Raw genomic sequence first — 56,303 nt, forward strand, 5'->3', positions numbered from 1 at the left:
GTTTTGCCGCAGCGGCCGAAGCGCCGCACCCGGACGGCCCGCCGGGACCGAAGGCATCCTTGGCGATTGCCATGCCTCGGGCACGGCGATCATCGCCGAACTGGGTGCCGAGCATATGCGAACCGGCTGGCCGATCTGCTACACCTCAGCCGACAGTGTGTTTCAGATCGCAGCCCATGAAGAGAGTTTCGGACTGGACCGTTTGCTGGGTATGTGCCGCGCACTTGCACCGCGCTTGCACAAGATGAAAGTGGGCCGTGTCATTGCGCGCCCCTTTGTCGGCTCGCCAGAGGCGGGATTCGAACGGACTGCCAACCGCAAGGATTTCGCCATTCTGCCGCCCGCACCGGTTCTGACCAATTGGGTGCAGGATGCCGGGCGGAAGGTGCACGCGGTGGGCAAGATCGGCGACATCTTTTCCATGCAGGGTATCGACACGCTGCGCAAAGGGTCGGACGCTGAACTCATGCGGCACCTTTCAGAGCTGGTGGATGACGCCGAACAGGGCAGCCTGACTTTTGCCAACTTTGTTGAATTCGATAGTCTTTACGGCCACCGCCGCGATATCAGCGGTTATGCCCGAGCATTGGAATGGTTCGATCACGAGATCGGCAAGATTCTGGCCAGGCTGCGCCCCGACGACCTGTTGTTGTTGACCGCCGATCATGGCAATGATCCCAGCTGGACCGGGACAGATCACACACGTGAACAAGTGCCGGTTCTGATTTCCGGGTCGGGCACGGGGCAGATCGGCCAGGTAGACTTTGCCGATATTGCCGCCAGCATCGCCCACCACCTGAACATTCCGGCGCAAGGGCCGGGAAGGAACTTTCTATGAGCGTCGCCGATCTGCCGAAAATAGAACTGCACCTGCATCACGAAGGCGCCGCGCCACCGGCATTCATACGTCAGCTTGCGCATGAAAAACGAGTGGATCTGAGCGGTATCTTCAAGCCGGACGGATCCTATGATTTCCGCGATTTCGCGCATTTCCTGAATGTGTATGAAGCTGCTTGCGAAGTCCTGAAGACGCCCGAAGACTTCCGGCGGCTGACATTGGCCATTCTTGAAGAAAGCGCCAAAAACGGTGTCGTCTATTCTGAGACTTTTCTGAGCCCCGATTTTTGTGGCGGCGGCGACCTGCACGCCTGGCGGGACTATCTGAACGCCATTCAGGACGCGGCGGACGAGGCCGAGCGCAAGTTTGACATCACCCTGCGCGGCGTCATTACCTGTGTGCGCCATTTCGGCCCCGATCAAGCCAAGCGCAGCGCCTATTGCGCGGCAGAGACTGCGGGCGACTGGATCACCGGTTTTGGCATGGGTGGCAATGAATCCGTTGGCACTCAGGGCGATTTCAAATGGGCGTTTGACTGCGCGCGCGAGGCCGGCCTGCGGCTGACGACACATGCCGGTGAGTTTGGAGGCCCTCAAAGCGTGCGCGATGCCGTCCGCGATCTGGGGGTCGAGCGCATCGGGCACGGTGTTCGCGCCATCGAGGATCCGGACCTTGTTCGCGAATTGGTCGACCGGGACATCACTCTTGAGGTCTGTCCGGGATCGAATGTGGTTCTGGGGCTTTTCCCGGATTTTGCGACACATCCAATCGCGGCCCTGCGTGATGCGGGCGTGAAGGTCACCGTCTCAACGGATGACCCGCCGTTTTTTCACACGACCATGCGGCGGGAATATGAAATGCTGAACGCAGCTTTCGGCTGGGAGGCCGAAGATTTTGCGTCCCTGAACGAAACCGCCCTGGAAGCGGCCTTTTGCGATGACGCCACCCGTGCGCGGGTCAAGAAAAGACTGGAGAAAACATGAGCGAACATCTGACCATCGTCGATCACCCTCTGGTGCAACACAAACTGACGCTCATGCGGGACAAGGGCACCTCGACCGCCGTGTTCCGGCAGTTGCTGCGCGAAATAACGCTGCTGCTGGCCTATGAGGTCACGCGCGACATTCCCCTGACCACGCGTAATATCGAAACGCCGATGGAAGAGATGGATGCTCCCATACTGGCGGGCAAGAAAATGGCGCTGGTGTCGATCCTGCGTGCCGGAAACGGGATGCTGGATGGGGTGCTGGAGCTTGTTCCCTCTGCGCGTGTCGGCTTTGTCGGTCTGTATCGCGACGAAGAAACGCTGAAGCCCGTGCAGTATTACTTCAAGGCACCCGAGAGCCTGAAAGACCGTTTGGTTATCGCGGTGGATCCGATGCTGGCCACCGGCAACAGCTCGGCCGCGGCGATTGACCTGCTGAAAGAGGCGGGGGCGACGGATATCCGGTTTCTGTGCCTGTTGGCCGCGCCGGAAGGTGTGGCGCGTATGAAAGAGGCGCACCCGGATGTGCACATCGTCACTGCCGCATTGGACCGCGAGCTGAACTCGAAAGGCTATATCATGCCGGGTCTGGGTGACGCGGGCGACCGGATGTTCGGAACCAAGTAACCCGGCTTATTCACCGCATATGTTTTGTAGCCGGACCCAATCACGGTCCGGTAACACCTGTTCCAGTGTCCGGCCGGCCATGGGATCGGCCTCGATCAGACCCAGTACTGATTCACCGGTAATGTCCTGAGCATAGGCGTAAGGGGTAGAGGGCAGGGCGCTTTGCGAGAACATCGCCAGCAAGTCATCGTCCGGAAGGGAAGGTCGGGGCTGCGAAAGGACCTGTTCGGTATAGGTGTCGATGATCTCAGGTGTCAGTTCCCCGGTCGTCAACAGCCGAAAGGCCGAGGCCGCTCCGGTTCTGTCCAGCAGATCATCCAGCGGGTCGTTGAGCGCCGCCCGCGCGCGTTCTGCAATAACATAACCTGCTGCGACAGCAGGGTCTTCGTGGTCTTCAACCAGCGCCCGGTTCAACAGAACGGTGCCACCCGGCAAGCTGAGACTGTCCTGAACGCCGGCGGGCAGAATAATGATCTGCCGTACGCCCGTACGACTGGCCAACCGATCCAGTGACGCCTGCGCATCCACAGACGAGCAGGCCTGTCCCGAGACGCGCTCGATCCGACGCAGTATCGTGTCTCCGATTTCCTGTCGTTTGATTTCGGGCACGACCGAGACAACATGGTTTTGCAACGCACCGGGCAGCCAAAACAACAATACGGCCAGAACCGCGGCCACAACGCCTCCGACGCTCATCCAGCGCAAACGGCCGGGATGGGGGCGCGAACGTTCGATGGCATGTTGCAGCCGATCGATCGCTTCAAGCATCGTGGATTCGGATTCTCCCAGTTCCAGTGTCTCATCCGGATCACCGTCGGGGCAAAAAACAGCCGGAAAGACACCGGGGTTCTGTCTTTCAAGCGCCGCCAAAGACCAATGCGTCAAAGCCCTGTCATTGAAATCGGAGATGGTCAGGGTCGCCTTGCCAATCGATACCACAACTTCGCGCCGCTGTTCATCGGGCGAAGGGCGCCACAGACCGGTGGCTTCGATCCGCTGGTACTGTTTCAGGGCCGTCATCTGGTTGGGGTCTGCTCGAAATTGTTTTGCCGCAGCTTAGCATGGTGAAAACGCCGTGCGCAAACCTGTTGCGCAGGTATTCCGATTTGTGCTGGATACCCGTCAGGAAAAAGATCGCCGATCTTTGATCGCAACAAGGGCGCGAACATGCAGGCAGATACGACCACCTCTCCGGTGCTGGCTTCAGCCCTTATGGTAGCAGCAATGGCAATTATCGGCGTGATCGACAATGTTGTGATCCTGCTGGCCGAGACGGTCGGGCTGTGGCAGTTCCATTTTATGCGGGCATTGCTGATGCTGCCGCTGATTGTCGGGCTGTCCCTATTGGGGCTGGGCGGGCTGAGGCCGCAACGGTGGAGGGCGGTCATCTTACGCAGTCTTCTGATTACGACGGCCATGTTTTTCTATTTTGCATCGCTGTCGATGATGCCGATTGCGCAAGCTCTGGCAGGGTTGTTCACCTCGCCGATTTTCGTGCTGTTGATTTCGTCCATTGCGCTTGGGCAAAAGATCGGGCCGTGGCGCATTCTGGCTGTGTTGGTCGGTTTTTCGGGCACTCTTCTGGTTTTGCAGCCAAACCCTGTCGAATTTGACATGCGTTCGGTTTTTCCAGTTGCGGCAGGTTTTTTCTATGCCTTGAGTTCGATCATGACGCGGACATATTGCGCGCGTGAAAGCACGGTTGCGATGCTGGCTGCGATGGTCATTACCCTTGGGCTGTCGGGGGCCGTGGGCGCTGCCTTGTTCACGCTTGCACCCGTTGCCACGCTGGACGGGCCGGACGGCTTTGTTACACGGGGTTGGGTCTGGGAAGTGGGGCCCGCGCTGCAATGGATTGTTATTCAGGCGGTCGGGTCGACGATTGCGGTCTTCATGCTCATCAAAGCCTATCAGATAGGCGAGACCTCTTACGTGGCCGTGTTCGAGTACTCGGTGATGATTTTCGGGCCGCTCTTTGCATTCGTCGCACTGGGTCAGACCCTCGATTTGATGCAAGTGTCCGGGATTGTCCTGATCGCGACGGCAGGGGTTTTGCTGGGCTGGCGGGCCAGGCGGTCATCCACCCAGCAAGATTTTGCCTGACACGTACAATAGCGCTCTGCCAACGTTTTTTGCACGCTGCAACCTCAACAAGCAGGTTCATTTCAACGGAACAGGTGCAAATGGATTCGTATGATCCATTCATGCTGACCGTTTCGGAAATTGCACAAAAGCCTGTTTATTTCTTGCAAGTGTTTACCAAATCGCCCCGGAAATGCGCTGTGACGGCCCAAAATGGGCAAAAATATGTCTGAAATAAGACAGCCCCGATTTTTGATGTTAGCTGTTTGGCATAGTGAGTTTGTGCCAAAGGGGGTTAGGCACGTGTCTGAAGTTACGAGTATTTCTGTTTATCTTGATCAGTCGTCCGACACTGATCCAACCAGTTTGAACCATGCCGTGAACGCGCGCCGTGGTGGTTTTTTGAGCGGCACGAAGGTTGCGACAACCAGCGGGTGGAAACCTGTTGAGCGCATTGCAGTCGGCGATCTCGTCCGAACTCTGGATCACGGGTTCAAAGAGGTGCGCCGCATCTCGACCAGCGTCGTGGTCATTCCTGCCGAAGAGCGCCGTTCCGAGTATTTGCCGGTTTTCGTTCCGGCACGCGCCGCGTATAACGGGCGCCCCGTTTGGCTGATGCCCGAGCAGGGCATCGCTCTGAACCTGTCGCAGTTTGATGCCAATGTCAGCGGATGTTCCGTCGTATCCGCAAGACTGCTGAATGGCGTGGGTCGGCTTATGTCGCAGGCACCGGGATCGTCGTTCGAGGTCCGTTCCTTGTTTTTCGACGAAGATCAGGTGATCTTTATCGAGGGCGGCCTGCAAGCTTACTGCCCTTCCGGCCTGTTTAACATGCGCGGCAGGGTCAGCGGGGCTGGTTACGATGTCGCCGATGAAGAGACCGGCCCAAAGCTGGTCAACCTGATTGCAAGCAGGGGAGATATGTCAGCCCTTGCCAACCCATTGGGTGCCCTGCCTGCACCCATTCCGCAGGAACCGATATTTCCGATCCGTCCGCCCTCTGGGGTCAGGCGGCCGGGTCGACCGGGGCGTCCAAACGCGCCGGTGCTGTTTCTGCGGCCCGAATGGCAGATCTAACCAAACACTGACAAAAACGATGCAGGCGCGTGATCTCACGCGCCTGCGTCACTGATTCAGGCAGCCTTTGCTTCGGGGTTGAAACGCCCGTAGAAGGTTTGACCCTTTTCTGCCATCTCACGCAGCAGCGGAGGGCAGGCAAAGCGTTCGCCATATTTCTCGGCCAGCTGATCACATCTTTCGGCTGCGTAGGGCGTACCGATTATGTCGAGCCAGCTGAGCGGACCACCGGACCACGGCGCAAAGCCCCAGCCCAGAATGGCGCCCACGTCGCCTTCACGGATGTCTTCCAGAACACCCTCTTCCAGCGCGCGGACAGCTTCCAGAACCTGAGCAAACATCAGACGTTCCTGCACTTCGATCAGGTCAGGCTGGTCATCGGCAAGCGGATACTTGTCTTGCAGGCCCTTCCAGTATTCGACGCGCTTGCCCTTCTCGTCATAGTCGAAGAAACCGGCATTCGCCTTGCGGCCCAGGCGGCCCTGTTCTTCCATCCAGAAGATCAGATCGTCCGAGGGGCTTTCCGGATAGGCATTGCCCATGGCTGCCTTGGTCGCCCGAGCGATCTTGGCCCCCAGATCAATCGAGGTTTCATCGGTCAGTTGGATCGGACCAACCGGAAAGCCCAACTGACGCGCAGCGTTGTCGATCAGCACGGGGCTCACGCCTTCGGTGATCATCCGTGCGCCTTCGTTGATGTACGGAATGATGCAGCGATTGGCGTAGAAGAAGCGCGCATCGTTGACCACGATCGGCGTCTTGCGGATCTGGCGCACGTAGTCTAGCGCCTTGGCAACGGCGCGATCACCGGTTTCCTTGCCCTTTATGATCTCGACCAGCAACATCTTCTCGACCGGTGAGAAGAAGTGGATGCCGATGAATTGGTCGGGACGCACGCTTGCCTTGGCCAGATCGGTGATCGGCAGGGTCGAGGTGTTCGAGGCAAAGATGCAGTCCTCGGGGATGATTGCCTCGACCTTTTTGGTCATCTCGGCCTTTACGCCCATGTCTTCAAACACGGCTTCGATGATCAGGTCACACCCATTCAGATGGTCCAGATCCGGTGTCGACGTGATGCGGGCCAGCATGGCCTCTTTCTTTGCGGCCGTGACCTTGCCGCGCTTGATACCCTTGTCCAGATAGGTTTCGGTGTAAGCTTTGCCTTTGTCGGCCGCCTCTTGATCGCGGTCGACCAGAACGACTTCCATGCCAGCTTGGGCCGAAACCAGCGCGATACCGGCCCCCATCATCCCAGCGCCCAGAACGCCGATCTTCTTAACACGCTGATCGGGCACACCTTTCGGACGGACCGCGCCTTTTTCAAGCGCTTCCTTGTTGAGGAACAGTGACCGGATCATCGCCGACGAGGACGGGTTCATCAGAACGTTGGTGAACCAGCGGGCTTCAATTTTCAAAGCGGTGTCAAAGTCGACCAGCGCGCCTTCATAGATTGCGCTCAGAAGGGCTTTGGCCGCGGGGAAGGCGCCTTGCGTTTTCCCATGAACCATGGCGCTCGCGCCCACGAAGGTCATGAAACCGGCAGGGTGGTAGGGCGCACCACCGGGCATCTTGTAGCCCTTCGCGTCCCAGGGTTTCACCAGGTCGGCGTCCTTGGCATTCAGAACCCATTCCTTGGCCGCAGCGACCGGATCGTCGGCAACTGCGTCGATCAACTGCGCGCCCTTGGCCTTGGCCGGGTCCATCATCTTGCCTTCAAGCAGTACCGGGGCCGCCGCCATGGCGCCCACCATGCGGCTGTAACGGATGGTGCCGCCGCCGCCGGGGAAGATGCCCAGCAGGATTTCGGGCAGCCCGATCTTGGATTTTGGGTTGCTTGTCATGACGCGGTGATGGCAGGCCAGTGCGATCTCGGTCCCGATCCCGGCGCAGGTTCCGTTGATCGCGCAGGCGATGGGCTTGCCACCTTTCTTGGTCTTGGGGTCCATGCCCGCCAATTCCAGTTTGCGCAGGATGTGATGCCCGCCCATGACGAAATCAAACAACGCCTGCGCAGGTTCGTCCCCCGCTTCCTGACGGATAGTGGCCAATGTGTTCAGGTCCATTCCGCCGGCAAACGAGCCTTCCTTGCCCGAGGTAATGACAACACCTTTGATCTCGTCGTCGCTCAGGGCCTGATCAATCAGTTGGCTGACTTCTTGAAAAGCCTCGCGGGTCAGCACGTTCATGGATTTTCCCTGGGCGTCCCAGGTCACAAAGGCGACGCCGTCCGCGTCTTTGGTCAGAGTGAAATCAGTCATTGTCATCTCCAATCTGGTCAGCCGTCAGCGGGCTGCCGTCTTTCCGGGTGAAAGAGAATCCGTTTTCATCATCCTTCACCATCATGTCTATGTCGCTGTAATAGCCAGTCTCGGTCGGGGTCCGTGTGCCCACCACCAGAAAGGTCGCGGGCGCATCGGTCTTGTTCACAAGGTGGTGGCCATTGGCCTCACCAGCGGGCCAAGCGGCGCAGTCACCGGGCAGCATCTCATGCTCACCATCGTCATCGATCAGCACGCATTTGCCGCTGAGCATGATGGCAAACTCGTCCTGCTCCATATGGTAGTGGCGCAGCGACGAGAGGCCCTGAGGCTCCAGCCGCACGATGTTGACCCCGTATTGGGTCAACCCGCCCGCATCCCCGACGCGCTGCACGAAACGACCAGCGGTCGCCTCGGCCAGCTTGCCCGGATAGGACGAGCCCCCCTTGAACGGGATCTGAGAGAGATCCAGCTTGGGCATCAGACCCGCTCGATAATCGTTGCCGCACCCATGCCGGACGCAATGCAAAGCGTGGCCAGACCGGTTTCCTTGTCCTGACGCTCCAGTTCATCCAGCAAGGTGCCGATGATGATCGCACCGGTTGCGCCCAGCGGGTGACCCATCGCGATTGACCCGCCGTTGACGTTCACCATCGCCGGGTCGACATCAAACGCCTGTTGGAACCGCAGTACGACCGAGGCGAAGGCTTCGTTCACTTCGAACAGGTCCAGATCGCTGATCTTCATGCCGTTGTCGGCCAGAATTTTCTCGGTCACTGGAACTGGGCCGGTCAGCATGATGGTCGGGTCGGTACCGATTTTGGCGGTGGCCTTGATGCGGGCGCGCGGTTTCAGGCCGTATTTCTCGCCGAATTCCTTGTTGCCGATCAGCACGGCCGCAGCCCCATCCACGATGCCCGAGCTGTTGCCCGCATGGTGGATGTGATTGATCCGCTCAAGATGTGGGTATTTCAGCATCGCCACCTTGTCGAAGCCAGGCATCTGCTCGCCCATCATCTGGAAGGACGGGTTCAGCGCGCCAAGGCTTTGCATGTCGGTGCCTGGGCGCATGTACTCGTCGCGGTCCAGAATGGGCAGGCCGTTCTGGTCTTTCACTGTGATGATCGACTTTTCGAACCGGTTGTCGGCCCAAGCTTCGGCCGCGCGCTTTTGCGATTCAACCGCCAGAGCGTCTGCGTCATCGCGGCTGAACCCGTATTCTGTGGCAATGATGTCGGCCGAGATGCCCTGCGGCACAAAGTAGGTCTCCATCGCCAGAGAGGGGTCAACGGCAATCGCCGCCCCGTCGCTGCCCATGGGAACACGGCCCATCATCTCGACGCCACCGGCGATATAAGCGTCGCCCGCGCCGCCCTTGACCTGGTTTGCGGCCAGGTTCACGGCTTCCATCCCGCTCGCGCAGAAGCGGTTGATCGCCAGGCCGGGGATCGACTGGTCCAGATCCGAGGCCAGAACCGCCGAACGTGCCAGACAGCCGCCTTGCTCCATCACCTGCGTGACGTTGCCCCAGATCACGTCCTCGACGGCGTGGCCTTCCAGGTTGTTGCGTTCCTTCATCGCGTTCAGGGTCAGGGCGGACAGGCGTACCGAGGTTACCTCGTGCAGGCTGCCATCCTTGCGGCCCTTGCCGCGCGGGGTGCGCAGGGCGTCATAAATATAAGCTTCGGTCATGGGTCTTCTCCTCAAGCTCGATCCGACGGGTTGCCGGGCATCAGGTCATAGGGGTGTTTCCAGCCGGGCTGTTCGGACAGGCGAGTCAGCCAGGCGTCGATGTTGGGCCAGTCGGCACGGTCAAAGCCGAATGGTTCGGGGTAATACAGATAGCCGCAGCAGCTGAGATCGGCGTTGGTCACGCCGTCGCCGACGATCCAGTCACGGCCTTCCAGATGCGCGTTCAGCACCTGATAAGCGGCCTTCAGGCGGCCCTGGTTGAAGGCGATCACATCCGGGTTGCGATGCTGTTCGGGCAGAAAGTTGATCAGGAACCGGGTCAGGCCCGCCATCGAGCTAAGCTTGTGATTGTCCCACAGCACCCAGCGCAGGATGTCATAGTTCTCTTCCCGGTTTTTGCCTCCAAACTTGCCTGATTTTTCAGTCACATAGGCCTGAATGGCACCGGATTGGGAGGTTTGGAAATCGTCATCGACCATGAAGGGCGCTTCGCCCATCACGTTGATTTCCGAACGGAACTCGGGGCTTCGGGTGACGCCGTTGAAGAAATCGACAAAGACCGGTTCCCAATCGAGGCCAGACATTTCCAGCGCCAGAGCGGCCTTGTAGGAATTGCCGCTTTCTCCGAAGCAGTGCAGTTTTATGGTCATGCAATCGCCCCTCCCGTGGCGTTTAGTGCATCTTTCATCCTAGCTTGGCGGTTCTGGTGCCTAGCGCTTGCGCGCCTCCAACTCGGAATTGAAAAGACGCAATCGATGGGTAAGGTTGTCTTCATCAATGACGCTGTTGAAATTTTCGAACAGAAAAGACAGCGCTTCGCCTTCATCTAATCCTGCCTCACGGGCAAAAGCCCTGAGCTTTCGATAGCCGTCCTCGGTCATGGCGACCGGGAATCGGCGGGTCAGGCGAAATCGTTTTGGCATTGTATCTCCTCCGAAAACCGGCTCCGGGGCGGGGCCCCGGAACCGGAGAAAGATCAGAAGTTTGCAGCCTCCAGCGCCATGACCGTATCTGCGCCAGTTTGAATGCGCGACAGATGCAACGCCGTGGCGGGCAGACGGCGGGCCATGTAGAAGCGGCCGGTGTCGATCTTGGTCTCGTAGAACTCTTTGTCCGACGTGCCACTGTCCAGCGCTTCTTGTGCGGCCTTGGCCATACGGGCCCACATCAGGCCCAGGCAGACATGACCGAACATGTGCATGAAGTCATAGGAACCGGACAGCGCGTTGTTCGGATTTTTCATGCCTTCCTGCATGAAATACATACCAGCCGCCTGCAGATCCTTGGACGCAGCCTTCAGCGGTTCGATGAAGGCTTTGTCATAAGCCTCGTTCTGGCCTGAGTTTTCCTTGCAGAAGGTTTTGACCATGTCGAAGAAGGCCATGACGTGCTTACCGCCATCCTGCGCCAGTTTGCGGCCAACAAGGTCCAACGCCTGTACACCGTTGGCGCCTTCATAGATCATGGCGATCCGGGCATCGCGGGTGTATTGCGACATGCCCCATTCTTCGATGTAACCATGGCCCCCATAGACCTGCTGCGCCTGAACGGTCATGTCGTAGCCTTCGTCGGTTAGGAAGCCTTTGATGACCGGGGTCAGTAGCGAGATGAGCCCGTCCGCATCCTTGTCTCCTGCGCGGTGCGCCTTGTCGATCATGGTCGCGCCCCAAAGGATGAACGCGCGCGCGCCTTCGGTAAAGCTTTTCTGATCCATCAGGTTGCGACGGATATCAGGATGCACGATCAGAGGATCGGCCGGACCATCCGGATTTTTGACACCGGTCACATCGCGGCCCTGCAGGCGGTCTTTGGCGTATTCCAGAGCGTTCTGATACGCCGCTTCGGCCTGCGACAGGCCCTGCATACCCACACCCAGACGCGCTTCGTTCATCATGGTGAACATGGCGCGCATGCCCTTATGCTCTTCGCCCAGCAGCCAGCCGGTGGCTTCGTCATAGTTCATTACGCAGGTCGAGTTGCCGTGGATGCCCATTTTCTCTTCGATCTTGCCGACCGAGACGCCGTTGCGTTCGCCCAAAGAGCCGTCTTCGTTGACGATGAACTTGGGGACGATGAACAGCGATACGCCTTTGATACCCTCGGGGCCGCCCGGAATCTTCGCCAACACCAGATGGATGATGTTGTCGGCCATGTCGTGATCGCCAGCCGAGATAAAGATCTTCTGGCCCGAGATTTTGTAGCTGCCGTCGCCCTGCGGTTCCGCTTTGGTGCGCATCAGGCCCAGATCGGTGCCGCAATGCGGTTCGGTCAGGTTCATGGTACCGGTCCATTCACAGCTGACCATTTTGGGCAGGTACTTGTTCTTCTGCTCGTCCGTTCCGTGCGCCAGAATCGCCGAGGCCGCGCCGTGCGTCAGGCCCTGGTACATGGTGAAGGCCTGGTTAGAGCCCGAGAACATCTCACCCACAGCAGTGCCCAGCACATAGGGCATGTTTTGGCCGCCATACTCTTCCGGCATGTCGAGGCCAGTCCAGCCGCCTTCCTTCATCTGCTCGAAGGCTTCCTTGAACCCGGTCGGGGTGTACACAATACCGTTTTCCAACCGGCACCCTTCGGTGTCGCCAACCACGTTCAGCGGATGCAGAACATTGGTGGCAACTTTGCCAGCTTCTTCCAGAACCGCGCCGGTAAACTCGGCTTCCAGTTCGTTATAGCCGGGTATGTCCGACTGCGAGACATTCAGTACGTCGTGCAGGATGAACTGCATGTCTTTGGTTGGCGCGTTGTAAACGGGCATGTGAAGCTCCCTTAATTCATATGTCCGGATGACAGGTCGAGGTTACTCGGCTGCCTTCTTTTCCTGTTTCATCGAGGCGATGACTTTCTCGCCCCAGCGCAACTGCTCTTTCAGATCGTCGATGGCCTGCGTCAGCTCTTCGCGGCGCGCTTCCATGTCCTCCAGACGCTCGCACGCGATTTCATAGGTGCGGGTCATCTGTGTGACCTGCTGGTCGCCGACATGGTACAAATCCAGCAATTGCCGAATTTCTTCCAGGCTGAACCCAAATCGTTTGCCGCGCAGGATCAGTTTGAGCCGCGCCCGATCACGCTTGGTGAACAGACGTTTCTGGCCTTCACGGATCGGGAACAGAAGTTCCTTGGCCTCATAGAACCGCAAGGTGCGTGGCGTGACATTATAGGTCTCGCACATCTCACGGATGGTCATCACATCTTCGGTCATTCGTCATACTCTCGTCACTGGCGTCATGAGATATGAGTTGCGCAGTTGGTACGCGCTTTACAACACGAGAGTGACGTTTACGTAATCCAGACGCTGCGTCATTTCAAAGTTGACGTAACATCCGGTCACGTAAGCACGGTCTGACGCAATTTTCTTTCCGTAGCGTCATGCGGAATTTCCCGCCAAAGCTGTCGCAATTGCGGAAACACCGCGCATCTGCTTGCGCAGATTCAGGGTGATCAATTCGAATTTTCGGATTGGGGGCGGCTATCCCAAGGACTTGGCCGTCTGGTCGCGCAGACGCTTGAGCTCGTCCATGGCTTCGTCCAGTTGCTGGCGCTGCTGCTGAAGCTCGCTCATCTGGCGATCCGCCATCTCGACGAAGGTGGCCATTTGCGCCTCATTACCCTGATCTTCGTAGATCAATAGCCATTGGCGGATCTCTTCCAGGGGGAATCCGAACTTGCGGCCGCGCATGATCAGCTTCATCCGCGCGCATTCGCGCGGGCCGTAAAACCGAGACCGACCTTCACGGTCCGGTTGCAAAAGCTCGATGTATTCGTAATAGCGCAGAGTGCGCGGGGTCACGTCGAACTCGGCGCACATCTCTTTGAATGACAAACGGTTGTTGGACATTCCCGATCTCCTTGTCAGCAACCTAGGCGGTCCCGATCCCAAGCGCAACAGGTGGGCTTGCCCTTTGCGGAAACAGCGGCTCATAAAGGAGGGGCAGAGAACAGGACGCAAACCTATGGTCGACAAGACAGTTTTAGCCCGCCAGTTTATCGAGGCGATCCCCCATGCGCGGGCATTGAACCTCAAGCTCACGCAGATCGGCGAGGGCGAGGCAGAGATCACGTTGCCCTACAATGAGGCTCTGATCGGTGATCCGCGCACTGGGGTAATTCACGGTGGGGCGATTTCCACAATTCTGGACACGTGCTGCGGTGCTGCCGTGATGAGCCACCCGTCGGCCCCCGGCGGGACAGCCACGATTGATCTGCGCATTGACTACATGCGCGCGGCGACACCGGGTCAGACGGTGACTGCGCACGCCGTCTGCTATCACATCACGCGGAACGTGGCGTTTGTACGAGCGACGGCTATGGACCATGACAAAGACCTGCCGGTGGCCACGGCCTCGGGGTCCTTTACGGTTGAGGGGAAATAACATGGCAAGACCTCGTCCCGAACCAATGCAGGTGGTCAAGCAGCGACGCGATGCAGCGTTGCGAGCGCTGGTTGACGGCGTCCCGTATATCCGCTTTCTCAATATCAGCTTCGACCGGCGCGGGGACGAACTGACCGGTGTTCTGAACTTCGACGACAAGTTGATCGGCAACCCGTTTCTGCCTGCGATTCACGGCGGTGTAACCGCGGCATTCCTCGAAGTGACCGCCGTCATTACCCTCAGTTGGGAACATATGTTCCCACGTATCGAAAGTGGCGAGATCGACGGAGAGGCGATTGTGACCGACCCGAATATCCGCTTTCCCAAGACCATCGACTTTACTGTCGACTATCTGCGCTCGGGCCTTCCACGGGACGCATATGCACGGGCCTTCATCAGCAGATCCGGGCGGCGGTATGCCTCGGTCCGGGTCGAAGCCTGGCAGGATAACCATGCGAAACTGTTTGCGCAGGCTTCCGGACATTTCCTGATGCCGCAACCTCCCAGAGATAAGAGCTGACCGTGCAGGACACCTCGGCGCCCATCACGCACAGGCGGGTGCTGAAGATCGCGGTGCCCATTGTTCTGTCGAATGCCACCGTGCCGATACTGGGTGCGGTGGATACGGGCGTTGTCGGTCAGATGGGCGAGGCGGCCCCGATCGGGGCGGTCGGCATCGGGGCTGTGATCCTGTCTACAGTCTATTGGATCTTCGGTTTCCTGCGGATGGGCACGACCGGGATGGCGGCGCAGGCACGCGGGGCAGGCGATACCGTCGAAACCCGGGCGCTGCTGATGCGCGGCCTGATCCTGGGAGGCGCGGCAGGGCTGTTCTTTATCCTTGCGCAGGTGGCCGTGTTTGCGGGTGCGTTCGCGCTTTCCCCGGCAAGCCCCGAAGTCGAAGCCCTGACCCGATCCTATCTGGAAATCCGCATCTGGGGGGCGCCCGCCACCATCGCGTTATATGCCGTTACCGGCTGGCTGATCGCCGTCGAACGTACGCGCGGCGTGTTCATCCTTCAGGTCTGGATGAACGGGTTGAATATCGGTTTAGACCTGTGGTTCGTTTTGGGCCTTGGCTGGGGGGTCGAAGGGGTTGCCATTGCCACCCTTATTGCAGAATGGACCGGATTGGCTTTGGGGTTGTGGCTTTGCCGGGATGGGTTCGCAGATGGAATCTGGCGCGATTGGGCTCGGGTTTTCGATGCCGCCCGGCTGCGGCGTATGTTGCAGGTCAACGGTGATATCATGCTGCGCTCGGTTCTGTTGACCGGATCGTTCACGACATTCCTTTTTGTTGGCTCGGATCTGGGTGACGTGAATCTGGCGGCCAATCAAGTTTTGCTGCAATTTCTTGAAATCACCGCCTTTGCGCTTGATGGGTTTGCCTTTTCCGCCGAAGCGCTGGTCGGAGGCGCAGTCGGTGCCAGAGACAGGTATCAGGTGCGTCGCGCCTCTGTCATGGCCTCGCAATGGGGTGTCGGGGGGGCGCTGTTACTGGCGGCGGTTTTCTTCGCTGCCGGACCGGCACTGATCGACCTGATGTCAACTTCACCGCAGGTGCGTGAAGCCGGGCGCGAATACCTGTTCTGGGCCGCGATCGCCCCGGTGATCGGGGTGGCAAGCTGGATGTTCGACGGTATCTACATCGGCGCAACCTGGACCCGCGCCATGCGAAACGCGATGATTCAGTCGGTGGCGATCTATGTGGTCGCTTTGTTCATGCTGGTGCCTGTCTTCGGCAACCACGGCCTGTGGGCTGCGCTGATGGTTCTCAATATCGCGCGTGGTGTGACGATGGGCTGGCGCTATCCCAAGCTTGAGGCCCAGGTGGCCTAGAGCAACGTCAACAGGTTTTCCGGCGGACGCCCGATGGCGGCTTTGTCTCCGGCAATTGCAAGAGGGCGCTCGATCAGGATCGGGTTTTCGGCCATGGCACGGATCAGATCTTCGTCGGGCGAGGTTTTGGCCAGACCCAGTTCCTTGAACCGTTTTTCTCCTGTGCGCATCATTTCGATCGGCGACAGCCCAAGGGCGGATTGCGCAGCGCGCAACTCGTCGATTGACGGCGCGTCTTCCAGGTACTTTCGAACGCAGACCTGTGCACCGTTTTCTTCCAAAAGCGCCAGACCGGCGCGGGATTTGGAACAGCGGGGGTTGTGCCAGTATTCGATCACAGCCAATCCTCTCGTTTGCTGCCGACGGCTTGCGATACGGTGTCAAAACCGTCACGCGCCAGCAAGTCATCCAGCCCTTTGGCGATGTCGGCCGCCAGGGAAATGCCGCCATACACCATTGCGGTATAGAACTGCACGGCCGATGCCCCGGCACAGATCTTGGCATAGGCTTGCTCGGCAGTGCCGGTGCCGCCCACGCCGATCAGGGGGATATCCCCGTCCGTCAGTTTGCTCAGCCGAGCCAGTACGCGGGTCGACTTTTCAAACAGCGGGGCGCCCGACAAACCACCACTTTCGTCTTTCTGCGCGCTGCGCAACCCGTCGCGGGACAAGGTGGTGTTGGTGGCGATCACAGCGTCCACCCCGGTTTCGCGTGCGACCTCGGCGATGTCCTGCAATTCCGCCTCGGTGAGATCCGGAGCGATTTTCAGGAAGATCGGCAGCGGGCGCGGCAGCGCGTCACGTGTCTCGATCACACCGCTCAACAACGCGGTGAGAGCGGCTTTGCCCTGCAAATCCCGCAGCTTCTCCGTATTCGGGGATGACACGTTGACGGTTGCAAAATCCAGGTGTTCGGCACAATGGGCCAGCACTTTGACAAAATCGCCGGCACGGTCTTCGCTGTCCTTGTTGGCCCCCAGATTCAGGCCGATGACCGCGTCTTTGGGGCGGTCTGCCAGCCGTTTGGCCATCACCTCCATGCCTTCATTGTTGAAGCCAAAGCGGTTGATGGCTGCCTTGTCCTCGGTCAGGCGAAACAGGCGGGGTTTGGGGTTTCCCGGTTGCGGGCGCGGCGTGACCGCCCCGACCTCGACAAAACCGAACCCGGCGCGGGACAGCGGGGCCAAAACCTCACCATTCTTGTCGAACCCGGCGGCCAGCCCAACCGGGTTCGGCAAGGTCAGCCCGGCAACGACCGTTTTCAGGCGCGGCGTCGTTACCGGCCCGGGTGCAGGAGCAAGCCCTGACTTCAACGCCCTGATCGACATCCCGTGGGCGGTCTCGGGGTCCATGCGGTGCAGGGCGGCAAGGCCCAGTTTTTCTATCAGTTTCATCCGAATGTCGCCTTGGCTTCACCAGAACCGCATCGGATCAGGCGCGACGTTTCCACCGCCGCCTGACGGTGGATCACCGCCGCCTGATAGGCCGGGTCGGTGACCATTTCCAAAAATGCATGTGCCGTCGGATAGCGGGCAATGAAAACGGCATCCCACACCTCGTCCGCCGGGCCAATCAGGGTTGATTCAAACACCCCACGCCAGAGGATGCGCGCCCCGATACGTTCAATGATCGCAGCGGTTTCAGCCCCGTAGTTCTGATAGGCTTGCGCTCCGGTCAGGTCTGCATCCGCCAGTTCATGCGCGGGTGGGTACTGCGCCTTGGCCCGAAAGTTCACCAGGTTGAGCATTTCGATCGGCTTGTCCCGATCCAATGCCTTGAAGGCCTCGAACTGGTCGCGGTCCGGGTCAATATAGGATGTCATGACATATCCTTTGGGAACTGGTGCGCGGTGCCGTCAAACGGCAGAGGGCGTGACCAGACAACATCGCTCATCCGGATCTGGCGATAGAGATGCGGGAACAGGGCACCGCCGCGCGAGACCTCCCATTTCAGGTCGTCGCCCATCGCATCTGCGTCACAGGCCAGCAAAACCAGACCATCGACACCGGCAAAATGTTTGGCTGCGGTTTCAGCTGCTTGTTCAGCAGTTGAAAAGTGGACGAACCCGTCAGCGACGTCGATCGGAGCACCGTTCGAGGCACCTTGGTCCTGCAAGGTGGCCCACTCTTCGGCTCGGAAAATCTTGTAAATCAGCATACGGACCTGATGCCCCGCGCGGAAGATGGAATCAAGTCGGATTTCTTCTTTGACTCTCTGCCATCATGCGCGCACGATCACCACAAATAATAACTGGGAGTACGATAATGCAGACCCGAATTTTGACTTCAGTCGCGGTTCTGAGCCTGACCGCCGGAGTTGCGGCAGCCGACTACAAGTTGACAATTTTGCACACCAACGATTTTCATGCTCGTTTCGAGCCGATCAACAAATACGACAGCGGATGCGATGCGGAAGACAATGCCGAAGGGAAGTGCTTTGGTGGATCGGCGCGCCTGGTCACAGCCGTGAAAGACGCACGTGAACGTGCCGACAATTCGATTTTGGTGGATGGCGGCGATCAGTTTCAGGGGTCTCTTTTCTACACGTACTACAAGGGCAAGGTCGCTGCCGAGTTCATGAACAAGCTGGGCTATGATGCCATGACCGTGGGCAATCACGAGTTTGACGACGGCCCGGAAGTGTTGCGTGGCTTTATCGACGCGGTTGATTTCCCGGTCCTGATGTCCAATGCCGATATTCGCGACGAAGAACTTCTGACTGACCACATCAAGAAATCCACCGTGATCGAGGTGGGGGGCGAAAAGATTGGCCTGATCGGGCTGACGCCGATCGATACGCATGAACTTGCGTCGCCCGGTCCCAACGTGACCTTTTCAGACCCGGTGCCCGCGGTTCAGGCCGAGGTCGACAAGCTGACGGGCGAAGGCGTCAACAAGATCATCGTACTCAGCCATTCGGGCTATGGCGTCGATCAGCGTGTCGCGGCTGAGACAAGCGGCGTCGACGTGATCGTTGGCGGCCATTCGAACACCTATCTTTCGAATGCATCGGACAAGGCCGTGGGCCCTTATCCGACGGTGGTCAACGGTGTGCAGATCGTTCAAGCCTATGCCTACGGCAAGTTTCTGGGCGAACTGAACGTCACGTTTGATGATGACGGCAATGTGGTCGAAGCGGTTGGTGAACCCTTGATCATGGACAACACCGTGACCGAGGATCAGGCCGCATTGGATCGGATCGCGGAACTTGCTCAGCCTCTGGATGAAATCCGAAACAAGGTTGTCGCCAGCGCGGCCGAGGCCATCGAGGGGGATCGCTCTGTATGTCGCGTACAGGAATGCCAGATGGGCAATCTTGTTGCCGATGCGATGCTGGCGCGGGTTGCCGATCAGGGCGTTCAGATTGCCATCGCGAACTCGGGTGGTTTGCGAGCGTCTATCGACCCCGGAGACGTGACCATGGGCGAAGTGCTGACCGTGCTGCCGTTCCAGAACACGCTGTCCACTTTTGAGATCACCGGGCAGACCGTTATTGACGCGCTGGAAAACGGCGTAAGCCAGGTGGAAGAGGTCAAGGGCCGGTTCCCGCAAGTGGCAGGCCTGCGCTTTACCTGGGATCCCAGCGTAGCGCCGAACGAAGGGCGTATCATTGATGTGATGGTCGCTGAGGGTGATGGGTTCGTTCCGATCGACCCGAACAAAACCTACCTGGCCGTAACCAACAACTACGTCCGCAATGGCGGCGATGGGTATTCAATGTTCGAGGGCGACGACAAGAACGCCTATGACTTCGGTCCGGATCTTGCGGATGTAACCGCGGAATATCTGGCCGAAAACGCGCCGTACCAGCCTTATGTCGACGGACGCATCCAGCAGAAGTGACTCTGTTTTTGAAAAGAACAAAAGCCGCGTCACCATGATGCGGCTTTTCTTTTTTTGCTGATCAACTGAAATCGTATTCCGGCCAAAGTTCCGGGTCAAAGCCATCCAGCATCGGTTTGATCTGATCCGCGACCTCGCGCCAGCGTCCGATTGACTTGGTCGAGATCTTGTTGCGCACCTGATCCACGCTGGCCGTTCGCACCTGTCTGGTGTTCTTTTCGGGATGTACCATGGATTGGCACCACTCAATACCGCAAAACTCGGCAACGCGCTGGCTGTGGGTCAGGGGATCCGCCACCAGATCTTCATAGGGCATTGTCAGAATGCGGTTTCCGAACAGCTTATCCCAATGAGACATGTAACGGCGATACAGATTTGCGGTATGCGCGATCGCTTCAAGGTTGGATGTGTCGTTCATGCCATCTGCTAGGAACCGCTGGATCCATTTTGACAAACCGACATCGCGTGGATCCCGCAACATGTTGATGATCCGGGCATTCGGGAAGGCTGCAAGAATGAAGCCGACATTTTGATAGTTGTGCGGCATCTTGTCGACAAAGGCGATTGAATCCGCCGGAATCCCAGGCATCTGGTCCAGGTAGCTTTGGGCAATCGCCTTCGCGGCTTCTGAATCGAGCGACGTGCCAGACGAATAAAACTTGGCGGAAAGGTCGGTCATCAGCATTAGCTCGCCGCAACCGGCGATACCGGGCGCAGAGCTCAGCATCATCTCCATCAAAGTGGTTCCGGATCGCGGCTGACCGATAACAAAAATTGGTACCGGCATACTGTTTTGCTCTGCACTGACCCCAGGCGACCCTTCAGGGAACAGGTTCAGAATATCGGATATTTTGTTCTCTTCGATTTCGGGGTCGTAGGGCAGAATACTCTGTTGGATTGCGTTTGCCTTTGCAAATTGCGGCAACGCCTTGGCCAAGCCTTCGCTTTTTTCGATCAGATGTGCTTTGGCAAACTCGAGCTCTTGCAATGGTTGATCTGTCTGAGCGATGGCCTCGTTCAACGCAGGGATCATCTGCGGCACGTTTTCCGGTGCGGTCAATATTGCGGATTGCAACAGGGCATTCGGGTTGTGGGGATCGGTTTCCAGTATGTTTTGCAGAACTTTGATCGCTTGGGCTCTGTCACCGGCCTGATGCAGATTGATGGCCGTTTGCAATGCAATCGTTGTGTTCTTTGGTGCCAACTCGTACGCGCGTTGGATATCCCGCGTGCTTTCTTCGACAAAACCGATGCTTTGGAAGGCGCGGGCACGCTTTGAAAGCAATTCCGCGTTGTCCGGATCTGACGCCAGTTTGTGTGTTGTGAACTGGATGATGGATCGCCAGTTTTCCCCTTGGCGCTGAATTTCGTCGATGACTCTGGTGAGTTCCCGATTGTTTGGAAATCGTTCAATCTTTTTCTCTGCGTAGGTCAATGCCTGCACAATTTGCCCTGTTTGCATCAAGGCGTTAGCCAGATTCTCGGCAAATTGTGGATCATCGGGCTTCATCCGCGAGGCTTCAATGAAATGCGGAATGGATTTCCTGTACTGCTTCATTTCGGTCAAAACGAAACCGGCGATGGCTTGGTAGTCAGCGTCCTTTGGGAATTTCTTGATACCCAGCTGGGCCTTTTTCAGCGCCTGTGGCAGCTTGCCCGCATCCAAAAGGGCCATTGCTTTGCTCTTGAGGGATTGCGTTATTTGGTTTTCCGTATGACCCCGTAAGATCCTGTGCCAGTATCAATGTAGCATCGGTGGTTCATTACCCATGTGCGGACGGTTTGCAATAACTCTTCCCAATGACGCGATGGCGCAGCTGTTTTCCGCGCGCCCGGCGAACGCATTGCCAACCGTGCCGAACTTCAATGTTTGTCCGACAAATCAGGTGCATGTGGTTCGGGGTGGTGACTCAGGTCGGCGTCTGGATGCGCTGCGCTGGGGGTTCTTGCCACATTGGTACAAGACGGAAACCGCCGGGCCTTTGCTGATCAACGCCCGTGCCGAGACTTTGGCGGAAAAGCCTGCCTTTCGCGATGCCTGCCGGTCGCGTCGCTGTCTGATTGTCGCAACAGGGTTCTACGAATGGACCAAGACGGACGAGGGAAAGCGCTTGCCCTGGTACATCCATCGCAGGGACGGCGCCCCCACTGCCTTTGCGGGGATCTGGCAGGACTGGGGGGTGGATGAAAACCGTCAGAGCACCTGTGCCATCGTGACGACGGCGGCCAACGAAAACCTTGGCACCATCCATCACCGGATGCCCCTGATCCTCGAACCCGAGCATTGGTCATTGTGGTTGGGAGAAGCGGGAAAGGGCGCTGCTCGTCTGATGCAGCCGGGGGCAGAGGATGTGCTGACGTTTCATCGCGTTGATCCGGTTGTGAACTCGAACCGGGCCAGCGGGCTTGATCTGATCAAGCCTTTGCACGAGTGAGGGCGTGCGGTCTTTTCTTTGCAAACGCGGCAAGCTAGACCTTCGGCATGGCCCTGACCTTTTCTGATCTGACACAGCTTTATGCGCATGGTTTTGACACGGTCATCGATGTGCGCAGCCCGGCAGAGTTCGCTGAAGATCATCTGCCAGGCGCGATCAACCTGCCGGTTCTGAACAACGAGGAACGCGCCCGTGTCGGGAGCATGTATGTACAGGAGAGCCCGTTTCTGGCGCGTAAACTCGGGGCCGCTCTGGTGTTCCGCAATGCGGCCAACCACATCGAGCAACATCTAAGCCACCACGAAGGAAGCTGGCGCTCTCTGGTCTATTGCTGGCGCGGCGGACAGCGTTCCGGGTCGTTCACATGGATGCTGCAACAAATCGGCTGGCGCGCGGATGTAATCGAGGGCGGCTATCGCACCTACCGCAGGCTGGTGAATGCGTATTTGTACGATGATCCGTTGCCGCATCGGTTGGTGGCGCTGGATGGCTATACCGGTACGGCCAAGACAGAATTGCTGGCACGTTTGCAGTCACGCGGGGTGCAGGTTCTTGACCTCGAAGCACTGGCCAATCACCGGGGTTCCCTGCTGGGGGAAAGACCGGGTGGCCAGCCCAGCCAGAAAGCTTTTGAATCGGCCCTGGCAGGGGCGCTTTGTGCGATGGATACGGCGCGCCCGGTCGTCATCGAAGCGGAATCGTCCAAGATCGGCAGCCTGATATTGCCGCCCAGCCTGTGGAACGCTTTGTGTTCAGCCCCACGGGTGAACATCACGGCTCCGCTCGAGGCGCGCGCCGCCTATCTCGTTCAGGCCTACGACGACATCCTGTCTGACGGCGACCGTTTGCGGGACCGGTTGTCGCCGCTGCGCTTTCATCGCGGGCACGAGGTCGTGGATGGTTGGATGCAGCTGATCGAAGCAGGTCAAAAACAGGTGCTGACCCAGGCCCTGATGGAGCAGCATTACGACCCGGCATACGCAAAGTCGCGGCGGTCCCGTTCCGTCGAGGTTCTGGCCGATATTGAGATCGCCCTTCTAAACGATGCCGGCCTGAGCGAGGCGGCCACCCGGATCGAAACCCTGCTGGATCAGTCCTGAAGGCGCAGTCCCGGTGCATCGGTGAGCTCGCCGATTGCCATGGCCGGATATCCGGCGTTCCTGAGGTCTTCCAAGACGGTATCGGCATCCTTTGCCGCCACTGCGGCCAGCAGGCCGCCCGCTGTCTGCGGGTCGAATATCAGGGCGGCTTTGCCCTCGGCGGGCAGGGCAGGTGCTATTGCCCGGTTGTCTGCAAAAAGGGTTGATCGAACACCCCGGTCCGTCAGTTCCTGCGCGCCATCCATCAACTCCACGGCATCCAGATCCATCGTGGCCCCGCATCCGGAAGCGTCGCAGATACCTTGCAGATGTCCGGCCAGACCAAACCCGGTCACGTCGGTCATCGCATGGGCCCCGGCCAATATGCGGGCCGCCTTTCCCTGCGGCTGCGCCATGTGCCGGTAGGCTGCGGCGACCCAGGCACCATTAGCCTGGCCTGCCATCTCGGCCGCCATAAGAACGCCGCTTCCTATGGGTTTGGTCAGGATTAGACAGTCGCCCGGTTGCCCGCCGGCCAGCGTTATCGGGTCGGCGTCGCACAGGCCGGTCAGTGTGAATCCGATTGTCATCTCGTCACCCATGGAACTGTGCCCGCCCACGATATCGGCACCGGCGTCCCGCATGACGTCTCCTGCGATCGACATGATTTCCGACATGGTACGGCGTTGCAGGGCAGCAGACATGCGCGGAAGGATGATCGTTGCCGTGGCAGCCTGAGGTGCGGCCCCCATGGCCCACACATCCCCCAGGGCATGTGCAGCGGCGATGCGCGCCATAAGTGCGGGATCATTGGTAAAAGCCCGCAGGTGATCTGATGTCATGACCTGCCGAACCCCGCCCGTCTGAAGCAGAGCCGCGTCGTCGCCGGGCAGGGGGATGATATCCGGGCGAACGGGATCGGGCTGCGATTTCAGCGCCACCTGCAATGCTCCGCGCCCGACCTTGGCACCGCATCCGCCACACATCGGTTTTTCGCCTAGCGCCTCGACAAGCCCGGCGGCATGTGCGCGCGGCAGCGCGGGGGGCTTCATCTGCAGCAGGTCCCGGAACTTGTTCATGAAAGTCTGGTCGATGTGGTTCTTCCATTTCCACATCATCGCTCCGCTGTGGGACAACCCCAACCGCTCGCCCAGCGCTGATTTGCCGCCCAGCGAAATCAGCTTCAGGTAATCTCTCTGCGGGACGTACTTGCGCATCCGTCCAGCCCCCAACGCCGCGCGCAGATTGTCGAACAGAACCGGTGCTTCGCGCACTGCATAAACACCGGCTTTGGGTCTGGGATTGTCCGTAAGATAGGCGCAATCACCGGCGGCAAAAACCACGGGATCGCTGGATTGCAGGTAGCTGTTTACCCGGATGAAGCCATCCTCAAGGTCCAGCCCGGTCTTTTCGATCCAGCCATAGGGGCGGGCTCCGGCCGCACCTGTCACGAAACCGGCCGGGATTTTGCGCCCGTCCTGCAAAGCGACGTGATCCGAAGCGATCCGGCTGATCGCGGCGTTTTCGATCACCTCTACACCAAGATCCTGCATCGCACGGCGGATCGTCTCTGCCGCTTTGGGTTTGGTGGCCGTCAAGGCAATGGCATTGTCGATCAGCGTAACCTGCGCTGACCGACCCTTGGCCCTGAGCGCATGAGCCATCGCCATGACCAGTTCAACCCCGGCGATTCCACCGCCGATCACGACGACCGAGGCAGGGCCGTTGCCCGCCAGATAAGCAGCCCATTCTGCCGCGAATGGTCCAAGTGGTTTGGCCGGTACAGCATGTTCCGCAAAGCCGGGCATTGCGGGCATGTCCGAAGTGATCCCAACATTGATCGATGCCACATCGAAACCCACCGGAGGACGCCCGGGAACATGGATTTCCTGACGTTCGGTATCGATTCCATCGACCGCGCCCAGAATGACGCGTGCGCCTGCGAAGCGGGCCAGTATGACCAGATCGATGTCCAGCCGCCACCGGTCATAGTGCCCGGCGACATAGCCTGGCAGCATTCCGGAATACGGGGCCGTCGGGCCGGGGTTTATCACGGTCACACGCGCCCCGGGCAACGGGTCCATCCCCCATTTGCGCAGCAGCAGCGCGTGGGTGTGGCCTCCGCCAACAAGAACCAGATCGCGGGTCAGGGGCAGCGGAGGAATATGCATCGGTTTCAATTCGCGCTATGATCCGGAACGTCTTCGACCTGCTCGACGGCGTGGGTGGCCCAAAGTTCATCCTCGCCGGCATCCGGCAGGTCTTCGGGTTTTTCATGCCGGTGTATGTGCCATTTTGCAATGAACAGGGCCGTGATCGGAGCGGTCAGGAACAGGAACAGAGTGATCAGCAGCTCGTGCAGGGACAGCTTTCCTTCCAGAAGAACAGAATGCACGATCGAAGCCAGAAGCACGCCGCCCACCCCCAAGGTCGTTGCCTTGGTCGGGGCGTGCAGGCGGGACATTGGGTCATTCAGCTTGATCATGCCAAAAGACCCGACAAAGCCGAAGATACCCGAGACGATCAGGAAAAAGGCGATCAGCAGTTCCACGATGAATGCCATCCCGCCCTCATTCGATAATGTTGCCGCGCAACATGAAGCGCGCATAGGCCACGGTGGAAACAAAACCGAGCATGGCAATGATCATGGCGGCCTCGAAAAAGATCTCGGTCCCCTGATCCAACCCATATAGGATCATCAGGGCGATTGTGTTGATTACCATAGTGTCCAAGGCCAGAACCCGGGTGCCGACCCCGTCAGCGGTGATGATACGCCACAGACACATCATGATCGCCGCACCGAAACAGGCAAATGCAAAATAAATCGCGTAGTCGATCATTCGAAAATCTCCTTCAGGCGACGTTCATAGCGCTGTTTGATCTGGTCCCGCACGGCCTCGGGGTCGGGGGCATCAAGACAGTGCACCAGCAGATTATGCCCCTGAGCTGACAAATCACAACTGACGGTGCCCGGAGTCATCGTGATGGTGCCCGCAAGAACCGTGATCGCTTCGGGTGTGCGCAGCTCAAGCGGGACACAGACCCAGTTGGGCTGGCGGTTGTCATTGCGTTTGAACAGGATGATCCGGGCCACCGTCACGTTCGCAACCACGATATCCCAAAGCACCACCAGCATGTATTCCACAACCATTGGCCAATTGCGAAGTTTGGGACGATCCGGCCAGTAGGGTTGTGTGACGAATGGAATGATGATCCCGAGGATCAGGCCAAAGATCAAAGAATTCAGCGAAGGCTTGTTCGCCAGCAGAATCCAGACAAGCGTCAGCAAAATCGTCAGGTGAGGGTGCGGGAAAATTCGGCGCAGCAGTTTCATCACTCTTCCCTTCCCAAGACGGCAGAGATGTAGTTTTCAGGGGTAAACAACTGCTCTGCGGTTTTGCTCGTGTACTCCAGGGCCGGACCCGCGAACAGGGTCAGCAGGATCAGACCTGCCACGGCCCCGAACACAGCCGTAAAAGCAACGCCGGGTTGCGGTTCGGGGGCGGCGGCGGCAGACGCGTTTTCGCCTTCGGCGGTTTCATCGGTTGTGACAACCTCAGCGTCGTAGCTTTTCCAGAAGATCAGCGTCCCGGCACGGGCCAGCCCGACGATGGTGACGAATGATCCAATCAGGATAACGGCCCAGACCGAGGTGGCATCGGATGCATCGCGCGAAGCGTCCAGAACCAAAAGCTTGCCAACAAAGCCGGACAACGGCGGCATTCCAGCCATCGCGATGGCGCCGACAAAGAACAGGGCGGCAATCAACCCGCTTTGCGGCATCGGCGGCTTGGGGGCTATGGCCCCTCCCTGCCGTTCCATGATCAGGTCAGCAATGAGGAACAGCAACGCGGTCGCAAGTGTCGAATGGAACACGTAATAAAGGGCGGCTGCCGTCGCGCCGGGCGTGAACTGTGAAATCGCGATCAGCAAAGTACCCATGGACGCGATGGCGCAAAAGGCAACCATGCGGGCAATATGCTGCGATCCCAAAATGCCGACGGCGCCGACAGCAAGCGTCAGCAGCGCCGCGGGTTGCAACCAATCGCCAACCAGACCCTGCGTGACTTCGACGTCGGGACCGAAGGCCAGAGTGTACATTCGCAGGATCGAATAGGCTCCTACCTTGGTCATGATTGCAAACAGGGCCGCAACCGGCAGCGGGGCGTTGGCATAGCTGGCGGGCAGCCAGAAGTGCAGCGGCAGAACGGCAGCCTTGATGCAGAAGACCAGCAGCAACAACACCGCACCAACCCGCAACAATGCGGTATCTTCGACTGGGATCTCCGCAACGCGCACGGCGATGTCCGCCATGTTCAGCGTTCCGGTCACGCCATAGATCGTGCCAAGGGCAAACAGAAACAGGGTCGACCCCAACAGGTTATACGCCACATACTGCACACCCGCTTTCAACCGTACCGCGCCACCGCCATGGGTCATAAGGCCGTAAGACGCGATCAGCAGCACCTCGAAGAACACGAAAAGGTTGAAGGCGTCGCCGGTCAGGAAGGCGCCACAGACGCCCATGAGCTGGAAATGAAACAGCGCGTGGAAATGCTTGCCCCGGTCATCCCAGCCCGAGGCGATGGCATAAAGCACGATCGGCAGGGCCAGCAGGGCGGTCAGCAGAACCATCATTGCGGACATGCGATCCAGCACCATAACGATGCCAAAGGGGGCGGGCCAGTCGCCAAGCTCGTACACCTGAATGTCCCCGCCCGAGGCCTGAGCCGTGATTGTCAGCGCAATCCCAAGCAAAGCCACGACACCCGCGACCGAGAAGATACGTTGCAAGTCCAGATGGTATCGCAGGACCATGATGATGAAAGGGGCCAGAATCGCGGGCAGGACGATCGGCGCAACGATCCAGTGGTTCATGCGTCATCTCCCGGCGCGTCAACACTGTCCTGGGCGGTCATGTCGATATGGTCATTCTTGGCGGACAGGTATGCGCTGAGCGAGATCATCACGATCACGGCGGTCATCCCGAACGAGATCACGATGGCCGTCAGGACCAACGCCTGTGGAAGTGGGTCGGTATAGGGCACGTCCTTGTACTTGTTCAGAACCGCAGGCGCGTTCAGCGCCAGTCGTCCGGTCGCGAACAGGAAGACATTCACCGCGTATGTGATCAGAGACAGGCCCAGAATGACCGGAAACGTCCGGCGGCGCAGGATCAGGAAGATCCCGGCAGCGGTCATGATACCGACGGCAGAGGCTACGAGCGCTTCCATCAAGCCTGCTCCTTCTCTTGTTGCTCTTCCGGTGGGTTGTCTCGCAGGGGATTGATATCCATCGGGAATTCCTGTGCCATCCCCGGTTGCCACGCAAAGCGGGACAGGCTGTCCAATGCCAGCATGACCGCACCCAGAACCGCCAGGAATACGCCTGTATCAAACAGCATGGCGGTGGCCCATTCGAATTCCTCAAGCGGAGGCCAGTTGATGTAGCCGAAATCGCTGGTCAGGAAGGGGCGTTCGTTGAACCACGCGCCCAACCCGGTTGCCGCGGCGATCAGAACACCCCAGCCGATGGTGCCGTGGTAATAGAACCTCTGCCGCTCGATGGCCCAGGTATAGCCGCTGGCCATGTATTGCATCAGATAAGCGATGGCGACGATCAGGCCGGCAATAAAGCCTCCGCCGGGCTGGTTGTGCCCGCGGAAGAAGATGTACGCCCCGACCATCAGTGCGATCGGCATCATGACGCGGGTGACCACAACCATCATTAGCGGATGCGAATCCCCGGATTGCGGCCAATGCGGTTTGCGGTTCAGCAGATAGCTGCGGACATTTGTCCCGAGAACGGATTCCGTCAGTGCAAAGATGATCAGCGCGGCGATGCCCAGAACGATGATTTCGCCAAAGGTATCAAAACCCCGGAAGTCGACGAGGATCACATTGACCACATTGGTGCCGCCGCCGCCTTTGTAGGAATTGGCCAGATGGAAATCTGAAATCGTCGGGAACGCGAAATCGCGCATCATCATCGCGTAGATCAACGCACCGGTGCCAAGGCCCGCGACCACAGAAATCGCCGCGTCCCGCCAGCGCCGCGCCGCTGAACTGTCCCAGGGCGTTTCGGTCGGCAGGAAGTTCAGCGACAGCAACAAAAGGATCATTGTCACCACCTCGACCGAGATTTGCGTCAAGGCAAGGTCCGGGGCCGAGAGATAGTTGAAGGCAATCGAAACGATCAGGCCGACGACACCGATCAATACCAGTGACAAAAGACGATTCCGGTGGAACCACATAATGCCCAGCGTCGCACCCACAAGGCAGATCCAGCCAATGATCGGAATGATCTGAGCCGGCAGCGGAACGCGGGTTTCAATGCCGATGGTTCCGGTCGAATACGCATAATAGCCCAGGCCAACGGTAAAGGCGACAAAGATGATCGCATAGCGGCTGAGGACCCCGTTGTGCATCTCATCGGTGATCCAGCGGCTCAGCCGGGTCAGCGCTTCTATGATTGCTTCAAAGATCTGCTTGGCTTCGGGGCGGGGCAGGGCGTTCCAGATCCGCTCACCTCGTCTGTGCAACGCCAGTAGGAATAGACCGCCCAGCGTGGCCACGACCGACATGTAAAGCGCCGGTGTGAAGCCATGCCAGAGTTTCAGCGAGTAATACGGAAGCTTCTCGCCGCCGATCACCGCGCTGGACACTACTGCGACCAATGGGCCGACAATGGTCGCGGAATAAAGGCCGATCAGAATGACAAGTACGACCAGGAAAGCGGGCGCAATCCACAACCCAACGGGCGGATCATGCGGATGTGCCGGATAATCTTCCCGCTGTGGTCCAAGAAAGACGTGGCTGACGAAGCGGAAGGAATACGCGGCCGAGAACAACGCAGCCAACAGCGCCAGCCCCGGCACCAGGTAATGAGAGTGCATCCATGTGGTGTGCACGGTTTCCTCAAGCATCATTTCTTTGGACAGGAAACCGTTCAGAGGCGGCAGCCCGGCCATCGAGAGGGCGGCAATCGTGCCGATTGTGAAGGTGATCGGCATCAGGTGGCGCAAGCCACCCAGTCTTTTGATATCGCGCGTGCCGGTTTCGTGATCCACGATCCCGGCGGTCATGAACAAGGCGGCTTTAAACGTTGCATGGTTGATGATGTGAAACACGGCAGCGACGGCTGCAATCTTTGTGCCAAAGCCCAGCAGCATGGTGATGAGGCCCAGATGCGAAACGGTCGAAAACGCCAGCAGCGCCTTAAGGTCGTCCTTGAACAACGCGATAGACGCGCCAATCAGCATGGTGACCAGCCCCGTCGTGGCGACGATATAGAACCACGCATCCGTGCCTGCCAGAACCGGCCACATCCGTGCCATCAGGAACAGGCCCGCTTTCACCATGGTGGCAGAGTGCAGATAGGCTGAAACCGGTGTCGGCGCGGCCATGGCGTGCGGCAACCAGAAATGAAACGGGAACTGCGCCGACTTGGTAAAACAGCCCAGCAGGATCAGGATCAGCGCAGGCATGTAGTAGGGTGAGGCCTGGATCAGTTCTTTGTTCTGCAAAATGACGCTGAGATCGTAAGACCCCACGATATTGCCGAGGATCAGCATCCCGGCGATCATCGCCAAGCCGCCAGAGCCGGTGACGGCCAAGGCCATGCGCGCGCCCTGCCGACCTTCGGGAAGGTGCTTCCAATAGCCGATCAGCAGGAATGAGCTGAGCGATGTAAGCTCCCAGAAAACAATCAAAAGCAGGATATTGTCGGACAGGACAATACCAACCATCGCCCCCTGAAACAGCAGCAGGTAGGTATAGAACTGCCCCATCGGATCTTCGCGCGACAGGTAGAACCGTGCGTAGAGAATGATGAGCAATCCAATGACGAGGATCAGCAACGCGAACAAAAACCCCAGGCCGTCCAGCATGAAGTTCGCGTTCAGCCCCAGCCCCGGTATCCAGTCGAACCGGGCGGTCACGACGTCTCCGCGCATCACCGCAGGGGCATGGATCAACAGGCCCATCAGGGCCAGGAATGTGGTTAACCCGGCGGCGGAGGCGGCTGCGTTCCGACCTGCCCGGATCAGCAGGGCAGGAAAAACAGCGCCGAGGAAGGGAAGGGCCGCGATAAGGAATAGGGACAAGTGCGATACTCCGGTCTGGGCGGTCAGTGTGAAGCCAATTTTGTAAGGATATTTTCCCGACTGTCCAGATATTGTAACTTTTTTACAGAGTCCTATTGGCCCCATCAGAAACTCTGCAAGGATTCGAAAAAATGACGTGATCTTGATGCGGGCCGGGTTTTTCAACGCCCCCGTTTCAGACCATCTGTGATAGAACACATGTCAGCGAACAGGAGGCTGAAGCTTGGCCGAGAAAGTGAACCGAGCCCGAAGATGGATGTTGATCGGCGCATGCGCGGCGATTGCAGGCGGGTTTGCGATCAGGGAATACCGTTTGATCCCCGAAGACCACGACGGCGGCCGGATAACGGTTGCCGAGGCCCATGAGCAGGCCTCGAAGGGAAACGTTCTGTTGATCGATATCCGCACGCCGCGTGAATGGCGCGCATCGGGCATAGGCGAAGGTGCCGTGCCGCTGGACATGCGGCGCGAGGATTTTGTCAAAGCACTGACGGAATTGGCTGGCGGCGATCCGGCGACCCCGGTGGCCTTGATTTGCGCGCGCGGCGTGCGCTCGGCACGCCTGAGCAACCGCCTGATCGAAGCTGGATTCACCAATGTGATCGACGTGCCCGAGGGTATGTTGGGTTCGGCCGCAGGGCCGGGATGGGTTCGGGCCGGATTGCCGGTGCGCAAATATGATGAGGATGCAGGATGATCCGGGAATTCAGTCTGGCGTTGGCCTTGGCAGTGACCGGGCAGACCGCTTTCGCGGGGTGTGCCGGTCAAGAGGATACCTGTGAGACACCCATGGGTGCCTATCACATCGAACTGCCCGACGCGGACAATGCGCCAATGGTGGTGTTCCTGCATGGGTATGGCGGCAGCGGGTCGGGCACGATGCGCAATCGCGGGATGGTCGAACCGCTGTTGGAGCGCGGCTATGCGGTGATGGCCCCTGAGGGGTTGGAAAGGCCCGACCGGGGCGGCACCAAAAGCTGGAATTTCTATCCCGGTTTTGGTGAGCGGGACGAAGCCGCCTTTCTGACTGAAGCGGTGCAAGACGCGGCACGGCGGTTTGGCATCGACACTGACCGTGTCCTGCTGGGCGGGTTTTCCGCCGGAGCTTTCATGGTCAACTATCTGGCCTGCGAGAGCCCCGATACGTTTTCGGCCTATGTCCCGGTGTCCGGTGGTTTCTGGCGCCCGCACCCTGAAACCTGCAATGGTCCGATCCGTATGTTCCATACGCATGGCTGGACCGACAATGTGGTGCCGCTGGAAGGGCGCTTGCTGGGCGGAGGACGCTTTCAGCAGGGTGATATCTATGCGGGTCTCGAAATCTGGCGCGATGCGAACGGTTGTGTCGATCACAAACCGACCGGGTTCAGCGCGACGGGTGATTTCATGCGCCGCCGCTGGACCACCTGTGCCGAAGGCAGTGCGCTGGAATTTGCTCTGTTCCCCGGAGGGCACACCGTTCCCGCAGGCTGGGCCGACATGATAATCGATTGGTACGAAGGGCTTCCCGGCAGTTGATCACTCGGCCGGGGTCATGTTGCCTTTGCCTTCGACCAGTCGCTTCAGTTCATCGCGATAGCGGCGCGCTGACCGGGTAATGGCGGGTTCGCTGAAGTCTTCCCGCATTCCGACCATCTTGCGCGCGGCACCTGCCGAGACACCGCTGAGCGCGGACAATGGGATAGCCAGCGCAAGGCTGATGGCGATCGGGGCCAGCCAGACCGACACCAGACCGGACAGGATACCGACGCTCAGCGCCACTCCGCTTACGGTTTCCAGCGCATGGCACAGGATCAGCGTTCGCAGACCATAGGTGCCACCGTCGCGGGCCTGAGGCGACCAGCCGCGCTGAATGCCAAAAGCCGTACGGAACACAGCGATCATCTGTTGCACCATCAGGATCGGAGCGTAAAGGATCGACAACAGAACCTCGGCCAGGAAAGAGGCAAGGAATTTGCGCCCGCCACCGAAATCCGCGTAGCGTACACCGCTCAACGGCAGGGCCAGAACGCCCAGAACCTTGGGGGCCAACAGCATCGCGTACATGACCAGAATGATCAGCACGTGACGGGTTTCCGACATCTCGGGCCATTGTGGGAACAGAGGATTGTCGGGGCTGAAATAATGCAGGACAGAGGCATCCTGACCCTGACCGATCAGCGCCCACATCAACAATAGTGCAAACCACAACGGGGACATCAGATAGCCGACCGCGCCGTGGAACATGTGGAATCGCGATACGGCACGGAATCCGGAAGAACCCAGCAATTTCAGGTGTTGCAAGTTACCCTGACACCAGCGGCGGTCCCGCATTGCGTGATCGATGAGGGTCGGCGGTGTTTCTTCATATGACCCGCGAATACGCGGCAGAAATCGCACGGCCCATCCGGCACGGCGCAGCAGGCCGGCCTCGACGAAATCGTGGCTCATGATCAGCTTGTCCTGACCGCTGAACGAACGCAGCTTGGGCAGGCCGGCGCTGGTGGCAAAGGCCTTGGTGCGGATAATCGCGTTATGGCCCCAATAGTTGCCTTCTTGCCCGCACCAACGGGCCAGACCTTCGGCAAAGGCGATGCCATAGACACCATTTGCAAATTGCTGCATCCGGGCAAAGACTGACTGTGCGCCTATCAACTGCGGATAGCTTTGAATCAAGCCCGCACCCGGATCGCATGCCAGTGCATCAGTCAGGCGATGGATTGCGCGCCCGGTCATCAGGCTGTCAGCATCCAGCACCAGCATGGCATCCCAATCCGCGCCCCAACGGCTGACCCAGTCGGCGATGTTGCCAACTTTGCGGTCGGTATTCTGTTCGCGGCGGCGATAATACAGCTCAAGCCCGGGTGCCAGGGTGGTGCGCAGTGCTTCGACGCTGGCCTGTTCCTGCGCCGCAATCTCGGGATCGCGCGTGTCCGACAGAATGAACATGGCATAGTGGTGTTTACCGCCGCGCGCCTGAAGATCCTCCAGCATGGTGCGGGCATTGCCCAACACGTTCCAGGGGACTTCATTGTAGACCGGGGTCAGCAGGGCCACCCGCAGGGGTTGCGCCGCGGTCCGACGCTCGGGCCGTTCCTGTTTCGCCAGCGACACCATGCCCAGCAAAACAGTGCAGACGGTGAAGGAAATCCAGAAGAAGTTGAACGAAATCAAGGTCAAAAGGATGGCTTCGACCACGTTGATTCCTTCCGCGTCAAACCAGTCACTCATGACCCACAGCAAGGCCAGAGTGGCGGCCATCGCGGGCGAAAAAGCCAGCGCGCGCCAGAAACCGGCAGAGGATTTGTGCTGACCGGAAGGCGCATCGGCATCCCGGAACCGTGCGCTGAAGTTCTGCGCAGGCATCGCCAGAGGGGCCTCGGGCGGCATGATATGCAGATCGCGGCTCATGTGGTCCAACGGTACAGCCAGACTTCCGAGGCAGGCTGTTTGTCTTTCAACAATTGTGCGCGCAACTCGACATGGTTGCGTTCGCCGGGCTGGAATGAAAACGCCAGCCGTGGACCGCCGGTATCCGGGTTGCGCTGCAAGACGCCTTCCGAAGTTTCCGCATGTGGCGAATCCACAAAGACCGTGATTGCGCCCAGGTCCTCGAACAGTTCGCTGTCTTCAAAATCGATGATGGCCAGCCGGCCTTCGCCAAAGGTGTTCTCGCCCATCGCGGTGTTGATCACGCGCGGCATCGGTGTGCGCTGGGGTTCTTCCCCCCAGATCAGGCGATAGGACAGATCAACCTGACTGCCTGCCACATAGGGTTCAGCGGGCCTCCAATAGGCGACGATGTTGTCATAGATTTCCTGATCTGCCGGGATCTCGACCAGCGTGACCGAGCCTTTGCCCCAGTCTTCTTGGGGCTCGACCCACAGGCCCGGGCGCTTGTGGTAATTGGCCTCGAGATCGGCGTAGTCCGAAAACTCTCGTTTGCGCTGCATCAGACCAAACCCGCGTGGGTTTGTATCGACGAAGGATGAGACCTGCAATCGGGTCGGATTGGCCAACGGACGCCACAGGACCTCGCCCGCGCCATTGCGGATCATCAACCCGTCGCTGTCGTGCACAGCAGGGCGGAAATCGTCGAACCGGCTGTGGTTGGTCTGGTCGAACAGGAACATCGAAGTTCCCGGAGCGATCCCTACGTGGGGCAGGTCTTCGCGCGGGAACAGCGTTGCCTCGACATCCATGATGCAATCCGCGCCCGCCGTGACGTTGAAACGATAGGCGCCGGTCACGCTGGGGCTGTCCAACAATGCATGCACGACCATGTTGCGTTGGCCCGGTTCGGGACGTTCCAGCCAGAAACGGATGAATTCGGGAAATTCCTCGCCGTCCGGGTCGCCGGTTTTCAACGCCAGACCCCGCGCGGACAGTCCGTAAACCTCGTGCAGGCCAATGGCGCGGAAATAGCTGGCCCCCTGCCAGACGCAGAATTCATCTGTCTTGCCGGGGCGGTGCATTTCAGTTCGCAGGCGCAGGCCCGAGAAGCCCAGCGTGTCATCGATCGGCAGTTGCGGCACGTCTTCTGACTTGTCGAACATTTCCAGATCGAAGGCGACCGGCTTGGTCATGCCGTTCTCGACCGTTTCCACCTTGACGGTGCGCGGGAAATAAAGGCCGGGGGTGAAGAAATCCACGTTGAAGGGCGTCTCGGTTTCATACCACAGCGCCCGGTCAAGCCGGAACCGGATGGAACGGTACTGCTGATAGGTCAGATCCTGCCATTCCTGCGGTACCATTTCGCGTTCCACATAGGGGCGGCTGGCCAGATCGCGGGCCACCTCGATTACATAGTCGCGGTCAAAAGGCGTCTCACCGCTCGTCGCATAAGCGGATGGAGCGAAGGCCAAAGCAGTCGTCGAGACGAGGAATGCGCGACGGGTAAAATTCATTTCTTCGACTTCCAGGGTTGTGACTTGAACCAAGCTGCCAGATAGGCAACGCCGATGATCATCGCAAACCCAATAATGTTGGCGACGAAGACAGTGGCGACATCCCGCCCAGCCTGATCCAGCGCGACACCGATCAGCCGTGCCGCAGCCATGGAAAACACAAATACGGCAAGGGATTGCTGGCCGACCTTGGTGACGACGGCCAGCAGGAATTGCCAGATACGTGCGCCCAGACCATGACCCGTCGCGATCAGGCGGTGGCCGTGTTCGCCCGCTGCAACCCATCCCAGATAGGCCAGCGACAGAAAGTGGACATATCGAAGAAGGCCGAACTCGGTTTTGCCACGCAGCTCTTCGGTCAGGGGCCAGCCCTTGCGGATCACTGCGCCAAGCTCGGGTGCAGCCGTGTTGATCCAGGTGAAGACTTTCCATGACCCGAACGGGGCTGACAACACGACAAAGGCAATCGCCACCCAGATCAAGGATTTCGACACGGGCGGGGCCGGAATCCAACCGCGCATGAAGGCGAAGCCGGTGAAAAACAGCAATTGCCATCCGAAGGGGTTGAAGAACCACTGGCGCTGGGACCAGGGTTCAGCGGGAAGGGCAAGCGCGCCGGTTTGCGCGACGAACCAGATGGCCACGCAAACTGCCGCCATCAGCCAGAAACTGACTCGATAGAGCGCCATGTAAAGCGGCATAAGCGCCAGTACGACCAGATACATCGGCAGGATATCGAAGTAGTTCGGCACATAGGTCAGTGTGAAAATCCCGACCATTTGCGGGGCCGGGTCATTGAAGAAATGCTGAAGGTTCAACGACGAGACATAGGTTTTCTCGAACGTGCCGGTCTGATCCAACGCGGCCATTGTCATTGCAACAAAGAAGAACAGGGCAATATGCGCCCAATAGACCTGCCAGATGCGGTAGGCCACTCGGGCGGTGCCCATCCACCATCCCTTGCGCAGAAATGCCCCGCCAAACGCAATGGCCGAGGCCATGCCCGAGCAGAACACAAAAATCTCGGTAGCGTCCGAGTACCCAAAGCGGGCAGGAATCCACTTTGCCCAGGGGTCGTTGGGAATATGGGCGATCAGGATGATGAACATCGCGATGCCGCGATAGAAATCCAGACGCGGATCACGCGCACTGGCAGGGGCTGCGGCCGGGGCCGCAGCGGGTACAAAATCAGAAGCGGGCGATATGGTCGCCATACGTTTTCTGTCCTTCTTGGTCTTCTTGTTATTCGGCGGGGACGCTTTGGACGTCACCGCTGTCGCGGGCCGCGTCGATCAGGGCGCGACGCGCGATGGCATAATTGTCTTCGCCCCCGGCGCGCTTGGCGCGACGGTCATCCAGAATGCGTTCCACCGCGTCCAGGCGACCTGCGCGCAGGCCGGAATCAATGGTAATGCGTTCAAATACATCACGTTGCGCGTGGCTGCCACCGGCCAGTTGCATGGAATCGCGCGCCGCGAGCAGATGATCAAAGGCGGTTCCATAGTGGCCGTCACCAAAGGCCTCCAGGCCCATGGCCGCAGCGATACCGGGGTCTGCCATGCGGCGGGTGGTGTCGTCGTCGGCGCGGGCCGCATCCTTGTTCATGCGGTTTAGCATCTTGGCCGTGGCATCAGCGCGATTGTCACCGGTAAGCGCCAGCAGATAATGCAGATCCGCAAAGATCAGGCAGCCGTCTTCCGTTCGTGCGGCACTCAGATCAGCCAGCTCTTCCCAGCGATTTCCGACATTTACCCCCTCAAGTTCAAGCCGCATCAACAGCGAAGTGCCGTTTGAAATGTCACGATAATCGTCGGTTTTGTCCTTGCGGATATGGTTGTCATACAGTTCGATCACCTGATCGACCTGACCCAGATCCAGATGCATCAGTGCCTTGTGCCACCACACGTGGTAACGGAAGTTGTTGCAGTGGGCCCAGGCCGCCTCGCGACCGGCCAGCCAGTCAAGGCCCAGCTGCGCATTGCCCGTCATTTCGTGGACATGGGCCACCGCGTGCAGGCCCCAGGCATCATCGGACACCATCCACAGCGCCTGACGGCCCGCGATTTCGGCCTTTTCATAAGCGCCTGTTTCTTCCAGCGCGAAAGAATGACAGCCCAGCAGATAGCCGCGCCCGGGGTGGTCCGGCTCATAAGCGGGCATCACACGCTCGATCGAGCGGCGCATCCCGTTTGCATCACCCAGAACGAAGCGGGTCGCATGGCTTAGTTTCATCGCCAGGGTGTCCTGCGGATGGTCACGCAGAATCGCTTCAAATTTCTGAACCGCCTGTGCCTGTTGTCCGGCCAGATACAAGGCCAGCGCATCCACGTAGAGACGTTCGCGTTCAGTTACAGGTTGACGTTCCATCGCTGCGTTGGCAGCAGCCAGCGCTTCGACAGCAACCGCCATCATCTCGCGCCGCCCAAGCAGCGCCATGAACAGACCTTTGACCGCTTGACCCAGCGCGAAGTCGGGCTCGAGTTCCAGCACTTTGCCCAAGTGCTGGGGCGTGACAGCGGCATGAGCCATGAACCCAAGCAGAACACCATTCCACGCTTCGACTGCCGCCGGCTGGGTCAGGGTGTTCATCTGTCCGAAAACGTCTTGTTTCATACTTGGGTCCAATCTGATTGCGATATTTGACACTGTTCGATGTACCAGAGTGTGCGAGAGGGACGTAACAGTATCGACGCTGCTCTCGAATTGGTGAAATGACGTGTGCGAAAAAGATGAAAAAAACCGCCGATTCAAGGACATGTTTCAGCGACTTGTCGCCTAGATGTGCAAGTATTTCAATCCTCGAACGGGTTTTCGGCGCTCAGAACAGCCTCAGTATCGGCCCCGCAGACCGGTGGGGCGTTTCGATATGTTACAGGTGTACGAGACAGGTTCAGAGGATTCCCGATCAGGTTGACCTGACCCGGCTGGGCCTGCATGGCAATCTGCATCTTTCTTGCGGCCACTTGTTCCGTGTTGAACACCTGATCCAGCGTCTGCACCGGGCCGACGGGCACTTTGACAGCCTCCAGACCGGAAATGACGGTGTGGGTGTCCAGCGCCTTCACTGCGGGGCGAAGAATCGAATTCAGCGCATCACGATGTTCCAGACGGGCCGGGTTGGTCGCGAATCTCGGATCGTCTGCCAGTTCAGGAGCATTGATGAAGTTGCAGAGTTTTTTGAATTGGCCGTCGTTTCCGACCGCGAGAATCACGTGCCCATCGGCGGTTTCGTAGACGTCATAAGGAACGATGTTGGGGTGCCCGTTTCCGCGTCGTTGCGGAACATTGCCTGACGTCAGATAGTTGACGCCTTCATTGATCAGCCAGGCGATCTGAGAATCCACCAGCGCCAGATCGATCTGCTGGCCCTCGCCGGTCAAGTCGCGGTGGCGCAGCGCGGCCAGGATACCCACGGTTGCATACATCCCGCACATCACGTCAGCAATGCCAACACCCACTTTCATGGGCGCGCCCTCGGGGTCGCCGGTCAGCGACATGATCCCGCCATAGCCCTGCGCCATCAGGTCATAGCCGGGCTTGCTGGCATTCGGGCCGGTTTGACCATAGCCCGAGATTGAACAGTACACGAGGCTTGGAAACTCTTGCGACAGGGTGGCATAGTCCAGCCCGTATTTGGTCAGCCCGCCCGGTTTGAAGTTCTCGATCAGGATGTCCGCATGTGACGCCAAGCGTCTGATTTCCGCCTGACCCTCGGCCGAGGAGATATCCAGCGCCACGGATTTCTTGTTGCGGTTGGCAGACATGAAATAGGCGCTCAGATCCGAGCGGTTGCCCTGGGCATCGCTTACGTAGGGCGGGCCCCATTGCCGCGTGTCATCGCCACCGGTTGCCGGGTTTTCGATCTTGATGACGCTTGCGCCCAGATCGCCCAGAAGCTGCGTGCATGTTGGGCCTGCCAGGATCCGGCTAAGGTCCAGAACCTTGACACCCTTCAACGGGCCTTCAGATGCGGCCATCATAGCCTCCACGCTCAACTTCAGCAGCAATCACCGTAAATGTCTCAGCCTTTACAGCAGCTTCCAGTGCGGCGCGCAACTCTGTCCTGTTACGAACCGTATGGCCATTGCCGCCTAAGGCCCGGCCCATGGCAGCAAAATCATGATGGCCGAAATCCACGCCCGTGTTGCGCATCTGTCGCTGACGTTGTTTCAGCTCGATCAGGGCAAGGCTGGCATCCACGAAGACCAGAAAAATCGGGTTGCCGCCCATTTCAGCCGCTGTCGACAACTCGCCCGCAACCATCAGGAACCCCGCATCCCCCGAGAAGCTGATCACCGGGCGGTCGGGTTCGGCCAGTTTCAGGCCAATGGCCATGGGTACGGCGCATCCCATCGTGCACAACGCCGAGGACTGGATCAGCCCGCGTTCTTCGCTGCACGCCCACATCTGGCTCAGCAGAATGCGGTGTGCACCGCTGTCGGCCGTGGCCAGTGTTTCAGGCGGCAGGACAGCGCGGGTTTCGGCAATGACGGCAGCGGGCCCCCAGCTTTCATCGGTGGGGAAGGCCTTTGCCAGCGCGGCTTTGACCTGCGCGGGTTCGTTGCCCGGCCATGTTTCACGGGCCGGGTTGCCTTTGGCTATTGCCTCCAATGTCTCGCCCGTGTGGGCAACAAGGTTCAATCCAGCCTGATGCATGTAGTGGTCGTTGACCACGGCAGAGATATCGATGACGCGCTTTTCTTCCGGATCCCAGATCTCACGCCAGCCGGGGCGCATTTCGATCGGGTCATATCCCAGGCACAATACCAGATCCGATTGTTCGATCAGAGGCACAAGATGCTTGTCAGCCAGCGGCGACAGCCCCGCGCCGCCCAGACACAGCGCGTGATCCTCGGGCACGACGCCTTTGGCCTTGTAGGTCGTCACGAAAGGAATGCCAAAATGCTCCAGGAACGCCTGCACGACACTGCGCGAGTCGTCATAGAGGACATCCAGACCGATGATGGCGATGGGGCGTTCGGCCTCGGCCACCCAGCGGCGGGCCTTCTCAAGGCATTCCCCACCGGGGCTGACCGGCGCGACCTTGGCCAGCCGGCGGCGTTTCACGCCGTTAACAGGCGTGTCGGCAACCGAGATCGGGACATCGATATGAACCGGGCCGGGTCGTGGCTGCATGGCCAGCGACACCGCCTTGTCGGCAATGATATCCGCGCCTTTGGCTGTCAGCGTATAAGTGCCTTTGGTGATCGAGCGATAAACCCGGCTGTGATCCATGACCTGATGGGTATAGGTCAACGCTTCGTCCGCATCGACGCATCCGGTCAGAACGACCATCGGCACACGATCCTGCAAAGCGTTCGCTACCACATTGATCCCGTTCATTGCGCCCGGACCCAGAGTGGCCACCAGAATCGCAGGTGCACCGTCGCGATGATGAACGGCCTCGGCCATGAACCCGGCAGAGTTTTCGTGCTTGGTCAGATGAAAGGTGATCCCAGCCTTTTCCAGCGCATCGACCAGCGTCAGAACCTCGCCCCCCGGCATCCCGAATGCGTGTCGGCACCCCGCTTCATATAAGCGTTGGGCCAGAATATCCGCAGCGCGGGGCGAGGGGTCTTGCATCAGTCATGCTCCGATAGAACCGTTTCAAGCAGATTGCGGAGGACGTTCCCGGACGCAAGGCGGTTCACGCCAGTGTGACTATTTGACTGCGCGTTCAGCGATCGATTGAAACGTCGAGTCAAGCTCTGCTGCAATATCCATCAGGTTCTGACCGCCTTCCGAGGCGTAGGGCGCAAAGACGAAACTGGGGGTTTTATACGACAGGTTCGCCGTCCCGTCTTTGTTTTCGGTAACGTAAAACCGGATCGGGGCCTCGATCATCGCGTGGACCGAGGTTTCCAGAACCCGCACGGCGTAGTCATTGTTGAAAGCGCCGATCACGCGATTTCCGGGAATCGATATCCCACGTGCTGCCGCCGCTTTGGTCGGGCCCGCCTGAGTCACGACGATCAGCCCGTTTTCCTTGATCGCGGCTTTGGTTGCGTCAACCAGTTCCGCATACGGTTTCTGGGTTGGGTATACGGCCCAGCCCTCGGGCGCATTCTGAGCCCACAGGGGCAACGCGATCAGGCAGAGCAGGGGAATGAAGGCTTTCATCAACGCGTCTCCGGTATCTTGCTCTGACCTGTGTGCCAGACTTGAGAGTTCTGCGCAGTCACGAATCCGTGTTCGCCGCGCGCTGCTGCACGTCGCGTTTCTTCAGCACGTAGATATCCATGATCCAGCCATGGTCGGCTCGGGCGCGGGCGCGCGTGTCAAGGATCCGCTGCGCGACCTGATCCAAAGGGCCGCTGATCAGCAGCTCTTCTTTCATGCCCACATAGGCCCCCCACCAGATGTCATACTCTGCCATCCTGAGGGACTGGAACGAGCATTCCCCGTCCAGCATGACGGCGACTTTCGAAGCGGTTTCAGGCCAGCCTTCATCCCGGATACGACGCCCGGTGGTCACGACATAGGGTGCGCCCAGATCATTGATCGGGATCGCATGAGCCGCGGTCAAAGCCTGCAAGGCCGTGATGCCCGGAATCACCCTGGTGTTGGGCTTGGGGTCCAGCCGCGCCGCAATGCGCAGCGAACTGTCATACAGGGACGGGTCGCCCCAAATCAGCAGAGCAATGTGCTGCGCCCCCGGGTGAGCCTCGATCGCCTCGTGCCAGCGCAGCGCAATGGCGTCGTGCCATTCGTCCACGCCGCGCAGATAGCCATCGTCCGCCCGGCGCCTTGGGATGTCAAAATAGGCTAACCTTGGCGGTGTCTCGGTTACCCGGTCGATGATGTCCTCACGCAGCCCGGCCAGATCGGCCTTGTTTTCGCCCTTGCGGGGAATCAGGATCAGATCGGCCGACCGGATCGCCTTCGCGCCCTGAAAGGTCACGTGATCCGGGTTGCCGGTGCCGATGCCAATCAGGCTCAGATCAATCATCTTCGAACTCCGCCAGCGGCCCGTAAAGGATCAAGGCCGGAGCCGTGCCGATCTCGGATTTTAGCTGTTCGGCCAAAGCACCGATGGTGGTGCGCGTCAGCTTTTGATCCGGGGTCGAAACAGATTCAGCCATCAGGGCAGGCGTGTCCAATGACAGGCCGTGTGAATGCAGCGCTTCTGCCAGAAGCGGGAAAGTACGTTTGCCCATGAATACAACGGTGGTGGCCTGAGAATCGGCCAGCGCGGTCAGGTTCAGATCGTCCGGCAGCGCGCCGCTGACGTCATGTCCCGTCACGAACTGCACGCGCCGTGCGGTCAGACGGCGCGTCAGCGGGATACCTGCGGCAGCTGCGGCAGCCACCGCAGACGGGATGCCGGGGATGATCTCGAATTCAATGCCCGCATCACGAAGGGCAACAAGCTCTTCTTCAAGCCGCCCGAACATGCCGCCATCGCCGGATTTCAACCGCACGACATGTTGGCCGGTCCGGGCGTAGTCCACTAGCAACCGGCTGACATGGTCCTGTTTGGGCGAGGGGCGACCGGCCCGTTTGCCCACGCCCACAAGATCGGCGTCTTCGCGCGCGTGGCTCAGAATCGGCCCGCTGCTGAGGTCATCGAACAAAATCGCATCGGCCTTTTGCATCCTGTTGACGGCCTTCAACGTCAGCAACTCCGGATCGCCGGGGCCCGAGCCGATGAAAGACACAAATCCGCTCATGCAGTTGCCTCCGCAATCAGGTGAAAGAACGTACCTGTGACATTGCCGCGAACAGAGCCGGTCTGAGGTCCTTCTGCGCCTTCGGCATCAAACACACGGGCCAGCGGCGCGTCAGGCTGATCCACGATCGAGGAATAGTGGAACTCATGCCCGCGCAGCGCCGCATTCTGTGCAAATCCCGGCATCGGGGCCAAGAGTTCCGCTTTGCGATAGCCCAAGTTGAATTTGCGTTTTTGGTACGACGTCACCAGCCCCAGCAGGCCAGCCATTTCATGCCGCACGCCATCCTTGTCGATCAGCGCATGACCCAGCGCCATATACCCACCGCATTCGCCATGCACAGGCCTTGTTTCCGCGTGCTTGCGCAGACCCGCGAGGAACGTTTGGGCAGCAGCCAACGTCCCGGCATGCAGTTCCGGATAGCCGCCGGGCAGCCAGACCAGATCGGCATCCGCCGCCGGCGCTTCGTCAGCCAGCGGCGAGAAGGGCAGGATCTCGGCCCCAGCTGCGCGCCAGCCTTCCAGCAAATGTGGATAGGTAAAGGAAAATGCCGCGTCCCGTGCCAGTGCAATCCGCTGGGCCGGAGGGCGCGGCAGCGCGTCTGACGATGGCCCAATGGGGCCTGAGGAAGCCGCCCGTTTGATCGCCTCGAGATCCACATGTTCGCGCAGAAATGCGGCATAGCCTACGATGGCGCTTTCAAGATCCGGGTGTTCGACGGCCTGGATCAACCCCAGATGCCGCTCGGGGAGGGTCAGATCGCCTCTGCGCGGCAGCACACCCAGAACCGGCAGGCCTGCACGTTCCATCCCCAACCGGGTCAGGCGCTCGTGCCGGGGGCTGGCGCAGCGGTTCAGGATCACGCCGGCAAAGGGCAGATCGGGGTTGTACATCCTGAACCCCAGCGCGGTGGCCGCCGCAGATTGCGCCTGACCGCCGACATCCAGCACCAACACAACCGGCCAACCCATCCGTGCAGCGGTCTCGGCGCTCGACCCATGACCCAACTCACCCGGCTTGGCCACGCCATCGAACAGACCCATCGAACCTTCTGCCACCACGATGTCGGCACCTTCGGCCTGAGCTGAAATTGCGTTCAACAGCGGGTCACCCATCGCCCAACTGTCAAGATTAAACGAAGCCCGCCCAGCCGCTGCTCGGTGGAAGGCGGGGTCAATATAATCCGGTCCGCTCTTGAACGGTTGAACGGTCAGGCCATCCTCGGCCAGCGCTCGCAACAGGCCCAGCATGACCGTTGTCTTGCCCGTGCCCGAGGACGGTGCGGAGATCAGAAGGCCAGGAGGGTTAATCATCACCATGGCTCCAGCTTGACCAGGGGCTCTCGGCGCTTTGCGGGCGATAGCGGCGGTCGTAATCTTTCGAATACAGGCAGCTTTCGTCGAAACCTTCGCCCGCCAGTGCCGGACCGACCATGATCAACGCAGTGCGCGAGATGCTGTCATCCAGCGCCTCTTTGAGCGTTCCCAGCGTCGCGCGGATGATCCGTTCATCCGGCCAGCTTGCGCGATAGACCACGGCGACCGGACAGTCGGCCCCATAGGCCGGGGTCAGATCGGCAATGACATTGTCCAGATTGCCGATCGACAGATGAATGGCAAGTGTCGCCCCCGTGCGTGCGAAATTCTCCAACGTCTCGCCTTCGGGCATGGAAGATGCACGGCCCGGCGTCCGGGTCAGAACCACGGATTGCGCCAGCCCGGGCAGAGTAAGCTCGGTTCCCAAAGCCGCCGCAGCCGCCGCAAAGGACGGCACGCCTGGGGTTACGCTGACCGGGATGCCCATTTCCTTGAGGCGGCGGATCTGTTCCCCCATCGCCGACCAGACCGACAGGTCGCCGGAATGCAGACGGGCCACATCCTGGCCGGCCTGATGTGCGGCCTCGATCTCGGCCATGATCTGATCCAGATCCATTGGCGCGGTGTTCACGATTCTTGCGCCTTCCGGGCAGTGGCTAAGAATTTCTTCCGGAACCAGGGAACCTGCATAAAGGCAAACGGGGCAGGATGCGATGATGTCGCGCCCGCGCAGCGTCAGCAGGTCGGCGGCGCCCGGTCCGGCGCCGATGAAATGAACGGTCATGTTTGTCCTCCGATGGCTATGGCGCATGTGGCCAGCCGGTCGTCTGAAATCTGTCTGGGTGAAAGCAGCCGCGCGCCCGAGCCAACAAGCTTTCCGGCGGCAGCCAAGGCGGATGCTTCGGCCACGCTTCCGGTGCCATAGGTGGCCCGGCTACGGGTCGAGCAAGTGAGTGTGCGTTGCCCGGCCAGATCGCCTGCGGCAACGAAATGTAAGGGCAGAGACACCTCTTCTGCAAAGGATGTCAGGGCCGAATGACCTTCCTTGTCGGCCACGGTTGCCAAGGCGGCGACGTCGTGGTTTGCGGCTGCCGCGTCAAACGCTTCACGCAAGCTGTCGGCTGTCGCGGAAGAGGAGAAACCGAGGCCAGCAACGATCATAGCGTCACGCTCCACTGCACCACCGGATAGGCGGACTTCCAGCCGCGCCTTGGTCCCAGCGGGGCTGATTGTGCAAGTTCTATCCGAAGCAGGTCACCGCCCAAGTCTTCGTGCCAACGTGCCAGCAGGGCCTCGCTTTCCAATGTGACCGCATTGGCGACAAGGCGTGTGCCTTTAGGAAGCGCATCGCGCAGCCACGCTAGCAGATTGGCGCTCAATCCTCCGCCGATGAAAACGGCATCCGGCAGGTCGACACCTGACAGCGCTTCTGGTGCGGTTCCGTGTACTACATTCAATCGATCTTGCCCCAACGTATCTGCATTTCGGCGGATTCGCTCAGCCCGGTCGGCACGGGGCTCGAAACACGTCGCGGAAAGGGTCGGATCACACATCAGCCATTCGATGCTGATCGAACCTGTGCCTCCACCGATATCCCACAGATGTTCGCCGCGTTGCGGGGCAAGCGCCGAGAGTGTCAGGGCGCGGATCGGGCGTTTGGTGATCTGACCGTCCGTCTCGAAGATGTGGTCCGGTTTGCCAGACGCCTTGGAAAGGGCAGGTCCTGCACCGGAAACCTCCAGACCGACGCAGACCGGATGGTCGAACGTACCCAACAGCGCCTCGGTCAGCGTGACTGTTCTGATGTTTTCGCGCGGGCCACCTAGGGCCTGCATCACATGCAGGGCCGAGTCGGCAAAGCCTGTCTCGGTCAGATACCGTGCCAGTTCCGCCACGGACTTTCCGTCACGCAGCAACAGGATCGCGTGCGCTCCCGGTGCCAGATGAGGACGCAAACGGGTCAGCGGCGCGGCGTGCAGGCCGAAGGTCAGTGTGCTTTCCAAAGGCCAGCCGAGCCGGGCAGCCGCCAGCGAAAAGGTGGATTGGCCGGGCAGGGCGGTCCATTCACCGGCATCGAAATTGCGCGCAATGACAGAGCCTGCGCCAAACCAGAACGGATCGCCCGAGGCCAGAACAACGGTCTGCCGGCCACGCAATCCTTTCAGGATCGGCAGACCTTCCGAGAACGGCACAGGCCATTCGACACGCTCCGCCCCTGTTTCGCGCAGCAATGACAGGTGGCGCGGCGGCCCCATGATCACTTCGGCCCGGTCCAGCACTTGACGGCCGGATGGCGACAGGCCATCAAACCCATCTTCGCCCAGTCCCAGAACGGTCAGCCACGGAGATTCAGACATGACAACCCTCCTGATCCTTGGTGGCACGACCGAGGCCAACGCGCTGGCCAAAGCTGTTTCGCAACAAGGGATTGCGGCTGTGTATTCCTACGCCGGACGGGTGAAAAACCCGCGTCCTCAGCCCTTGCCGGTAAGGGTCGGCGGTTTCGGCGGTCCGGAGGGTCTGGCTGCCTATATCCATGAGAATGCCATCACCCATGTCGTGGACGCGACCCATCCCTTTGCGGCCCGGATGAGTCGGAACGCGATCGAGGCATGCGCCGCGACGCGGGCGCCATTGGCCGCGTTGACCCGCGCGGCCTGGGTGTCGCAGCCCGGCGATGTCTGGCGTCATGTGCCCGACATCGCTGCCGCCGTCGACGCATTGTCCGGCGATGCTCAGCGTGTTTTCCTTGCCGTTGGCCGCATGCACCTTGAGGACTTCACGGCCCAGCCCCAGCATCGCTATTTGCTGCGTCTGGTGGATGCGCCCAATGAGCTGCCCTTGCCGAACGCAGAGGTGGTCGTCGCCCGAGGGCCGTTTACCGAAGCCGACGACCGGGCGTTGATGCAGCGCCATGGGACGCAGCTGGTCGTGTCCAAGAACGCAGGCGGCACGGGCGCGCGCGCCAAGCTGGACGCGGCGCGGGCGCTGGGCGTGCCCGTGCTGATGATCGACCGCCCGGTTCTGCCGAAGCGGACCGAGTTTTCGCAGGTCGCACAGGTTCTGGACTGGCTGTCTCATCCCTGATCCTCACCAGGGGTGAAGCGAGGGGTGTAAACGATGGGTGCGCCATCGCGCTCGATGACGCGCGTTCGGGATGACCCCACGATCACCACAGTCTGCATATCCGCCATGTCGGGCGTGGCTTCGGCCAGTGTCGAAATGCGCATCTCTTCATCGGCCCGCGATACGGCGCGGGCGAACAGGATCAAACGTTCGGGCTCACACTCTTCACGCAGGATTTCCAGCGTTTTTACAAAGCCTTCCGGGCGAGACTTCGAGCGGGGATTGTAAAAGGCCATCGAGAAATCCGCCTGTGCGGCAAGGCGCAGGCGTTTTTCGATCAATGACCATGGTTTGAGGTTGTCGCTGAGGTTGATGGCGCAGAAATCATGTCCCATCGGGGCACCCGCGCGCGCGGATGCAGCCAACATCGCCGTGATCCCCGGCAGCACATCGATCTGAAGGTCACGCCATTCCGCAGGGCCGTTTTCCAGTGCTTCGAAGACGGCCGCCGCCATGGCAAACACGCCGGGATCGCCCGAGGATACAACGACCACCCGTTTGCCATCGGCAGCCATTTGCAGCGCGTGTTGCGAGCGGTCGATTTCGACCCGGTTGTCACTGGCATGCAGTGTAAGGCCGGGGCGCTCGGCAATACGCGCCACATATGGGATATAGCCCACAACATCGGTGGCTTCGGCCAGCGCGGCTGTTACTTCTGGTGTAACAAGCGCCTCATCACCCGGCCCCAGACCGGCAATCTTGACCCAGCCGCTCATGGTCGCCGCCCCTGACCGTGCACGACGATGATCGAGAAATACGGGGTGATCTTCTCGCAGGCTTCGGACAGCTTGGTCACTGTCTGGTTCGGCATCTGCGCATATTCCACGATCCACGCCCGGTCATACAGGCCAGCGGTCTTCAGAGCGCGTTTCACCTTGTCGATGTTGCGTCCGATTTTCATCACGACCAATGCATCGGTCAGAGCCATGCGTTCCGCCAGCGTTTCTTCGGGCAGGGTTCCAACCAGCACGGTCAGCACGTCATCACCCCAGGTGATCGGGTCTCCGGTTGCGGTCCAGGCTCCGGACATGCCGGTAATGGCGGGTACAACTTCAACAGGCGCGTCTTGGCGCAGTCGGCTGTAAAGGTGCATGAACGAGCCATAGAAGAAAGGATCACCCTCGCACAGAACAACCACGTCCTCACCCTGTTCGGACAGGGCCTTGAGATGGGCGGTGCAGTTTTCGTAGAAAGCTGCCAGCAATTCGTTGTAGCGCGGGTCTGTCACCGGGATCTCGGTGGTTACGGGATATTCCATCGGAAACTCGACCGCGCCTTCAGGGATCATCCCGTTGACGATCTTGCGGGCCTGACCACTGCGACCTTGTTTGCGGAAATACGCTACATGCTTTGCATTGCGCAGCAGGCGATCAGCCCGGACGCTCATCAAATCCGGATCGCCGGGGCCAAGGCCCACACCGTATATGGTGCCCATCTTCATTCCGCCCGGCTTGCGATGGCGTTGATGGCCGCCACCGTGATGGCGCTGCCGCCCAGACGACCTTTGACGATGCAGGATGGCGCCGGTTGCGCCTGCCACAGCGCATCCTTGGATTCCACCGCGCCGACGAAGCCAACCGGGCAGCCGATGATCGCGGCAGGGCGCGGGCAATCCGGGTCTTCCAGCATGTTCAGCAAATGGAACAGTGCGGTGGGCGCATTGCCTATGGCGACCAGCGCGCCCTCCAGATGCGGCCGCCACAGCTCCAGCGCAGCGGCGGAACGGGTGTTGCTCATCTCGGCAGCCAGCGGGCGTACGCGTTCATCGTGCAGGGTACAGATCACCTGGTTGTCGGCGGGCAGGCGGAAACGGGTGACACCTTCGCTGACCATGCGCGCATCACACAGGATCGGTGCGCCATTTTCCAAAGCAGTGCGGGCCGTCTGCACGAAGCCGGGCGAGAAATGCACGAACTTTTCCAGTCCGACCATACCCGCGGCGTGGATCATGCGAACGGCAACCTGCTCTTCATCGGCATCAAACCGGGCCAGATCAGCCTCTGACCGGATGGTGGCAAAGCTTTCCTTGTAGATCGCCGCGCCATCGGTTTCGTATGTATAGGGCATCAGGTGAAGTCCATAGTCATGAGTGTTTCCGGGTCGAGCCCGCGTTGGCTGGGCTCATCCCCCGCGCGGCCCTGTTTGACAAGATCAAATCGTCCGTTTGCGCCCACCAATGTGATGTCGGCAGGACCCATGCGAGCGCATCCTTTGCTACAGCCTGAAACATGCAGGCGTCCGGCCACCCGCGACGCCAACGCCCGGGCGATGTCGCGCGTCTCGGTCTGCGCCTGCGGGCAGAACGGCGCGCCGGGGCAGGCGTCGGTGGTCATCAACGGATCGGTTCCATTTTCGACAAAGGCCGGGGCAGGTATCGCCGCCCCGCCTTCTAGCAGGATCAGCCGCCACGGGGTGACGCGCAGGGCGCAAGCGCCGCTGTCCTCGATCAGGTCATACAGCTTGCGCGCAGGCAGCGACCCAAAAGCCGCGCCGTAAAGGGCACCCAGTTCACAGGGGCCCGGTTGAAGCTTTGCGCCAACAGAACCGGGCGCACATCCTTGCCATTCCTGCGGCAGGGCGACGATGACGCGCGCCATGCGGCGTGTCTCGGGCGTGTAGGTTTCGGCAAACCACATCGCCAGCGCGATCACGTGGTCAATGGCGTCGGTCTCGGTCACGCTCCGCCCGGTTTCGCAGCCATCGGCGCGCAGGATCAGGCCGCCTGCACTGGTTTCCAGACGAATATCAGCCGAATCCGACGCCAGCAGACGTTCGGGGCCCGTGTCGATTGCAAAACCGAACTTTGCCGGCAGGGCCGGCAGCTCCGCAAGCCGGTCAATCAGTTCATGGGTCAGCCGAGCAGTCAAATCGCCCGCCTGATAGAGCGGTGTAACCAGAATATTGCGGCGTATTTCGATACCGGGTTCCGCATCCAGCAGGTTCAGCGCGGCAAGCTCTTTGAGCAGAGGCTGATGGTCTTCCTCTTCCACGCCCCGCAATTGCAGATTGGCGCGATTGGTCAAATCGATCGAGCCGTTTCCAAAGCGGTCAGCCAGATCGCACAGTCCCAGTGCCTGATCGGCGTCCAGACGCGCCAGCCGGGGCCTGACCCTGACGACCAGACCGTCACCGGACATCATCGGACGATGGGCGCCCGGGCACCAGCCCTGAACGATCGGTGCACTCATCTCAATCCCTCCAGATCAGCCCTGATAGAGTTCCGGCGCGTGTTCCAAAGCCCGGCCTCAAGCAGCGCGCGAAACCGGTCCTGCATGGCCTGACGCGCTTTGGGATTGGCCTCTTGCAGGAACGCGTCGACCTCTTCGTTGCCCAGAGTGGCATCGTGGTAGAGGTCAAAAAGATGTGGTGCGACCGTGCCAGACAGATGCGCGAAAGAAGCCATATGATCCAGCGTTGCCGCGATTTCGGCCGCCCCCCGGAAACCATGGCGTTGCATTCCGGCGATCCAGCAGGGGTTGGCGGCACGGGCGTGGACGACTCGGCTGATTTCTTCACGCAAAGTTCGGGCGCGCGGGTTTTCGGGGTTGGTGTTGTCCAGATGGTACAGCTGCGCGGTTCCGCCGGCGACCTTCTTGGCGGCGGCAAAGCCTGCCTCGTGCGTGGCATAATCGTTGGCCAAAAGAAGATCGGTTTCGGTCAGGTCCTGCAAGTGGACAAAGCTGTCCGCATTTGCAACGCGTTGGGTGATGCCGTCCTTGTCCTGCGAGATGTGTTCGCCTTCCAATGCAAAAGAGCTGGCCTCTAGCCATGCTTCACCGGCCTGCGCACGGGCCTCGTCGGTATACACTTCGGAAAGTTCGGTCATATTGACGCCGTAACTTCCGGGCGCAGGTCCATAGACCCGCGCTGCCGGCGCCTGCCCGGCATAGGGGTTCCAATCCGTCGCTTCATCGCGCGCGGCCAATGCGCGAACCGCTTGGCCAAACAAAGCGGACAGCGTCGGGAAAACATCCCGGAACAGGCCCGAGACCCGCAGGGTCACGTCTAGGCGCGGGCGGCTCAGGTCGGTGATCGGCAGAACCTCGATGCCGGAAACCCTCTCGGACCCTTTGTCCCACACGGGTTTGACGCCCAGCAGGTGCAAGGCCATGGCGAATTCCTCGCCCGCCGTGCGCATGGTGGCTGACCCCCACAGATCGATGATCAGCCCCTTCGGGTAATCGCCTTCTTCCTGAAGATGGCGCCGCACCAGTTCCTCGGCCAGTTTCACACCCTGAGCATAGGCCGCACGGGTCGGAACCGACCGCGGATCGGTGGTGTAAAGGTTCCGCCCGGTGGGCAGAACATCTGACCGGCCACGATAGGGGGACCCCGAAGGCCCGGCATCAATCCGCTTGCCTTCGAGCGTTTTAATCAACGCGTCGCGTTCGGCGTGGGCCGAAGGGGCCGGATCGAAACTGCCCGTCACCTCGGGCACGCGCCCAAAGATGTGCAGCCCGTCGCCAAACTGGCTTTCCTTGATGTCACAGACAAAGCGGTCGATGCGGGTGATGGCCTCGGCGGTGCAGGTAGCCTGATCGAGGCCGAGATCGCTTTCCAGCCCTATCGCCTGCGCCTCATCACGGATATCTTCCTGCAAGCGGTCGCGGCGTTTGGGGTCAAGCCCGTCGGCGTTCGAAAACTCATCCAGCAGCGATTCAAGCCGCACCATCCGATCCGGCGTGCCACTTTCCTTCATCGGGGGCGGGATGTGGCCCAGTGTGACGGCTCCGATCCGGCGCTTGGCTTGCGCGGCCTCGCCCGGGTCGTTCACGATGAACGGGTAGATTACAGGCAGATCGCCGATCAGCGCCTCGGGCCAGCAATCAGCAGACAAGGCGACCGATTTTCCGGGCAACCATTCCAGCGTTCCATGCGCGCCGATATGGATCAGCGCATCGGCACCCAACCCTTTGCGCAGCCACAGATAGAAGGCGACATAACCGTGGCGTGGGGTGCGCAAGAGGTCATGATAGTCGTCATCCCGCAGCTCGGGCGTGCCGCGTTCGGGTTGCAGCGCGACCAGCGCCTTGCCGCGCCGAAGCGCGGTGAAATGGAAGGCCCCATCGGCACAGGCCGGATCATCTTCGGGCGCGCCCCAAACGGTGTGCAGATCAGCGCGCAGGGTCTCGGGCAATTCCGCAAGCGCATCCTGATAATCCCCAAGCGACCACGAAATCCGTGCGTCCAGAAGAGTGTCGGCAATCGGCTCGCCAGTCGCGATGTCATAGCCTTCTTCGTCAAGATCGGACAGCATCGCCTGGGCCGAGGCCAGCGCGTCGAGGCCAACCGCATGGGCCATCTGCCAGTCTTTGCCGGGATAGGTGGACAGGACCAACGCAGGAATCTGATCTGCCTTGGGTTTGTCGTTCAGTGCAAGCCAGCCCGATACACGGTCGATGATCGCTTCGATCCGGTCCGGTTCGGGACGGTGTGCAAAGCGCGCGTATTCCAGATGCGGATCGCGTTTTCCGGGTTCCTTGAAAGACGCAACTCCTGCTGAGATCCGTCCATCCACCTCGGGCAGTACCACATGCATGGCAAGATCGGCCGGGGACAAACCGCGTTCCGCCTCGGCCCAGGCTTTGCGGCGCGAGGTGGCGAGAGCGACCTGAAACACCGGCACGCCTGCAGCGTCCAGAGGCGACGTTCCCGACGCGCCTTTTCCCGAAAACGAAGTGGCGTTGACAATGGCAGATGGGTTCAGCGCAACAACCTGTTCCCGCAACCATTCGGCGGCTACAGGCGCCTTGAGAGACGGGGCAAACAGGCCCACCGCCGCGTATCCACGGGCGCGCAGGCTGCGGATCAGGGCTGCGATCGGGGCGGTGTCTGCCGAGGTCAGGTAAGCGCGGTAAAAGGTGACGAGGATTCGTTTGGTCGTGCCTTCGAATGCGGTTTCCACCGGGATTACGCCGCGATCCGGACACCACACGCCACATTCGGGCAAGGTCTTGGCGCCCATCACCGGACCGGCATAAAGCCCCGCCGCCAAAGCCATCTGCGCCAGCGCGGCCTGCGCCGCGACCTCGCCGCCGGTATCGCACAGATGCGCCAGACGCCGCAGGGTCGAGACCGGCAGGGTGGAATAGTCATCCAGCCGCGTGTCCTCGCGCCCGTCGGCGGGCAGCACCGCCAGTGCGATGCCCTTGGCCTGCGCCAGCGCCAGAACCTGCTGCAACCCATAAGCCCAGTAGGGCACCCCGCCGATCAGACGGATCAGAATGCCCTTGGCGCCTTGAAGCGTCTGTTCGACATAGGTATCGACCGACAGCGGGTGTTTCAGAGCCGTCAAATTCGCCAGCCGCAGGGTCGGCATTCGCCCTTCCGGTCCGCCACCACGATGCCAGCCCGCCGCGAAAGCGCCTAGGTCGCTGTCCGAAAAGGACAGCACCACCAGGTCCGCCGGGCTCTGGCCCAGATCGGTTGGGGTCTCGGTTTCCTCGAGCCCGTGGCTTTCGCGAAAGACGACGTGCATGGCTTACTCGGCGGCCTCACGCACACCCACGAGGATTTCGCGGATTTCCGCCTCTTTGATATCGTCATGCTCGGCGATGACGACCAGACGCGAACGGCGTTCTTCACCGGGTTCCCACGGGCGGTCATACTGGTGACGCACGCGGGCACCCACTGCCTGGACCAGCAGGCGCATGGGTTTGCCCTGAACGGCGGCATACCCTTTGACGCGCAGGATGTTCAGTTCATTGGCCAGGCGTTCGATATTGGCGACCAGTTGGGCCGGATCGGTCTGCTCGGGCAGCTCGACGATGATGCTTTCGAAATCGTCATGCTCGTGATCGTGATGGCCGTCGTGATGCGAGGGTCGGGCGTCCATGTCATCCTCGGCGGCGGCTTCCAGACCCAGCACAACGCGCACGTCCACGGCACCTTCGGCCACTTCGACGACGGGCAGGGGGCGCGGCGCCTCGGCGGCGATGATCTCGCGCGCTTTGGCCACGCCTTCGGGGCCGGCGAGGTCGGGCTTGGTCAGCAGGATGATGTCAGCGCACGAGATCTGATCCTCGAACACCTCGGACAGGGGCGTTTCGTGGTCGATCGAGTCATCGGCCATGCGCTGCGCATCCACTGCTTCGACATTGGGCGCGAAGCGGCCTGCGGCCACGGCCTCGGCATCGGCCAGGGCGATCACGCCGTCGACGGTGATCTTCGAGCGGATGTCAGGCCAGTCGAATGCCTTGAGCAGCGGTTTCGGCAGGGCCAGACCGCTGGTTTCGATCAGGATGTGATCCGGGCGTGGCTCCAACGCCATCAGGGCCTCGATGGTGGGAATGAAATCATCTGCCACGGTGCAACAGATGCAGCCATTGGCCAGTTCCACGATGTTTTCCGCCGGGCAATCAGGAATGGCGCAGGATTTCAGGATGTCGCCATCGACGCCTACATCGCCGAACTCGTTGACCACGACAGCAAGGCGCTTGCCCTGTGGGTTCTGCATCAGGTGACGCACCAAAGTGGTCTTACCCGATCCCAGAAAGCCGGTGATCACTGTGACGGGGAGTTTTTCGAGGTTCGACATGTCAGGCTCCAATGGGGGGAATGCGCGAGGCACAGTTCTTGCGAAAATGTTCGGGGCGTTCGCGCCATTTCACCAAACCATCTTCGGTGGCCAGATACTTGGTCGCGCCGTCGACGATGACGTCGACATGATCTGTTTCGTTCAGGTTTTCATACACGAAGGTCCAGCGGCCCGGCCCGCGCAACACGATCGAACAGCCTTGATCACAGTTTGACAGGCATTCAACGGCTTTCAGGGTGACACCGTCGGGCAGGTCCGCCTGTTCCAGAGCCTTGTGTAACAAAGCGCCCGGGCGTTGCGTGTCATCTTCCACAGGCAGGCCGCGACGGCAGGTGGTACAGACCAGCAACTCGACTGGTGCGGTATCGGTCATGTCTCTCATCCCCCCAAATCCTCTTCGCGGGGGACGGGGTTTCATGCGGGCCACGAATGGTCATGGACCCGACACCGGAACACCCCGCCCGGTTTCAACTTCGGTTGTTGGCAGGTCTCCCGGCTTGCGGATGCCAGAGGCGGGCCTCTGTCGGATGTCCCGCCT

At 59.9% G+C, this 56,303-nt stretch carries 55 protein-coding genes and 1 riboswitch (1 of these 56 running past the window's edge); of the genes, 14 read left to right on the forward strand and 41 right to left on the reverse strand.

Annotation, left to right across the window (positions count from 1 at the left end; translation table 11 throughout):
* From ACR0FB_RS07880 to upp, 3 genes are all read left to right on the forward strand, one after another.
* Positions 1-838, forward strand: an 838-nt coding sequence (locus tag ACR0FB_RS07880; RefSeq protein WP_480894542.1) for a phosphopentomutase, incomplete at its 5' end; no start/stop codon positions are given.
* A complete protein-coding gene (locus tag ACR0FB_RS07885) occupies positions 835-1,821 on the forward strand; it encodes an adenosine deaminase (protein WP_480618945.1) in 987 nt (328 codons plus the stop codon). The genes ACR0FB_RS07880 and ACR0FB_RS07885, both read left to right, overlap by 4 nt.
* Complete coding sequence (gene upp, locus ACR0FB_RS07890) at positions 1,818-2,450, forward strand: uracil phosphoribosyltransferase (protein WP_171633718.1); 633 nt, start codon at positions 1,818-1,820, stop codon at positions 2,448-2,450. The genes ACR0FB_RS07885 and upp overlap by 4 nt, the downstream gene beginning before the upstream one ends.
* 6 nt (positions 2,451-2,456) lie before the next feature.
* On the opposite strand, the gene ACR0FB_RS07895 is transcribed toward upp, so the two are convergent.
* The gene (locus tag ACR0FB_RS07895; RefSeq protein ID WP_480618947.1) at positions 2,457-3,470 is read right to left on the reverse strand and encodes a hypothetical protein; all 1,014 of its coding nucleotides are present in this window, start codon (positions 3,468-3,470) and stop codon (positions 2,457-2,459) included.
* Positions 3,471-3,617: 147 nt separating this feature from the next.
* On the opposite strand from ACR0FB_RS07895, the gene ACR0FB_RS07900 reads away from it, so the two are divergent.
* A complete protein-coding gene (locus ACR0FB_RS07900) occupies positions 3,618-4,553 on the forward strand; it encodes a DMT family transporter (protein WP_171723610.1) in 936 nt (311 codons plus the stop codon).
* A gap of 282 nt (positions 4,554-4,835) precedes the next feature.
* On the forward strand, positions 4,836-5,609 hold the full coding sequence (locus ACR0FB_RS07905; RefSeq protein ID WP_480489723.1) for a Hint domain-containing protein: 774 nt from the start codon (positions 4,836-4,838) through the stop codon (positions 5,607-5,609).
* Between the two features lie 56 nt (positions 5,610-5,665).
* On the opposite strand, the gene ACR0FB_RS07910 is transcribed toward ACR0FB_RS07905, so the two are convergent.
* From ACR0FB_RS07910 to ACR0FB_RS07945, 8 genes are all read right to left on the reverse strand, one after another.
* A complete protein-coding gene (locus ACR0FB_RS07910) occupies positions 5,666-7,867 on the reverse strand; it encodes a 3-hydroxyacyl-CoA dehydrogenase NAD-binding domain-containing protein (protein WP_480618949.1) in 2,202 nt (733 codons plus the stop codon).
* A complete protein-coding gene (locus ACR0FB_RS07915; protein ID WP_152457419.1) occupies positions 7,860-8,348 on the reverse strand; it encodes a cupin domain-containing protein in 489 nt (162 codons plus the stop codon). The genes ACR0FB_RS07910 and ACR0FB_RS07915 overlap by 8 nt, the downstream gene beginning before the upstream one ends.
* Positions 8,348-9,559, reverse strand: coding sequence for an acetyl-CoA C-acetyltransferase (locus ACR0FB_RS07920; protein WP_480618951.1), 1,212 nt, complete (start codon positions 9,557-9,559; stop codon positions 8,348-8,350). Before ACR0FB_RS07920 ends, ACR0FB_RS07915 begins: the two co-directional genes overlap by 1 nt.
* An 11-nt stretch (positions 9,560-9,570) precedes the next feature.
* Complete coding sequence (locus ACR0FB_RS07925) at positions 9,571-10,209, reverse strand: glutathione S-transferase family protein (RefSeq protein ID WP_171723608.1); 639 nt, start codon at positions 10,207-10,209, stop codon at positions 9,571-9,573.
* A gap of 60 nt (positions 10,210-10,269) precedes the next feature.
* On the reverse strand, positions 10,270-10,482 hold the full coding sequence (locus ACR0FB_RS07930) for a hypothetical protein (RefSeq protein ID WP_152457422.1): 213 nt from the start codon (positions 10,480-10,482) through the stop codon (positions 10,270-10,272).
* Positions 10,483-10,535: 53 nt separating this feature from the next.
* Complete coding sequence (locus tag ACR0FB_RS07935; protein ID WP_171723607.1) at positions 10,536-12,317, reverse strand: acyl-CoA dehydrogenase C-terminal domain-containing protein; 1,782 nt, start codon at positions 12,315-12,317, stop codon at positions 10,536-10,538.
* A 42-nt stretch (positions 12,318-12,359) separates the two neighbouring features.
* Complete coding sequence (locus ACR0FB_RS07940) at positions 12,360-12,761, reverse strand: MerR family transcriptional regulator (protein ID WP_480618953.1); 402 nt, start codon at positions 12,759-12,761, stop codon at positions 12,360-12,362.
* Between the two features lie 267 nt (positions 12,762-13,028).
* On the reverse strand, positions 13,029-13,397 hold the full coding sequence (locus ACR0FB_RS07945; RefSeq protein WP_117869541.1) for a MerR family transcriptional regulator: 369 nt from the start codon (positions 13,395-13,397) through the stop codon (positions 13,029-13,031).
* Positions 13,398-13,512: 115 nt separating this feature from the next.
* On the opposite strand from ACR0FB_RS07945, the gene ACR0FB_RS07950 reads away from it, so the two are divergent.
* The 3 genes from ACR0FB_RS07950 to ACR0FB_RS07960 are packed head-to-tail and all read left to right on the forward strand — an operon-like array spanning position 13,513 to position 15,771.
* A complete protein-coding gene (locus ACR0FB_RS07950; protein ID WP_480618955.1) occupies positions 13,513-13,932 on the forward strand; it encodes a PaaI family thioesterase in 420 nt (139 codons plus the stop codon).
* Between the two features lies 1 nt (position 13,933).
* A complete protein-coding gene (locus tag ACR0FB_RS07955; RefSeq protein WP_152457427.1) occupies positions 13,934-14,452 on the forward strand; it encodes a PaaI family thioesterase in 519 nt (172 codons plus the stop codon).
* Positions 14,453-14,454: 2 nt separating this feature from the next.
* Positions 14,455-15,771 (forward strand): MATE family efflux transporter, encoded by a 1,317-nt coding sequence (locus ACR0FB_RS07960; protein ID WP_209547132.1) that lies wholly within the window; start codon positions 14,455-14,457, stop codon positions 15,769-15,771.
* On the opposite strand, the gene arsC is transcribed toward ACR0FB_RS07960, so the two are convergent.
* From arsC to ACR0FB_RS07980, 4 genes are read right to left on the reverse strand one after another with little or no spacing between them, the layout of a single operon-like run.
* Positions 15,768-16,109, reverse strand: a complete 342-nt coding sequence (gene arsC, locus ACR0FB_RS07965) for an arsenate reductase (glutaredoxin) (protein ID WP_152457429.1) — start codon at positions 16,107-16,109, stop codon at positions 15,768-15,770. The genes ACR0FB_RS07960 and arsC overlap by 4 nt on opposite strands.
* Positions 16,106-17,164 carry a quinone-dependent dihydroorotate dehydrogenase gene (locus tag ACR0FB_RS07970; RefSeq protein WP_480618957.1) on the reverse strand — a complete coding sequence of 353 codons (1,059 nt, stop codon included), beginning with the start codon at positions 17,162-17,164 and terminating at the stop codon, positions 16,106-16,108. The genes arsC and ACR0FB_RS07970 overlap by 4 nt, the downstream gene beginning before the upstream one ends.
* Positions 17,161-17,592, reverse strand: coding sequence for a DUF1330 domain-containing protein (locus tag ACR0FB_RS07975; RefSeq protein WP_480618959.1), 432 nt, complete (start codon positions 17,590-17,592; stop codon positions 17,161-17,163). The genes ACR0FB_RS07970 and ACR0FB_RS07975 overlap by 4 nt, the downstream gene beginning before the upstream one ends.
* Positions 17,589-17,927 carry a DUF952 domain-containing protein gene (locus ACR0FB_RS07980; RefSeq protein ID WP_152457432.1) on the reverse strand — a complete coding sequence of 113 codons (339 nt, stop codon included), beginning with the start codon at positions 17,925-17,927 and terminating at the stop codon, positions 17,589-17,591. The genes ACR0FB_RS07975 and ACR0FB_RS07980 overlap by 4 nt, the downstream gene beginning before the upstream one ends.
* Before the next feature lie 107 nt (positions 17,928-18,034).
* On the opposite strand from ACR0FB_RS07980, the gene ACR0FB_RS07985 reads away from it, so the two are divergent.
* Positions 18,035-19,612: a bifunctional metallophosphatase/5'-nucleotidase gene (locus ACR0FB_RS07985; protein WP_480487043.1), complete on the forward strand. Its 1,578-nt coding sequence runs from the start codon at positions 18,035-18,037 to the stop codon at positions 19,610-19,612.
* 61 nt (positions 19,613-19,673) lie between these two features.
* On the opposite strand, the gene ACR0FB_RS07990 is transcribed toward ACR0FB_RS07985, so the two are convergent.
* Positions 19,674-21,287, reverse strand: a complete 1,614-nt coding sequence (locus ACR0FB_RS07990; RefSeq protein WP_245223376.1) for a tetratricopeptide repeat-containing sulfotransferase family protein — start codon at positions 21,285-21,287, stop codon at positions 19,674-19,676.
* Positions 21,288-21,381: 94 nt separating this feature from the next.
* On the opposite strand from ACR0FB_RS07990, the gene ACR0FB_RS07995 reads away from it, so the two are divergent.
* Positions 21,382-22,047, forward strand: coding sequence for an SOS response-associated peptidase (locus ACR0FB_RS07995; RefSeq protein WP_480618961.1), 666 nt, complete (start codon positions 21,382-21,384; stop codon positions 22,045-22,047).
* A 47-nt stretch (positions 22,048-22,094) separates the two neighbouring features.
* Entirely contained in the window at positions 22,095-23,147 is a 1,053-nt protein-coding gene (gene mnmH / locus ACR0FB_RS08000; protein WP_480618963.1) for a tRNA 2-selenouridine(34) synthase MnmH, read from the forward strand.
* Here mnmH and selD read toward each other — a convergent pair.
* The 7 genes from selD to ACR0FB_RS08035 are packed head-to-tail and all read right to left on the reverse strand — an operon-like array spanning position 23,138 to position 31,230.
* A complete protein-coding gene (gene selD, locus ACR0FB_RS08005) occupies positions 23,138-25,297 on the reverse strand; it encodes a selenide, water dikinase SelD (RefSeq protein WP_480618965.1) in 2,160 nt (719 codons plus the stop codon). The genes mnmH and selD overlap by 10 nt on opposite strands.
* A gap of 5 nt (positions 25,298-25,302) precedes the next feature.
* A complete protein-coding gene (locus ACR0FB_RS08010) occupies positions 25,303-25,689 on the reverse strand; it encodes a Na+/H+ antiporter subunit G (protein WP_480618967.1) in 387 nt (128 codons plus the stop codon).
* A 7-nt stretch (positions 25,690-25,696) separates the two neighbouring features.
* Entirely contained in the window at positions 25,697-25,966 is a 270-nt protein-coding gene (locus ACR0FB_RS08015) for a K+/H+ antiporter subunit F (RefSeq protein WP_152457439.1), read from the reverse strand.
* On the reverse strand, positions 25,963-26,460 hold the full coding sequence (locus ACR0FB_RS08020) for a Na+/H+ antiporter subunit E (RefSeq protein WP_171633666.1): 498 nt from the start codon (positions 26,458-26,460) through the stop codon (positions 25,963-25,965). Before ACR0FB_RS08020 ends, ACR0FB_RS08015 begins: the two co-directional genes overlap by 4 nt.
* Positions 26,460-28,004, reverse strand: coding sequence for a monovalent cation/H+ antiporter subunit D (locus tag ACR0FB_RS08025; protein ID WP_480618969.1), 1,545 nt, complete (start codon positions 28,002-28,004; stop codon positions 26,460-26,462). Before ACR0FB_RS08025 ends, ACR0FB_RS08020 begins: the two co-directional genes overlap by 1 nt.
* Positions 28,001-28,360, reverse strand: a complete 360-nt coding sequence (locus ACR0FB_RS08030; RefSeq protein ID WP_171633661.1) for a Na+/H+ antiporter subunit C — start codon at positions 28,358-28,360, stop codon at positions 28,001-28,003. The genes ACR0FB_RS08025 and ACR0FB_RS08030 overlap by 4 nt, the downstream gene beginning before the upstream one ends.
* Positions 28,360-31,230 carry a monovalent cation/H+ antiporter subunit A gene (locus ACR0FB_RS08035; protein WP_480618970.1) on the reverse strand — a complete coding sequence of 957 codons (2,871 nt, stop codon included), beginning with the start codon at positions 31,228-31,230 and terminating at the stop codon, positions 28,360-28,362. The genes ACR0FB_RS08030 and ACR0FB_RS08035 overlap by 1 nt, the downstream gene beginning before the upstream one ends.
* Positions 31,231-31,486: 256 nt before the next feature.
* Between ACR0FB_RS08035 and ACR0FB_RS08040 the strand changes: the two genes are divergently transcribed.
* Both ACR0FB_RS08040 and ACR0FB_RS08045 read left to right on the forward strand, forming a co-directional pair.
* Positions 31,487-31,927 (forward strand): rhodanese-like domain-containing protein, encoded by a 441-nt coding sequence (locus ACR0FB_RS08040; RefSeq protein ID WP_171723661.1) that lies wholly within the window; start codon positions 31,487-31,489, stop codon positions 31,925-31,927.
* The gene (locus tag ACR0FB_RS08045; protein ID WP_209547165.1) at positions 31,924-32,748 is read left to right on the forward strand and encodes a CE1 family esterase; all 825 of its coding nucleotides are present in this window, start codon (positions 31,924-31,926) and stop codon (positions 32,746-32,748) included. The genes ACR0FB_RS08040 and ACR0FB_RS08045 overlap by 4 nt, the downstream gene beginning before the upstream one ends.
* Here the strand turns inward: ACR0FB_RS08045 and mdoH are convergent, their stop codons facing one another.
* The 13 genes from mdoH to cbiE form a co-directional block, all read right to left on the reverse strand.
* Complete coding sequence (gene mdoH / locus ACR0FB_RS08050) at positions 32,749-34,620, reverse strand: glucans biosynthesis glucosyltransferase MdoH (RefSeq protein ID WP_480487061.1); 1,872 nt, start codon at positions 34,618-34,620, stop codon at positions 32,749-32,751. It lies immediately after the preceding gene.
* On the reverse strand, positions 34,617-36,116 hold the full coding sequence (locus tag ACR0FB_RS08055; RefSeq protein WP_480618972.1) for an OpgD/OpgG family glucan biosynthesis protein: 1,500 nt from the start codon (positions 36,114-36,116) through the stop codon (positions 34,617-34,619). Before ACR0FB_RS08055 ends, mdoH begins: the two co-directional genes overlap by 4 nt.
* Complete coding sequence (locus ACR0FB_RS08060; protein ID WP_480618974.1) at positions 36,113-37,330, reverse strand: OpgC family protein; 1,218 nt, start codon at positions 37,328-37,330, stop codon at positions 36,113-36,115. Before ACR0FB_RS08060 ends, ACR0FB_RS08055 begins: the two co-directional genes overlap by 4 nt.
* A gap of 28 nt (positions 37,331-37,358) precedes the next feature.
* Positions 37,359-38,729 (reverse strand): tetratricopeptide repeat protein, encoded by a 1,371-nt coding sequence (locus tag ACR0FB_RS08065; RefSeq protein WP_171633645.1) that lies wholly within the window; start codon positions 38,727-38,729, stop codon positions 37,359-37,361.
* 179 nt (positions 38,730-38,908) lie between these two features.
* Positions 38,909-40,093: a CaiB/BaiF CoA transferase family protein gene (locus tag ACR0FB_RS08070; RefSeq protein ID WP_480618976.1), complete on the reverse strand. Its 1,185-nt coding sequence runs from the start codon at positions 40,091-40,093 to the stop codon at positions 38,909-38,911.
* Complete coding sequence (locus tag ACR0FB_RS08075; RefSeq protein WP_480618978.1) at positions 40,080-41,699, reverse strand: thiamine pyrophosphate-binding protein; 1,620 nt, start codon at positions 41,697-41,699, stop codon at positions 40,080-40,082. The genes ACR0FB_RS08070 and ACR0FB_RS08075 overlap by 14 nt, the downstream gene beginning before the upstream one ends.
* Positions 41,700-41,777: 78 nt before the next feature.
* Complete coding sequence (locus tag ACR0FB_RS08080) at positions 41,778-42,236, reverse strand: DUF302 domain-containing protein (protein ID WP_171613504.1); 459 nt, start codon at positions 42,234-42,236, stop codon at positions 41,778-41,780.
* A 58-nt stretch (positions 42,237-42,294) separates the two neighbouring features.
* Positions 42,295-43,065 (reverse strand): precorrin-6A synthase (deacetylating), encoded by a 771-nt coding sequence (cobF, locus tag ACR0FB_RS08085; protein ID WP_480618979.1) that lies wholly within the window; start codon positions 43,063-43,065, stop codon positions 42,295-42,297.
* On the reverse strand, positions 43,058-43,786 hold the full coding sequence (gene cobA, locus ACR0FB_RS08090) for a uroporphyrinogen-III C-methyltransferase (protein ID WP_209833613.1): 729 nt from the start codon (positions 43,784-43,786) through the stop codon (positions 43,058-43,060). Before cobA ends, cobF begins: the two co-directional genes overlap by 8 nt.
* The gene (locus ACR0FB_RS08095) at positions 43,783-45,105 is read right to left on the reverse strand and encodes a cobyrinic acid a,c-diamide synthase CobB (protein WP_480618981.1); all 1,323 of its coding nucleotides are present in this window, start codon (positions 45,103-45,105) and stop codon (positions 43,783-43,785) included. Before ACR0FB_RS08095 ends, cobA begins: the two co-directional genes overlap by 4 nt.
* Positions 45,092-45,886, reverse strand: a complete 795-nt coding sequence (gene cobM, locus ACR0FB_RS08100) for a precorrin-4 C(11)-methyltransferase (protein WP_480618983.1) — start codon at positions 45,884-45,886, stop codon at positions 45,092-45,094. The genes ACR0FB_RS08095 and cobM overlap by 14 nt, the downstream gene beginning before the upstream one ends.
* Positions 45,883-46,263: a cobalamin biosynthesis protein gene (locus ACR0FB_RS08105; protein ID WP_171633625.1), complete on the reverse strand. Its 381-nt coding sequence runs from the start codon at positions 46,261-46,263 to the stop codon at positions 45,883-45,885. The genes cobM and ACR0FB_RS08105 overlap by 4 nt, the downstream gene beginning before the upstream one ends.
* Positions 46,260-47,459, reverse strand: coding sequence for a precorrin-6y C5,15-methyltransferase (decarboxylating) subunit CbiE (gene cbiE, locus ACR0FB_RS08110; RefSeq protein ID WP_480618986.1), 1,200 nt, complete (start codon positions 47,457-47,459; stop codon positions 46,260-46,262). Before cbiE ends, ACR0FB_RS08105 begins: the two co-directional genes overlap by 4 nt.
* Between cbiE and ACR0FB_RS08115 the strand changes: the two genes are divergently transcribed.
* Positions 47,458-48,189 carry a cobalt-precorrin-6A reductase gene (locus ACR0FB_RS08115; RefSeq protein ID WP_209833607.1) on the forward strand — a complete coding sequence of 244 codons (732 nt, stop codon included), beginning with the start codon at positions 47,458-47,460 and terminating at the stop codon, positions 48,187-48,189. The genes cbiE and ACR0FB_RS08115 overlap by 2 nt on opposite strands.
* Here the strand turns inward: ACR0FB_RS08115 and cobJ are convergent.
* The 7 genes from cobJ to ACR0FB_RS08150 are packed head-to-tail and all read right to left on the reverse strand — an operon-like array spanning position 48,180 to position 56,138.
* A complete protein-coding gene (gene cobJ, locus ACR0FB_RS08120) occupies positions 48,180-48,944 on the reverse strand; it encodes a precorrin-3B C(17)-methyltransferase (RefSeq protein WP_171723584.1) in 765 nt (254 codons plus the stop codon). The genes ACR0FB_RS08115 and cobJ overlap by 10 nt on opposite strands.
* Complete coding sequence (locus ACR0FB_RS08125; protein WP_480618989.1) at positions 48,941-49,669, reverse strand: precorrin-2 C(20)-methyltransferase; 729 nt, start codon at positions 49,667-49,669, stop codon at positions 48,941-48,943. The genes cobJ and ACR0FB_RS08125 overlap by 4 nt, the downstream gene beginning before the upstream one ends.
* Positions 49,666-50,295, reverse strand: a complete 630-nt coding sequence (locus ACR0FB_RS08130; protein WP_480618991.1) for a precorrin-8X methylmutase — start codon at positions 50,293-50,295, stop codon at positions 49,666-49,668. The genes ACR0FB_RS08125 and ACR0FB_RS08130 overlap by 4 nt, the downstream gene beginning before the upstream one ends.
* Positions 50,295-51,416 carry a cobalamin biosynthesis protein CobG gene (locus ACR0FB_RS08135; protein ID WP_480618993.1) on the reverse strand — a complete coding sequence of 374 codons (1,122 nt, stop codon included), beginning with the start codon at positions 51,414-51,416 and terminating at the stop codon, positions 50,295-50,297. Before ACR0FB_RS08135 ends, ACR0FB_RS08130 begins: the two co-directional genes overlap by 1 nt.
* A complete protein-coding gene (gene cobN, locus ACR0FB_RS08140; protein ID WP_480618995.1) occupies positions 51,413-54,706 on the reverse strand; it encodes a cobaltochelatase subunit CobN in 3,294 nt (1,097 codons plus the stop codon). The genes ACR0FB_RS08135 and cobN overlap by 4 nt, the downstream gene beginning before the upstream one ends.
* Before the next feature lie 3 nt (positions 54,707-54,709).
* Positions 54,710-55,765 carry a cobalamin biosynthesis protein CobW gene (gene cobW, locus ACR0FB_RS08145; RefSeq protein ID WP_480618997.1) on the reverse strand — a complete coding sequence of 352 codons (1,056 nt, stop codon included), beginning with the start codon at positions 55,763-55,765 and terminating at the stop codon, positions 54,710-54,712.
* 1 nt (position 55,766) lies between these two features.
* The gene (locus ACR0FB_RS08150) at positions 55,767-56,138 is read right to left on the reverse strand and encodes a DUF1636 family protein (RefSeq protein WP_171633608.1); all 372 of its coding nucleotides are present in this window, start codon (positions 56,136-56,138) and stop codon (positions 55,767-55,769) included.
* A 92-nt stretch (positions 56,139-56,230) separates the two neighbouring features.
* Positions 56,231-56,303, reverse strand: a riboswitch (cobalamin riboswitch); it runs 134 nt beyond the window's last position.

The organism is Ruegeria sp. P10, assembly GCF_056534925.1.

Bases quoted from the DNA above. Each gene is read 5' to 3' on its own strand.
- ACR0FB_RS07895 (WP_480618947.1), bottom strand. From the start codon at position 3,470: ATGACGGCCCTGAAACAGTACCAGCGGATCGAAGCCACCGGTCTGTGG.
- ACR0FB_RS07925 (WP_171723608.1), bottom strand. From the start codon at position 10,209: ATGACCATAAAACTGCACTGCTTCGGAGAAAGCGGCAATTCCTACAAG.
- ACR0FB_RS08020 (WP_171633666.1), bottom strand. From the start codon at position 26,460: ATGAAACTGCTGCGCCGAATTTTCCCGCACCCTCACCTGACGATTTTG.
- ACR0FB_RS08025 (WP_480618969.1), bottom strand. From the start codon at position 28,004: ATGAACCACTGGATCGTTGCGCCGATCGTCCTGCCCGCGATTCTGGCC.
- ACR0FB_RS07990 (WP_245223376.1), bottom strand. From the start codon at position 21,287: ATGGCCCTTTTGGATGCGGGCAAGCTGCCACAGGCGCTGAAAAAGGCC.
- cobF (WP_480618979.1), bottom strand. From the start codon at position 43,065: ATGATTGATCTGAGCCTGATTGGCATCGGCACCGGCAACCCGGATCAC.
- ACR0FB_RS07940 (WP_480618953.1), bottom strand. From the start codon at position 12,761: ATGACCGAAGATGTGATGACCATCCGTGAGATGTGCGAGACCTATAAT.
- cbiE (WP_480618986.1), bottom strand. From the start codon at position 47,459: ATGTCTGAATCTCCGTGGCTGACCGTTCTGGGACTGGGCGAAGATGGG.
- ACR0FB_RS08015 (WP_152457439.1), bottom strand. From the start codon at position 25,966: ATGATCGACTACGCGATTTATTTTGCATTTGCCTGTTTCGGTGCGGCG.
- ACR0FB_RS07900 (WP_171723610.1), top strand. From the start codon at position 3,618: ATGCAGGCAGATACGACCACCTCTCCGGTGCTGGCTTCAGCCCTTATG.
- ACR0FB_RS08070 (WP_480618976.1), bottom strand. From the start codon at position 40,093: ATGGCCGCATCTGAAGGCCCGTTGAAGGGTGTCAAGGTTCTGGACCTT.
- ACR0FB_RS08150 (WP_171633608.1), bottom strand. From the start codon at position 56,138: ATGACCGATACCGCACCAGTCGAGTTGCTGGTCTGTACCACCTGCCGT.
- ACR0FB_RS07930 (WP_152457422.1), bottom strand. From the start codon at position 10,482: ATGCCAAAACGATTTCGCCTGACCCGCCGATTCCCGGTCGCCATGACC.
- cobM (WP_480618983.1), bottom strand. From the start codon at position 45,886: ATGACCGTTCATTTCATCGGCGCCGGACCGGGCGCCGCCGACCTGCTG.
- ACR0FB_RS08135 (WP_480618993.1), bottom strand. From the start codon at position 51,416: ATGAGTGCACCGATCGTTCAGGGCTGGTGCCCGGGCGCCCATCGTCCG.
- ACR0FB_RS07950 (WP_480618955.1), top strand. From the start codon at position 13,513: ATGGTCGACAAGACAGTTTTAGCCCGCCAGTTTATCGAGGCGATCCCC.
- ACR0FB_RS08040 (WP_171723661.1), top strand. From the start codon at position 31,487: ATGTTGATCGGCGCATGCGCGGCGATTGCAGGCGGGTTTGCGATCAGG.
- ACR0FB_RS08125 (WP_480618989.1), bottom strand. From the start codon at position 49,669: ATGAAGATGGGCACCATATACGGTGTGGGCCTTGGCCCCGGCGATCCG.
- ACR0FB_RS07995 (WP_480618961.1), top strand. From the start codon at position 21,382: ATGTGCGGACGGTTTGCAATAACTCTTCCCAATGACGCGATGGCGCAG.
- ACR0FB_RS08075 (WP_480618978.1), bottom strand. From the start codon at position 41,699: ATGCAAGACCCCTCGCCCCGCGCTGCGGATATTCTGGCCCAACGCTTA.
- ACR0FB_RS08080 (WP_171613504.1), bottom strand. From the start codon at position 42,236: ATGAAAGCCTTCATTCCCCTGCTCTGCCTGATCGCGTTGCCCCTGTGG.
- ACR0FB_RS08060 (WP_480618974.1), bottom strand. From the start codon at position 37,330: ATGGCGACCATATCGCCCGCTTCTGATTTTGTACCCGCTGCGGCCCCG.
- ACR0FB_RS07945 (WP_117869541.1), bottom strand. From the start codon at position 13,397: ATGTCCAACAACCGTTTGTCATTCAAAGAGATGTGCGCCGAGTTCGAC.
- upp (WP_171633718.1), top strand. From the start codon at position 1,818: ATGAGCGAACATCTGACCATCGTCGATCACCCTCTGGTGCAACACAAA.
- ACR0FB_RS08065 (WP_171633645.1), bottom strand. From the start codon at position 38,729: ATGAAACAAGACGTTTTCGGACAGATGAACACCCTGACCCAGCCGGCG.
- ACR0FB_RS08055 (WP_480618972.1), bottom strand. From the start codon at position 36,116: ATGAATTTTACCCGTCGCGCATTCCTCGTCTCGACGACTGCTTTGGCC.
- ACR0FB_RS07920 (WP_480618951.1), bottom strand. From the start codon at position 9,559: ATGACCGAAGCTTATATTTATGACGCCCTGCGCACCCCGCGCGGCAAG.
- ACR0FB_RS08130 (WP_480618991.1), bottom strand. From the start codon at position 50,295: ATGCCCTATACATACGAAACCGATGGCGCGGCGATCTACAAGGAAAGC.
- ACR0FB_RS07980 (WP_152457432.1), bottom strand. From the start codon at position 17,927: ATGCTGATTTACAAGATTTTCCGAGCCGAAGAGTGGGCCACCTTGCAG.
- ACR0FB_RS07935 (WP_171723607.1), bottom strand. From the start codon at position 12,317: ATGCCCGTTTACAACGCGCCAACCAAAGACATGCAGTTCATCCTGCAC.
- mnmH (WP_480618963.1), top strand. From the start codon at position 22,095: ATGGCCCTGACCTTTTCTGATCTGACACAGCTTTATGCGCATGGTTTT.
- ACR0FB_RS07970 (WP_480618957.1), bottom strand. From the start codon at position 17,164: ATGAAACTGATAGAAAAACTGGGCCTTGCCGCCCTGCACCGCATGGAC.
- cobW (WP_480618997.1), bottom strand. From the start codon at position 55,765: ATGTCGAACCTCGAAAAACTCCCCGTCACAGTGATCACCGGCTTTCTG.
- ACR0FB_RS07910 (WP_480618949.1), bottom strand. From the start codon at position 7,867: ATGACTGATTTCACTCTGACCAAAGACGCGGACGGCGTCGCCTTTGTG.
- mdoH (WP_480487061.1), bottom strand. From the start codon at position 34,620: ATGAGCCGCGATCTGCATATCATGCCGCCCGAGGCCCCTCTGGCGATG.
- ACR0FB_RS07955 (WP_152457427.1), top strand. From the start codon at position 13,934: ATGGCAAGACCTCGTCCCGAACCAATGCAGGTGGTCAAGCAGCGACGC.
- ACR0FB_RS07975 (WP_480618959.1), bottom strand. From the start codon at position 17,592: ATGACATCCTATATTGACCCGGACCGCGACCAGTTCGAGGCCTTCAAG.
- ACR0FB_RS08095 (WP_480618981.1), bottom strand. From the start codon at position 45,105: ATGGTGATGATTAACCCTCCTGGCCTTCTGATCTCCGCACCGTCCTCG.
- ACR0FB_RS08105 (WP_171633625.1), bottom strand. From the start codon at position 46,263: ATGATCGTTGCTGGCCTCGGTTTCTCCTCTTCCGCGACAGCCGACAGC.
- ACR0FB_RS08030 (WP_171633661.1), bottom strand. From the start codon at position 28,360: ATGGAAGCGCTCGTAGCCTCTGCCGTCGGTATCATGACCGCTGCCGGG.
- ACR0FB_RS07985 (WP_480487043.1), top strand. From the start codon at position 18,035: ATGCAGACCCGAATTTTGACTTCAGTCGCGGTTCTGAGCCTGACCGCC.
- ACR0FB_RS08045 (WP_209547165.1), top strand. From the start codon at position 31,924: ATGATCCGGGAATTCAGTCTGGCGTTGGCCTTGGCAGTGACCGGGCAG.
- cobJ (WP_171723584.1), bottom strand. From the start codon at position 48,944: ATGAGCGGCTGGGTCAAGATTGCCGGTCTGGGGCCGGGTGATGAGGCG.
- ACR0FB_RS07915 (WP_152457419.1), bottom strand. From the start codon at position 8,348: ATGCCCAAGCTGGATCTCTCTCAGATCCCGTTCAAGGGGGGCTCGTCC.
- selD (WP_480618965.1), bottom strand. From the start codon at position 25,297: ATGCATATTCCTCCGCTGCCCCTGACCCGCGATCTGGTTCTTGTTGGC.
- cobN (WP_480618995.1), bottom strand. From the start codon at position 54,706: ATGCACGTCGTCTTTCGCGAAAGCCACGGGCTCGAGGAAACCGAGACC.
- cobA (WP_209833613.1), bottom strand. From the start codon at position 43,786: ATGAGCGGATTTGTGTCTTTCATCGGCTCGGGCCCCGGCGATCCGGAG.
- ACR0FB_RS08010 (WP_480618967.1), bottom strand. From the start codon at position 25,689: ATGGCATTCATCGTGGAACTGCTGATCGCCTTTTTCCTGATCGTCTCG.
- ACR0FB_RS08115 (WP_209833607.1), top strand. From the start codon at position 47,458: ATGACAACCCTCCTGATCCTTGGTGGCACGACCGAGGCCAACGCGCTG.
- ACR0FB_RS07885 (WP_480618945.1), top strand. From the start codon at position 835: ATGAGCGTCGCCGATCTGCCGAAAATAGAACTGCACCTGCATCACGAA.